We start from the raw sequence: 56907 nt of genomic DNA, 5'->3' as shown, positions 1-56907 counted from the left end.
GATCACGGTCGATACCGTGCCGACCGTATCCCCCGGATAGACCGGCGCGCCAAATACCCCGCCCGCATAACCAAGATTGGCAACCGCATTTAACGACACATCCGGCACGGTTTTGCCAAAAACCATGTGAAATGCCAGAAGATCATCCACCGGCGCGCCATCGAACCCGATCCGGCGGGCAAATTCATCCGATGACTGCACCGCAAAACGGGAACCATAAAGCCCGGTATAAAGGGCGACATCGCCGCTCGTAATCGTGCGCGGTGTCGCGTGGCGGATTTCCTGACCAATACGGAAACCCTCAAAGTAATTTCCGGGATTTGTTTTCGATGTCATGGTGCCTCCCTGCATGTATGGCGCTTGGTCTCACGGGCTGGAAGCCGTTGCTTTTCGCTTTTTCATCCGGCCATGTGGCCGGGCTTAAGCCGTGTCCATTTCCGCAATCTGATCGGCCATCGCGACCAGACGTTTGGCCGAAACCACATGCAAATTCTCGATCAGCTTGCCATCCACCACGACAACGCCTTTGCCCTCTTGGGCTGCTTCCTGATGGGCTGCGATGATCTTGCGTGCCCAGGCAATCTCGGTTTCGGCGGGGGCAAATGCGGTATTGGCAGCAGAAATGGTTTTGGGATGGATCAGTGTTTTGCCATCAAATCCCATTTCGCGCCCCTGCTTACAGGACGCGGCAAAACCATCATCATCCGAAAGATCAAGATGAACGCCATCAAGAATCGCAAGGCCATAGGCACGTGCTGCCAGCAGACAAAGACCAATGCTTGTTATCATTGGCAAACGATCAGGCGTATGGGCACAGTTCAGATCCTTCGCCAGATCGGATGTTCCCATCACAAAACCACCAAGACGCGGGTGAGCACCTGCAATTTCTCTGGCATGAAGCATCGCAAGTGGCGTTTCCATCATGCACCAGATACGCATATCTGCGTGCGCGCCTTCGGCCTCCATGATGGTCGCGACCTGCCGGACCGTATCAGCACTCTCGACCTTGGGCAGCAGAATGGCATCAGCCGATGTTTTGGCCGCAGCCACGATATCGGCATATCCCCACGGGGTATTTAATCCGTTGGTCCTGATCTGGATTTCACGTTTGCCATAACCGCCCTCCGCCAGCGCGGAAACAATCTGATTGCGCGCCACATCCTTTGCATCGGGGGCCACTGCGTCCTCAAGATCAAGGATCAGGCCATCAGCAGGCAGGCTGCGTCCCTTTTCCAGCGCCCGGGCATTGGAGCCCGGCATATAAAGAACACTGCGACGTGGACGTGCGGTTGCAGCCATCTGGAACTCCCGTTTGATAATTTTTGTTCAATAATTATCGATATTGTTTCCGAAAATTACCGAAACTTGTTTTGCACTGCAAGCCATCTTTTGCGTTGCGGCATAACATTGCCAATCAGAAAATGGTCTAACAATCTCGTGCATCAAAGGTTCGGGAAAGTGGCACCACGTGCCCCCATCACCGTCACCGTCGCACTACGCCCAGCAACCAACCGGACATTTTCAGGGACGTTATCAAGCGAAACGCGCACAGGTACGCGCTGCGCCAGACGGACCCAGCTAAAGGTCGGTTTGACATTTGCAAGGTTTCCGCCTGCACCCGACCGTTCACTATCCTGAATGCCACCCGCAATGCTGACCACATGACCATAAATAGCGTCATCTTCACCCATCAGACGGACTTCGACCTGATCGCCGACTGCGATACGCGGCAGTTTGGTTTCCTCGAAATAACCAGCGACATAGAATGACTGGCTATCGACCAGAGCAGCAATCGCCTGCCCTGCACCAACATAGTTTCCCCGACGCAACGAGAAATTTGTCAGGATGCCATCCACCGGGGCAACAACCTTGGTACGCGCCAAATTCAAAACCGCAAGGTCAAGATCGGCCTTGGCCAGATCCATATCTGCCTGTGCGGTCGCAAGGTTGGTTGCAACCTGTTCTTTTTTCTGGCGCGACACAACGTCGCTATCAAGCCCCTTGTAGCGTTTCATTTCACGCTGGGCCTGATCCCGTGCGGCGATGGTACTTTCAAGCTTCGCCTGTGCCTGATCAACGGCCACCTGATAACGGGCGGGATCAATGGAAAACAGCAAATCCCCGGCGTGAACAATCTGGTTATCGGTAACATGCACCTCACTGACCAGACCAGCGATATCCGGCGCAATCGCAACGACATCGGCACTAACCCGGCCATCTCGCGTCCAAGGAGAATTCATATAGTAATCATACAGCTGATAACCGCCAGCCGATGCCGCCAGAACAAGAACAAGCGTCATCAAAACACGGAGAAAATTGGCAAAAGTCGGTTTCATATCGTCACCTATTGAACAAGTAATCCCGAAAGTGCGGTCAGGATCAGCACGAACAGGGCCAGATCCGTCAAAGCAGGATGCGCGGTTATCTTGTAAAAACCGATCCGTGCAAGACCAACATGCAGCACTTTCAGGCAGAACCAGGCGCCAAGCGCCATCATCAGAAAGGCGGGTACAAACACGCCATAAATATCGATCGTCGGATTGATCATGCGGTTTCTCCCATCAGGGGTGGCAGGTCAGGCACAAGTGCCTTTTCTGCCGGGCGATCCAGCATTGGCGCACCGGTCCGTGACAAGGCACGACGCAGTGCAATCAAAGGGATCAGCAATTTACCACGCAATGGTGAGGGCGAAATCGCCACCACGTCGCGCAGGATATCGTCGACTTCTTCAACGATCAGCGGATCGGGCAGTGCGGAGAAGTCATGACGACGATTATCGAAATGTCGGGCCATGTTACGCAAAACGCCATCAAGCTTTGCTACGATGCGCCGATCCGCCAGCCCCTTGAAACGACGCAGGTCATAAATGCTGGCCGCGATTGAAACCTCGGGCATTGCGCGGATCAGGGTGTCGCGATGGTCCGGTGCGAGTGCCAGCCTCGGCAAAATCAATCCCTGCCGATCCAGCAGGCGACGGACCATAACCATCCGTGGCAAGCTGACCGTCCCGCGCGCGATTGCACTGATATCGCGCCAGTTCGACATCACCAGACGCCGGATACTGTCATCTACCGTCACGCTACGGACAAAAGCCGTCACGACCGCGGCAACTGCAAAACCGGCAAGAGAAGCAATTCCGCCATCAAGCAAAGTCGCAAAATCGCTGCTGTAACTGGTATCGACATTCAGGATCATCACAACATTGACCAGCATCGCCAGAGCAAACCCATAGGTCTGCGGCGAAGTCATCAACACTCCCAGCAAAAGGAAATAGGGCGCAAACGCCATCACAAGGAGCGGGAAACCATCGATAGCGGGCAAAATCGCAAGGCTGTAGATAATCACTGCAACAATTGCCATCGCAGTATAACGGATGAAGCCCTTTAAGGCCGGAACGGGATTATCAAGGAACGACATGATACTGGCACCGACTGCTGCCATCATCGCCGCCGTCCCACCCGCAGGCCATGCCGTCATGATCCAGAAACCGCACACAAGCAAGGTTGCAATCACCGCCGTCAGGCCGGACCGGAACGCAACACCGTAATCGCGATGCAAAGCCCGCTCCTGCGCACTATCACGCCAGCGATCCACGACGTCGGCTGGAACATTGTCGACACGCAACCCATCCCACAACCGGCAGCAATCTGAATAAAAATTCAAAAGCCGATGCAGACGATTACAAAGATTAAGCTGCAACAAGCCATCCCATTCCGATGCATTCGAGAACTCGGCACCATATGCGGCAATTCGCGTATGAAGCGCCTGCGCTGACGATCCATCGTAGTGGCCGGTTGCCATATGGATCGCAACATCATCGAGAATGGCCCGCAAATCTTTGGGGACGCTCCCACTGTAATCGACAAGCGCTGTTATTCTGTCATGAACGGCGAAAAACACAGGCAAAAGAGCGGCTATCGCGCTTTGCAGGGCCTGCAATTGGCGGGTTCGCCCAGCAAATCGGGACTTTTCATATCCCAGATGAACAGAAAGCCCGTGCAATTCACCAATATCTGCCGCGATGCGTGTCCGGTCCTGATGCAATTTTTCAGGATCAGAACCGGCATCAAAACTTAGCTGTGCCAGTTCGGCGACATCCCCCATCCAGCCATCAATCCGTGCCGCAATGACCGGCCCGACATGGCGTGGAAAAATGATATGACTGACCAGTGTGGCGCAGATAATGCCAAGGGAAATTTCCTGCACACGGGCAACCGCCGTATCAAATATCAGCCCGGGGTCGGTGACACAGGGAAAACCGACAATAGCCGCGGTATAACCTGCCAGCATGAAAAGATAGCTTTTGGGCGTTCGATCCAGCCGCGATAGATAAAGACAGCCACCAACCCAAAGAGCGAGCGCAAGCGAAAGCAAAACCGGCGCATTCACAAGATTGGGCACCATTACAATCGCCGCAACCGCCCCAATGATCGTTCCGATCACACGATAAATCGCCTTGGACGCCAGAACACCGGACAAAGGATGGGCAACGATATAGACCGTTGCCATCGCCCAGACAGGCCGATCAAGATCAAATGCCAGCGCAATGAACAATGCAAGAACCGCAGCAGCAAACGTTTTTGCCGAAAACAGCCAGTCAGCACCTTTGGGACGCAGGGCAAGAACATTTGCAAACATCTTGTCCCCCTCCTCTAAGCTTCGCTGTCGCGTTGCGCCAGCTTGCCAAGCAATTGCTGCATGACATCAAGCGTGGTCGCAAGATTTTCGGGGTCGATATCAGCCGTCAGTTCGTTGCGGATATCGGCAAGAATGACTTCGATCTCGGCGGCTTTGTCTTTGCCTGCTGCCGTCAGCGCAACCAGTTTGGCACGCCGGTCGCTCAGATCGCATACCCGCGAAATGAGCCCATCGCGTTCCAGTGCATCAATAACCCGCACAAGCGATGGGCCTTCAACACCGATCTCATCTGCGATCAAACCTTGCCGCACCGGACCGGCTGCCCGATTGAGAACAATCAGGGGCATCACCGTGGTTTGAGACAGCCCATGCGACTGCAATGTGCGGTCAATCTCGCGCCGCCAACAGCGTGCGACACGCATCAACGTGCTTCCAAGGCTCAGATAAGGGGTATCGGGATCATTGTTTTCCATGCGCAAAACATAACAGAAAAATTAGATAGGATTCTAACTATTATAATCCTATCTGTTATGCGTCACGGGCATAAATCCACCTCTGCACATGGCAGAATGAAAATTATCAATCTATATTCAATGAGTTAAACAATGGCCGCGCTATTGAGCCTTACCAAACAGGCCCGACAACAGCAGCCCCGTCACAGGTGGCACCTCGTTCAATGCCCGACCATTGGACAGAAAAACAATCGTGACACCCTGCTTCGGAAACCACGAAAATTCCGCGGAATACCCGAAATAAATTCCATCATGTCCCCAGACCGGACCCCAGTCGGTATTGCCGATCATCATGCCATAGCCATAGGAACCTTCCCCGGCAAACAGCGTATCGGTCGTCGCACGTTCCAGTGCATTCGGGCCAAGCAGAATGCCATCTGCAAACAGAGCCCGCCCGAATTTCAAAAGGTCTTCTGCAGTTGAAATCACCCCGCCATCGGCTAACTGATCACCAACATCAAAATCAGTCACATCCTCAAGCTTGCCATCCCCATTGGCATCATCGAAACCACGCGCCAGATCATCGGGTCGCGGATACCGGCCAAAGGATGTATTGCGCATTTCAGCGGGTTCGAAAATCCGCCGATTAAACACTGCTTCGATATGATCACCCTCGACCTGCTCAATCAAAACGCCCAGCAGGATGTAATTGCTGTTAGACGGATTATATTGCGTTCCGGGCTTGAAATGTGCCTCGCGGCCCGCAATCAGCGGCAGCAATTCGCGATTACGCCATCCATGCTGGGGATCGCGCCCAACCAGCTCAAAGAAAAACTCCCCATCCAGATAATCGGGAATGCCCGAGCTGTTGCGCAAAAGATCGCGGATGGTGGCAATTCTGGCGTTGGCAATCTTGTCGCGAAACTCTTCGGGAAGCCATTTGGCAATCGGATCAGCAAGATCAATCCGCTTTTCAGACGCCAGCTGCAACACGACCACCGCGGTCATCATCTTGGTCAGCGACCCGATATAGAACTGCCTTTCCCGGGTCATGCCCTTGTCAGGATTCACCGCAGCATATCCGGTCGCGGCGAAGCGCATCTGGCCGTCACCATAACCAATGCCGATCACTGCCCCCGGCAAACCGGCCTGCTCGACATATTGCCGCAGAAATTTGACCAGCGGATCGCCCGGTTCTGTTTTTTCCGCGGCATACGCCACCTGCGATGCCGATAGCGCGGCGATCAGCATAAAAAGCACCGGCATCCAAAGCCGCCAAAGGCCTGCAATCACGATTTTGTCCCCGCAAAACGTCAAATTTGGCGCCAGCATTGATCAAATTGCTTATCGGCTGATTAACCCGTTGATTTATCCATCTGTTTTATCCATGCGACCAGTGCTGCACGAAATTCCGAAGACGGCACCCAGACAATCTCCTCGCCCTGCTCTTCATATGCCGGAGCAATTTCACAAATGGCCGGGTCCACTTTTAAAATATAGGCATTCATTGCCATCTCCCAATGGCCTTCGTCGCCATTGATAACGGCATCGACCCGATCAAGCACGATCTGCGCCCATTCCGGTGCATTCTGAATATCCATAACAAGACAGGCGGCGATGCGATCATGCCCTTCGTCGCCAACAATCCTGCCGGGCCAATCGGGCACCATCATTTCACCGCCTGCCATTTTCAAACCTCACATTTCACGGTTAACGCAGCGGGAACGCGGTGTTGATGTTTCCACCATTGACCCCTACCGCAATATAGAAACGGTTTGAATCGTCAGCACCTTCACAATACGGCCCCTGTGTCGCCAACACCGGATCGGGTCGGTTTTTTCCGCACACCACCCAACCGGGTGCTCCGGTCGGACATGCTTCCTGATTGGCTTCAGCATAAAGGATGGAGTTCACAACCTCATCCTGGGAACAGCTATCGGGGAACATGGTAGAAATCGATTTCGGAACCCCGTTCTTATCGAAGGATATGTTGTAAATTCCCATCGGGTTCGCTGTCTGGGTGATCACAACATTCGTAATCCCCCCACCCGCAGGATTATTTCCTCCGGGGCGGGAGTGGAAACCGACAGCTTTGCCTTTGCCATTAATCTCACCACAGAAAACATGGTCGCCATTGATGTCGGGCAGGCCGGCATTTGTGATCGTGCCGACCGGGCACGCAATCTGTGCCGTTGCAGATGCAGCACTGAGCATAAACAGCCCACAAACCAGCAGGGTCGCGGCTGCGAAAGTTCGGGAAAGCTTTGAAAGTGTCGTCATAAACGACCTCCTTTGCCTTGTCCTATGCAGTTCCTGTCGCAACCGTCAGGGCCGCGACATACTGCCCGGAACAGACGCCACCAACCCTGCACTGTGAAGCCACGACATTAGAGCTGCGAGAATTCCAGCCCGATCCGAAGTGCCAGGACACTCGCAGGTTCAAAACGCATTGGCACGCCACCGATTTTACCGCCATGCCATTGCGCCTTGGTCAGGACGAATGCCCCAAGTGGCAAGGCATGACTGGTGCGGAAATTGACCAGTGCGCGGATTTCCCTGGGTTTGCGAATACCTTCATCCCGCCACAGACAGTGATAGGCAAAAAGCGGTGTTCCGCTGCGCCGATCAAGGAAGACAAACGGCACCTCGTAATGCCCCCAGCGTGCGTAATACAGGCTTTCAATCCCTACACTTGATGTCAGGAACTGGGTCTGGATCGCGGTTTCCGCCAACCGGGTAATCGTTCCGCTATCCATCGCCTTGGCACCGATCAGGCCAGTTCGAAGACCCGGATGGATCAAATGCACCTTGAACGCCACCGCGCGCTGAAATGGCTTGGCGTCCTGATCAACCCGCTCAAGCCTGCGCACCAGCCACGCACTTTCAAGATATTCAAGATAACGGCGCAGCGTGTTTTTGGCGATATCAAGCTCGCGCGCCAGTGTCTCGATCGAAAATTCTGCACCCGTGTTATAGGCAAGAAGCACAAACAGCCGATGCAGATCCGACGGGCTTGAAATGCCATGCAGCCCCGGAAGATCCGAATGAAGTGACCGATGGATCGACCCCGCCTCGCCATCACGATCATGGAAGCCGCCTTCATTGATATAGGCCTCGAACAGATCGTTAAGCTCGATCAGGCCATCGGGAATATCGGCGGTATAGCGCCCTACATTCGGGGTTTGCGGCAACACATCCGATGGTGCGATCCCGCGCTGCTCAAGATATTCGGCAAAACTGAAGGGCGGTAAAAACAGGCTTTGAATATGACCAAGTGCATCCTTCTTTGGCGCCAGCGCGCTAACCGCGACCACGCGCAACATCGGATCAGTGACCAGCAATTTCGCGATCCGGTCTTCCCAGTCACGCTGATAGGAAACCTCGTCGATAAACAGCCATAGCGGATGGTCCGCCGATATGCCCCGCACGGAACGCAGAAGCTTTGGCAGACGCGGCAGGTCGATTTCCAGAAACAGCGGATGTTCAAGCGAGATGTAGCAAACATGACGTCGCGGGGTATCAGCATTCAGCAATTCAGCCACCGCCTGACGCAGCATGACGGTTTTGCCAACCCCACGTGGCCCGGTTAAAACAACGGCCTTTGATCCGTCATTCTTTTCAACCGCCGTCCAGAACCGTTTGAAAAAGGCACGTTGCGGCAGATCATGAACCAGATCGTCGGTGATGCCATCCCACCATGGATTATCAAGCATCAGCCGGTGCAGGAAGTCCTGCTCGCCCGGATGTTCAATCATGGTCGCCATTATCACCCCACCCCGTTTTCCGGCTGATTTTCCGGCATGCCCGCCGCACGTTCGGCATCAAGCTAAACGGGAAAACCTTTAAATTAGGTATAGTGATAAACGCTATTTCGGCATTTTTCAGCAAATACTTGCGATTAATCCAAAGTTCCTCAAAAAGAAACCGGGCCTGCAAAACAGGCCCGGTCAGGCAGCAATGCTGAATATCATGCGGTATCACTGCAAGGCAGGGGGGGGTGATACCGGCGTCATCACAGCATGCGTTACGCTTTATCGTTGGGGGAGGATGAAGCGTCGTCAGATTTACCATCGACATCATGCTTGTCGCTGGCATCGTCCTTTTTCATCTTTTCAAGCTCGGAAGCGAGCCGGTAATCGCCGGAAGCCACATAACCTTCCATCGAACCGGTCCGACGTTCGAGATCATCGAATTTCTCACGAAGATCTTCCATCCAGGGCTCCTCGAAATCGACACCCATCGTCGGACGTTCTTCGGTCGCACCGGCATGCGTGGTCGAGGCATTATATGTTCCCGGGCGACCGGCCCCGCGGAATTTGCCGCGCAGACCATCAAACCATTCCGGATGATGCACATAGGCCCATGCAAAGGCAAACAGCAACACACCGACAGGGAAGCTGAAAATCAGGATCAGGATGAAGGCGATCAGAACCCCTTTGCGCGGGATACCGAACTTCTCCGCGATCCCGCGTGTTGTCCTGCGAATGACGCCACCGCATTCCTTGCCATCCTGGTCATGATGCCGGAAACGGCATCCGCCATGACGATGTTTCTTGTGACCGCGCTGATAACCGGCACCGGCAGCAGCTTGCTGGGCAGTCATATCCTGTTCCTCCATTCGGCAACCTCGGCATCCAACAGGCGTTCAAGTATTTCGACACGATTTTCAAGGCGTTCTGCCCGGCCTTTCAGCATGGCGACGATTTCCTTTTCCTTCGCCACCTGTTCCGGACTGGATTTTTGCTGTTCGGCTTTCATCCGTTTCCAGAGTGTTATGTAGTGAAACACAACCCATACCGGACCGACAACGACAACAAACACAATTAGCGGTACAGCAATCGCCCACATCTCAGTCAGCTCAACCTTTGTTGCAGCTTATCGCATCGAAACACGCAAACCGCTGATTATTTGTCTTTTTTGACCCGAGCCTTAAGCTCTTTCAGATCGTCCTCGATCCCGAGCTCGGCTTCAAGATCATCGAACTGCTCTTCAAGGCTCTGCCCGCGACCAAGGTCCCAGGAGTCCGCGCCAGCTTCAAGCTCGTCAATGCGACGCTCCATCTGCTCATAGCGCAGAAGCGCTTCGTCGATCTGACCGGAATGCAGTTTTTCACGCATCTTGACACGCTTTTCGGCGGTCTGCATGCGGATTTCAACTGCACGCTGCTTGCCCTTGGCTTCGTTGAGCTTGTTCTGAAGCTTGTTCAGATCATCATCGAACTTGCCAAGCGTTTCCTCAATCACTTCAAGCTCGCGCTCCAGCACGGCACTCTGATCGGCCAGACGACGACGCGCCATCAACGCACCTTTCGCCAGATCATCACGGCCTTTGGAAATGGCAAATTCTGCTTTGCCTTCCCACTCAAGCTGACCGTCATGAAGTTTCTTGAGCTTGCGCTCTACTTCCTTCTTGTCGGCAATCGCCTTGACGGCAGCGGAACGAACTTCGACCAGGGTATCTTCCATTTCCTGGATCATCAATCGAACCATTTTCTCCGGATCTTCAGCACGATCCAGAAGCGAGTTGATATTGGCATTTACGATATCGGACAAACGCGAGAACACGCCCATTGTCTGATCTCCTTAAGAATACGGGGGACGCAAAAATTCTGATCCAACTATTGCAGGCAGCGTGCCAGTTTTATTTTTCAACAAAATCAATGATTTAACATATCATCACTCTTGGAAAGTTATATTTTTCGCGACTTTAATATCGTTTTTCGATAACGTTTTTCGCGAAATGGATAGTTTGCAGCCAATATTGGGCGAAGACCCCGTTTTTCTGGCCGCCCTTGAACATGTTTCACGTCTGGCGCCGATTGAACGGCCATGTCTGGTGATCGGCGAACGCGGGTCGGGCAAGGAGCTGATTGCATCACGCCTGCATTATCTGTCCCGGCGCTGGGGCGGCCCCCTGATCAAAGTCAATTGCGCGGCCCTGACCGAAAGCCTGCTGGATACCGAGCTATTCGGTCACGAAGCCGGTGCGTTTACCGGAGCCACCAAACGCCATGTCGGACGATTTGAACGCGCACATGGCGGCACCATTATTTTGGACGAAATCGCCACCGCCAGCCCGATGGTGCAGGAAAAGCTTCTGCGCGTTGTTGAATACGGTGAAATAGAACGCGTTGGCGGCTCTGACGTAATTGAAGTCGATACCCGCGTGATTGGCGTCACCAATGAAAATCTGCGCGAACTGGCCCATCAGGGAAAATTCCGCGCCGACCTGCTTGATCGCCTTGCCTTTGATGTAATTGCCGTACCGCCACTTCGAGAACGATCCGATGATATTCTGCCGCTTGCCGAACAATTCGCCCTTGAAATGACCAAGCGCCTGTCACGTTCCGTTTTTGCTGGCTTTACTCCCACCGCCGCACGACAGCTTCTGACCCATTCATGGCCGGGCAATGTCCGCGAATTGCGCAACGCGGTTGAACGCAGCCTTTATCTGGCTGAAGATGACGAAAACCCGCTTGGGCGTATCGCACTTGATCCCTTTGCCAACATATGGTCCGAAACCGGAGCCAAAGCCGCCGCCCCGGCCAAGGCTGCGCCCCAAAACTCAGGCGACGAAACCGGCATCGACTTCAAATCAGAAGTCGCAACCTTCGAAATTCGCCTTCTGGAAAAGGCACTGGCAGACAACGCCAACAATCAGACCGAAGCCGCCAAACAACTCAGCCTGAATTATCATCAGTTCCGCCGATTACTCGACAAACACAAAGTGCATCCCGGAAAATAGACCCGGAACACAGGCATGTATCAGCCCCGTACCAAAAATTACTGCAAATCCGATCCGGCCAAACGCTGGAACCTACCCGACAGGGTCTTTTTTGCCTGCGGTGCGTGTCACATTCTCGCACACGCCTTTCTTGATCGGCACACAACAAGGACAATGCAGCCACTCTGGCTTCGCCCGTTTGAAGGTTATACCGGCAGCCATATTATCGTCATATGGAACGAGTGGGCATTTGACTATCATGGTTACAGCAAGCGCACCGACCTAATCGCCCATTATTTCAAGCGGGCGAGACAACGCTGGCCGGGATGGAATGCAGAACTTACCCTGCTGCCTCGTAACGTTCTGATATCGGAGCAAAAATCAAAGGAAATCAAAGGCCTTTGGTTGCGCGAACCAGATCAGTTTCTTCACAACGCATTGCCCCGCGCCGAACGCTATCTAGATCGATTTGGCCCACCACCCGGCATTTAATCGGCCAGCGACCGCGCGATCACCATACGCTGGATATCGGATGTGCCTTCATAGATCTGGCACACCCGGACATCACGGTAAATCCGTTCGACCGGGAAGTCTTTCAGATAACCATAGCCGCCGTGAATCTGGATCGCGGCAGAACAAACCTGTTCGGCAATTTCAGACGCATAAAGCTTTGCCATGCAGGCCTCGGTCAGGCAGGGCTTGCCATCATCGCGCAACGCTGCTGCACGATGCACCAGCAACCGTGCAGCATCGATTTTGGTAGCCATATCGGCAAGGCGGAATGCCACCGCCTGATGATCAATGATTTTTTTACCGAACGTTTCGCGCTCATTGGCGTAATCGCGCGCAGCTTCGAACGCAGCACGCGCCATGCCGACCGACTGGGCGGCAATACCGATGCGCCCGCCCTCAAGGTTCGCAAGCGCGATCTTGTACCCCTGACCTTCTGCACCCAGCATGTTTTCCGCCGGAACACGGCATTCAACAAAGGTGATCTGGCAGGTATCCGATGCATTCTGTCCAAGCTTTTCCTCGACCCGTGACACCACATAGCCCGGCGTGTCGGTGGGCACGATAAAGGCAGAAATACCACGTTTGCCTGCTTCCGGGTCCGTCACGGCAAACACAATTGCAACATCGCCTTCACTGCCCGATGTTATGAATTGTTTGGAGCCGTTGATAATCCAGTCATCACCATCGCGCACGGCACGCGTCCGCAAGGAACTGGCATCCGATCCGGCTTGCGGCTCGGTCAGACAGAACGCGCCGATCTTTTCGCCGCGCGCCATCGGGACCAGATATTTTTCTTTCTGATCTTCGGTACCGAATTTCAGGATCGGCATACACCCGACCGAATTATGCACCGACATGATGGTGGATGTTGCCCCATCGCCAGCAGCTATTTCTTCGAGTGCCAGCGCATAGGCGACATGATCCATGCCCGCCCCGCCATATTCTTCGGGCACCAGCATGCCCAAAAAGCCAAGTTCTCCCAATCCGGCAATCGCTTCGGCCGGAAAGGTATGGTGGATGTCCCATTTTGCGGCATGAGGTTTGAGTTCATTTTCGGCGAACTCGCGCGCGGTATCGCGCACCATGATCTGATGTTCTTCCAACCGCATGGCGGCCATCCTCCCCATTGGGCGATGCACCAGCCATGCGATCAGAAGATCGTTTTCATCAGGCCGGGCCTATTCTTCGCCCTGAACAAATTTGTCCTGCTCGGCATCAAAACGCCACAGGATGCCTTCCTTCATGCCGTACCACCAACCATGCAGGTTAAGGTCACCGGCATCGACCCGTTCCTTGATGAACGGGAAAGTCATCAGATTTTCAAGCGAATTACGGATCGAATGCCGGGACACCTTATCCACATCCGGCCCGTGATGAAGGCAGCATTTCGCAATGCTGACCCATTCGCCGATAAAGTCACGATCAGGCACCTTGCCCGCGTCACCATGCTCGACCAAAGCCGCCATACCACCACATCCCGAATGACCAAGAATGACGATATCCTTGACCTTAAGATCGCGAACGGCAAATTCAATCGCCGCTGACGTTCCGTGATAATTCTCGTCAGGCTCATAAGGCGGCACCAGGTTTGCCACGTTACGAACGACGAACATCTCACCCGGTTCGGCATTGGTCAAAATCGCCGGATCAACACGGGAGTCCGAACAGGCAATCAGCAGAACTTCCGGCTTTTGGCCCATATTGACCAAATCTTCTACTCGTTCAGGGCGTTGCTCGTAATACATCGCCTTGAAGCTTTTAAATCCGGCAAGCATCCGGTCGACTGTCGGTTTTGACATCACGCGAATTCCCTCATCCTCGTCAATCACTCTGGCGACAAAATAGGGTGAATTCGCGCAAGTTGGTAGCCCCAATCACTGATTTTTAGAACAACTTTAATCTGGCTCACAAAAGCTCTATGGCGACCGCAGTTGCTTCGCCGCCACCAATACAAAGTGATGCCACCCCCCTGGTTCCACCATGGGTTTTAAGTGCATGGATCAAAGTCACCAGCAGACGTGCACCGGTCGCACCAATCGGATGGCCAAGCGCACAGGCACCGCCATGGATATTGACTTTGCCATGGTCAAGGTCGAGATCACGCATGGCGGCCATTGCCACCACAGCAAAGGCTTCGTTGATTTCCCAAAGATCAACGTCATCCTTGGCCCAACCGGTTTTCGCCAGCACTTTTTTAATCGAGTCAATCGGGGCGGTCGTGAACCAGCACGGCTCTTGCGCATGGGTTGCATGTCCCATGATTTTCGCCAAAGGTTTCAAACCACGTTTTTCTGCTTCGGACTGGCGCATCATTACCATTGCCGCCGCACCGTCCGAAATGGATGCCGAATGAGCCGCTGTCACGGTACCGTCCTTACGGAATGCCGGACGCAAGGTCGGGATTTTTTCCGGTTTCGCTTTGGGCGGCTGTTCATCGGCGGAAATGGTTACATCGCCTTTACGGGTGGTAAATGACACCGGGGCAATTTCCGTATCGAAATGCCCGGCATTTGCCGCATTCTGTGCACGCGTCAATGACGTGATTGCATAATCATCCTGCTGTTCACGGGTAAAGCCATATTTATCAACTGTCGCCTCGGCAAAGGTGCCCATTGAACGACCCTTTTCATAGGCATCCTCAAGCCCGTCCAGCGCCATGTGATCATAGACCTCGGTATGACCGTACCGCTGGCCACTACGCATATTGGGCAGAAGGAAGGGTGCATTGGTCATGCTTTCCATACCACCAACGACCATGACATCGGCACTGCCAGCACACAGAATATCATGGGCAAACATCACGGCTTTCATGCCCGATCCGCACATCTTGTTGATCGTCGTTGCACCGGCGGAACGCGGGATGCCTGCGCTCCATGCCGCCTGACGCGCCGGGGCCTGCCCCTGACCGGCGGGCAGAACATTACCCATGATGACTTCGTCTACATCGTCGGATGCAACACCGCCACGTTCAAGCGCGGCCTTGATGGCAACGCCGCCCAGTTCGGATGCGGTAACGGTTGCAAAATCACCCTGCATGCCGCCCATCGGGGTTCTGGCGCAGGAAACGATAACGATGGGGTCTGAATTGCTCATGAATCTGATCCTGTATTCCAAATAGGGGATTAGGCGGTTTCACCGAAAAGCTCACGGCCGATCAACATGCGACGGATTTCGCTTGTTCCAGCACCGATTTCATAAAGCTTGGCATCGCGCAACAGGCGGCCGGTCGGATATTCGTTGATATAGCCATTGCCACCCAGCGTCTGAATGGCTTCAAGCGCCATCCAGGTTGCTTTTTCCGCAGCATAAAGGATCACACCAGCGGCATCCTTGCGCGATGTTTCACCACGATCACATGCCTTGGCAACTTCGTAAACATAGGCCCGGCAGGCATTCATCGTGGTGTACATATCGGCAATCTTGCCCTGCATCAGCTGAAACTCGCCAATCGCTTTGCCGAACTGTTTGCGTTCGTGAATATAAGGCACGACCACATCCATGCAGGCGCGCATGATGCCGGTCGGGCCTGCTGCCAGAACAGCACGCTCGTAATCAAGGCCGCTCATCAGAACACGGACACCACCGTTCAGGTTGCCAAGAATGTTTTCCTCGGGCACTTCGCAATCCTGAAACACCAGCTCACAGGTATTGGAGCCCCTCATGCCAAGCTTGTCGAGCTTCTGCGCGGTCGAGAACCCCTTGAAACCTTTTTCTATGATAAAAGCCGTAATTCCCTTGGGACCGGCATCGATATCGGTTTTGGCGTAGACCACCAGCGTATCGGCATCCGGGCCATTGGTGATCCACATCTTGTTGCCATTCAGGATGAAACGGTCGCCCTTTTTCTCGGCACGCAACTTCATCGATACCACATCCGAACCGGCCCCCGGCTCGCTCATGGCCAGCGCACCGACATGCTCGCCACTCATCAGCTTTGGCAGATACTTTGCCTTTTGTTCGGCATTGGCGTTACGCTTGATCTGATTGACGCACAGGTTGGAATGCGCCCCATAGGAAAGAGCAACCGAGGCCGATGCGCGGCTGATTTCTTCCATGGCAATCACATGTTCAAGATAGCCAAGGCCGGTGCCACCATCTTCCTCGGGAACCGTCATACCCAGCAGACCAAGATCACCAAACTTGCGCCACAGATCGCTGGGAAATTCATTTTTTTCATCGATTTCGGCGGCGCGCGGCGCGATTTCGGCCTCAGCAAAGGATGAAACGGTTTCTCGGATCGCTTCTGCAGTATCGCCGAGATCAAATTTCAATCCGGGAAATTCGAAAAATGCCATGATAATTATCCTGCCCTGGAATGGAGTTCTGTTTGGTCACGGGTATAAGACCCGCTTGATGGTTTAAGCCGCTGCGTCGCCCAGAAGTTCTGGCGGCAGCTTCATCACTTTCAGTGTCTGAAGCGAAGTCGCGCACAGAACCGGTGCACCATCCTTGCTGCCGAAAACATCAATGCGCGTAACAATAATCGACCTGCCGCGCGAAACGACTTCACCCACCGCCCGCAATTCCTGCCCGATGCCCGGTGCAACGATATTAAGCTTGTATTCGATGGTCAGCATGCCCTGATCTTCGGCAACAAGGCTCCATCCGGCGAAACCGCCTGCAATGTCCGCAAGCCCGGCAATCAGGCCGCCGTGAAAATAGCCATTATGCTGGATCAGATCGGCACGCGACGGAACCACAATCTCGACCCGCCCCGGCTTCACGTCGATGACCTCAGCCCCAATCGACAGATTGTAGGGTTGCTGACGAAACCGATGTCGGACTTCGACATCATAATTCGGATTTTGCGGCTCAAACTGTGCCATTTCTCGGTCCTGTTCTGCCTGCGGCCATTCCGGCCCAATCTTTTTAATAACCGGGAATGACGGGTTGTGACGCGATTCCGTTTTAGTTAACGTTTACGTTAACGTCAAATCAAATCCGCACAACTATACCGATTTATGATCGCAATAGGTCAGGTGCCGGTTTTCAGAAGTTTTCTGGGATTAGCAGGGATCAGTTTGTACCCGCGCTCCAGCGGGCGATGCTGGCTTCGAGCATATCAGTCATCACGTCGTCGTTCACCAGCTTGAACAAGGCTTGCGCGATCCGGCCGCGCAATGCACCAGTATTGCATGGCGACTTGTGTGACATGGTCAGATACAGGCTTTCTTCACTGACCGGGACGTCGTAACTGCGAATTCCGTCAATATTTTCCCGCGCAGCAAAAGCTTTGCCGGGAAATTCTTCATAAATCAGATATTCGCCGCGATCACGATCCAGCATCTTCAGGCCCTGTTCCAGACTTGGGACTTCGCGGATCGTCAGGTTTTGGGCCGCGTAGGTATCAAACCCCTGACCAAAACTGTTATTGATCACGGTAAGACCTTCAAGCCCGCGAAGGTCCGACCACTGGCGATAATTGATATCGATATTGTCCTTGGTCCAGATGACAGTGCGCGTCCCCTGAAATGCGGGATAAAAATAATCCATGTATTCGAGCCGCGGAACGGTGAAGAAAGCCCCGGCAATCATATCAATTCCGCCTTCGCGCATATGCTGCTGCACGCGCCCCCAGCTGCCGGTATTAACAACCTCGATCACGATACCCGCAGCTTCGCCAACGCGCTGAAGAAAATCTGCTGCCGCGCCAATCAAATGATTGCTGCCATCTTCTGCTGGCCAGAGATAAGGCGGATAATCAGGATTTCCGGATGCCAGCAGACGGGTACAATCGCGCCCGCCATCATCATTGACGGCAAGATGCTGCGATGCGTCGTGGGAATGTGCAATATTTGCCAGCAACAGTCCGGCAGCACAAACCGCCCCCGCAAACCCTGTCCGGGTTATAAATTGCATATCCACCACTCTCCAACTGCATTATCGATCACACAGCGTCGATTGTTTTGTGAAGTATGTAAGAAGGCACACGAACATATTCATCATACAGAATATGTTTTTTAGCACATTATCACAGACATTCTCCAACTGCGCGATGAGACAGAAACCAAAGAAGCCCCCGCAGAGCGGAGGCTTCTTTTAAAATCTTCAGATTTCCCGGATAGTCCAGCCAGAGCCGGAAAGGGGAAATGCCTTAGGCAGAACGGCGTTTCATGCCCTGGTTGCCACCACGGGCTTCTCCACGGCCACCTTCGGCACGGCGCGGACGATCACTGAAATCACGACCGCGGGTATCGCGATCACGATTTTTGAAACCACGTTCACCACGCGGCTTGTCAGCAAAACGACGCTCGCCATCACGTGCCGGTGCACCTTCGCCACGCGGGCGGAAGTTGGTGCCACGATCCGTACGCTCGGTACGATCAGAACGCTCTGCACGATCCGGACGCTGATCGCTAGCAGCGCGGTCAAAACGCGGCTTGCGATCAAAACGGTCACCACCGCGATCATTACGATCCGAACGGGCAGGACGATCACCGCCGCGGTCACCACGCGGCTGATCTGACTGGCCAAAACGACGACCGCCGTCACGATCGCCACCAAAAGCACGGCCGCCTTCGCGATCACCTTCGAAACGGCGCGCACCATCACGGTCACCTTCGGCACGACGCGGACCGCCGAATGAACGGGCACCGTCGCGAGCACCATCACGGCCACCACCAAATCCACCGCGACCACCACGGCCAGCATCGCGACCACCGTCACGACCGCCGCCGAAACCGCCACGACCACGACCGCCATCACGACCACCGCCAAATCCGCCGCGACCACCACGGCCGCCATCGCGACCGCTACCACCCGACGAACGGGCAGGCGGAGCCGAATGGAATTCATGATCTTCGTCGATTTCGACCTGCTGGCCGATCACGCGTTCGATGTTGCGCAGATGACGAACGTCACGCGGTTCGCAGAACGAAATCGCGATACCTTCGGCACTGCCACGGCCTGTACGGCCAATGCGGTGCACATAGTTTTCCGGATCGGTCGGCAGGTCATAGTTGATGACATGCGTGATGCCCGGAACGTCAATACCACGTGCTGCAACGTCAGTTGCGATCAGGACCGGGAACTGGCCATTACGGAAATTCCGCAGGATTTTCTGGCGAATACGCTGCTGCTTGTCACCATGGATGGCGTCGGTATCAACACCTTCATCGCGCAACTGGAACGAAAGTTCGTCCGCATCGGCTTTGGTTTTGGTGAAAACAAGTACGCGTTCGCTTTCCTGACGTTTCAGCAACTGAACCAGAAGCGAGGTCTTGTCATGACGTTTCACGAACATGCCACGCTGGGTAACACGCTCGGTCACGCTGGACTGCGGCGCGGTTTCAACCTTAACCGGATTGTTCAACAGACGGTCGGTCAGATGTTTGACAGCCGGCGGCATGGTTGCCGAGAACATCACCGTCTGGTGATCACGTGGCAGCACTTCGGCAACGGTCAGAACGTCTTCTGAGAAACCCATATCGAGCATACGGTCGGCTTCATCAAGGATGAAGACTTCGATATCGTCGAAACGGATGGTGTTGCGTGACATATGGTCAAGCAGACGACCCGGGGTCGCAACCAGGATATCAACGCCACGGCGCAGTTCCTGAATCTGCGGGCCCATCGGCGAGCCGCCATAAACAACTGAAGAAAACAGGCGAATGCCTTTTTTGAAATCGCGCAGGCACTGTCCAATCTGGTTTACCAGTTCACGCGTCGGCGCCAGAATAAGCGCGCGCGGCTGGCCCGGTGCCGGGCGTTTCGGATTTTCGGCAAGACGCTGCAACAGCGGCAGGCAGAATGCAGCGGTTTTACCACCACCCGTCTGGGAAATCCCCATCAGGTCACGACCTTCAAGCAATGCCGGAATGGTTTTTGCCTGAATCTCGGTCGGTGCGGTGAAACCGGTAGCTTCAACGTTGCGCAGCAGGGGCTCGATAAGGTTGAGCCCTTCAAAATTAGTCATAAAGGAAAGTCCTTCAAAATCCGGTCGGCGCCATGTTCGCGCCATGATGTGCCTGCTCGACAGCAATAGCGACCGGTGCACGGCGATCAAGCCGCTGCTTCGGACCCTGCATGAGAGGCATATGATGAGGCCATGACGTCATCACGTCATCGCCGCCCTCGCCTTTTCACACAGTTCCTGACAGCTCAATCTGCCCTACAAGCGAAGGAATGAAGCGGGTGATACAGGCCCCTCGGAACAAAGTCAATCAATCCCTGCGCCGGGCAGCCATGCAAAAACGCATTTATCATTCCCATATGTAACACCGAATTAATCTATCGATATCGAATTTGTGCGCATTATCGGCCGGTTACACAACATTCAAGGGGATGGACCATGCGGTTTCGGGTTGTTACGGGGATTTTCTCAATCCCGGCGATCTGCCTGCTGACGCTGATCGCGATTATCGCAACGGTGGCACTGAATTATCAAAGCAGCCTGCGAAACGGGAAGTTCGAACAGATCGAACATCTGACCGAAGGTGCGGTCACAATCGTCAATGCATATATCGCCAAAGTTAAAGCTGGCGACATGGACGAAAATACCGCCAAGGCAGAGGCTCTTGCCCTTCTCAATGCCTATCGGTTCGATGGCGAGAACTATATTTATGCATCCGACTACAGCCATTGCATGGTTCTGGATCCTCTTAGCCCCGGTGACGTTGGCAAATGTAATCCCGACAGCAAAGTACGCCAAAAGATCGTCAGCACCGCCAAGGCCGGTGGTGGTGTCATCACCTATGAAACCAAAAAGCCGGGCGAAGGCGACCGCCTGATCGAAAAGGCGGCCTATGTCCGCCCGATCCCGGAGTGGAACTGGGCACTTGGCGCTGGCGTCTATATGGATGATGTTGCTGCAGAATTTCAGTCTGTTATGCAACGTATTGCGATCATTTCCGTCATCGCCATCATCATCGCGGGGGTTCTGTCCTGGTTCGTCGGGACCCGTATCACCAAAAGCATCGTGGGCCTGAACCGCTCCATCGCGACAATTGCCGAAGGCAATTATCAGGCACCGGTTGATACCGAGTCCAACTTTACCGAAATCGGCGATATGGCATCCGGCGTTCTTGCCCTGCGCGACAAATCCGCACAGGCCCAGCAGCTTGAAAAAGATGCGGCCCTCCAGAAACAGAAAGCCGAAGAAGAACGTCGTACAAATATCCGCAACATCGCCAAAAAACTCGAAAGTGAAGTTGGCGGTATTGCCGGTGCCGTTGACCAGTCGGTTAAACGCAGTGGCGATCTTGCGATCAGCATGTCGCACAACGCTGAAGGTATTCTGGATCAAAGCCAACAGGTCGCTTCTGCCGCCGGATCGGTGTCACAGAATGTCGACGCGGTTGCCGCCGCAACCGAGGAACTCTCATCCTCGATCACGGAAATCAACGTCCAGATTTCCCAGATGTCCAACACAGTCGAACGCGCAACACATGAAAGCCAAAGTGCATCAAATGATGTTGGTGGCCTCTCCGATGCAGTCGACAAGATCAAGGAAATCGTCAGCCTGATCAATGACATCGCAGGCCAGACCAACCTTCTGGCGCTGAACGCAACCATTGAGGCCGCCCGTGCTGGCGATGCAGGCAAAGGCTTTGCCGTTGTCGCAAGTGAGGTCAAGAACCTCGCCACCCAGACAGGACGCGCAACCGAGGAAATCGCTGCCCAGATCAACGGTATCGTCGAAGGCACAGAACGCGCTGTTACCGGCATTTCACGTGTGTCGGAAACCATCGACCAGGTTCGATCTGCCTCGACCGCCATTGCAGCCGCAATTGAGGAACAGGGTGCCGCGACGCAGGAAATTGCCGGCAATGCGAACCGCAGTGCCGACGGCGTGAAACAGATTTCCTACAGCGTAGATCAGACCATGAAGAATGCGCAAAGCACTACAACCCACGCAGGCGATCTGCGCAATGCGTCCGAAGAACTTTCTTCACGTTCTTCGGAACTGACCCAGATCATTCAGCGCTTCTCAAACGACCTGGTCAAACAGGCCGAAAATTGATCCCTGCTGAAAACAGCCTAATGCATAAATAAGAAAACGGGCCATTTCCTTTGGAATGGCCCGTTTTGCTTGTCTTATGACTGATCGCAAGAGGATTTTAACCCGATCTATTCCGCCGGAAGATCATTTTCCCGACGGAAGGAATGGGATGGATAAACACCCAGAATGCGAACCTCGTGCGAGAAGAACTGAAGTTCCTCCAATGCATGACGCAGGCCAAGCTGTTCGGGATGGGCTTCGACCTCGGCAAAGAACTGGGTGGCGGTGAAATGTCCCTCAACCATATAGCTTTCAAGCTTGGTCATGTTGATGCCGTTGGTTGCAAAACCGCCAAGGGCCTTGTAAAGGGCAGCCGCAACGTTGCGGACGCGGAAGACGAAGCTTGTCACCACCGGCGTGCCATCATTGGCAATATCAAGTGGTTCGCGCGCCAGAATAATGAAGCGGGTCGTGTTATGCTCAGCATCCTCGACCTCGGTACGCAGCACATCAAGACCGTAGATTTCTGCGGCAAGTACTGGCGCAATCGCCGCAATGCTTTTATCGCCCAGATCAGCAACTTCCTTCGCACATCCGGCAGTGTCCGGACCAACGACGGTGTTCACGCCAAGTTCCCGGCGGATTTTGCGGCACTGACCCAGTGCGTGAACGTGGCTTCGGATTTCCTTGATATCGGAAATCTTCGCCCCCGGAACCGCGACCAGCGCGTGATTGATCCGAAGGAACGTCTCGCCAATGATATGCACACCGGAATCGGGCAAAATGTGATGAACATCCGCCACGCGACCGGCCAAGGTGTTATCAATCGGAATCACCGCCAGATCGACATCGCCGTCGCGCAATGCACCAAATGCGCCCTCAAACGTCCGGCAAGGCACAGTCGTCGCACCCGGAAAGGCGCGCCGGGCTGCCTGATCGGAGTAGGCACCGTGCATTCCTTGAAAAGCTATACGTTGTTGGGCAGCCATCTGGTTGTTTCCTGATATCTAATATGATTTCCATGTTGCATCCTGCGGCTTTACCGCTGAGCAAAACATAGAAAAGCCTAATTACGCGCCCAGCACAAGTCGTGCGCGTTCAAGGTCTTCGGGAGTATCAACGCCAAGTGGGACCCCGTTCACAAGGGCAACTGCGATCACCATGCCGTTTTCAAGTGCGCGCAACTGTTCAAGCTTTTCACGCATTTCAAGTTCGGCAGGCGGAAGACTGACAAACCGGTCAAGAGCCGCCCGGCGATAGGTATAAAGCCCGATATGGTGATAAAGCGGCCCGTCGCCATGCGGGGCTGTCGCGCGCGTGAAGTAAAGCGCGCGTGCAACCCTACCGGCACCAAAGGCGGCAACCGCCTTGACCACATTGGGATTGGTCCGTTCTTCTTCGCGCGTAATTGCGGCTGCCAGAGTCGCGATATCGACATTCGGATCGGCAAGCGGCTCGAACACCGCCCGAATATCTGCCGCATCAATCGTCGGCAGGTCCCCCTGCACATTGACCACGGCATCATATTTTCCGTCCGGATCAAAGCTTTGCAGCGCCTGATGCACGCGGTCCGATCCGCTCGGCAGATCCGGATCGGTCAAAACAGCAATCCCGCCAGCCGCTGTAACGGCATCGACGATTTCCTGTTCGGCACAGGCCACGATAACCGGGCCGATTCCGGCCTCGGTGGCCCGACGCCAGACATGAACAATCATCGGCTCCCCGTGAATATCGGCCAACGGCTTGTTGGGCAGGCGTGTCGATGCCATGCGGGCAGGAATAACGACAACAGGATTGCGCGGCGTAGTCATCTTGGGCCTCCGGATTGGCTTGATCCTGCTTTGATCTCGCGCAAAGCGCGTGTCTGATGACCTGTGCAAGAAACAATGGCTTGATTCGGCGGGACAATAGCCGGTTTTGGGGATTTTGCGAAAGACGGAATTGAATATGACGAAGGTCTATCTCGTCTGTTTTCGCCTTTGTGTTTAAGAAAGGTTGATGCAAATCTCTGAAACGTATAGTTTTCCCTCCGACCGGTCTGACCTGCTGTCGCATGCGCGTTCTTGTGATCTTTAAGAGCGTTTTGGGGGCGCATGGGTCAGCTGTTAAAAAAGAAACCTGAGAGTGATTAGGCTGTAGGGATCCCGTCATGAAAACGATGGAAATCAACAAGATCGTCGCCGGTGTTATCTGTGCTGTGCTTTTGGTCATAGTTGTTGGCAAGATTGGAAGTGCCCTTGTGCACCCCGATGAACTGGAATCGCCCGTTTACCCGTTCTCCGAAGAACTGATGGCCGGTGCTAGCGCGCCTGCCGCCGCACCGGCAGAGCCCGCCGGGCCGGAGCCGATTCTGACAATGCTTGCTTCGGCTGACCTTGCCGAGGGCGAGAAAGTCTTCAAAAAATGCGCATCATGCCACGACGTCGAAAAAGGCGGCCCGAACAAAACCGGCCCGAACCTTTATGGTATTGTCGGCAACGATTTCGCCCACAAGGGTGACTTCGCCTATTCCGATGGCATGGCCAACCATGGCGGGACTTGGGGCTGGGAAGAGCTGAACCACTTCCTTTACAAGCCGCGCGATTACGTTGAAGGCACGAAAATGAGCTTCGGGGGCCTGAAAAAGCCTGAGGAGCGCGCCGCAGTCATCGCATGGCTGAACAGCAAGTCGGATAATCCACTGCCTTATCCCGATCCGGCAGAGGCCGCGGCAGGTGAAACCACCGACGCAGCCGCAGATGCCCCGGCCGAAGCTGCGGAATCCAACGATGCGGCTGCTGAAGAAGCACCTGCGGCAGACACACCGGCAGAACCTGCAGCAGAGGGTGAAGCACCCGCCCAATAAAGGGCAGGAAAATTCACCGGATAATCGATTGATTTTTTACAGGGGACAGGTAACTGTCCCCTGTTTTCGTTTGCGGCCAATCATTTCAAGCAGGGATGCGTTTTAATGGAAAATCTCGATCACTTTCTGGAGATCTCCCACAAGCTGGCCGATACCGCCCGTCCGGTCGTGCACCAGTATTACCGCACCCCCGTAGCAGTTGACGTCAAGGCTGATGCAAGCCCGGTGACCATTGCCGACCGCGAAGTTGAAACTGCGATGCGTGCAATTCTGTCGGCAGAACTTCCTGATCACGGAATTCTTGGCGAAGAACATGGCCGCCACAATATCAATGCCGATTTTGTCTGGGTCCTTGATCCGATTGACGGCACCAAGTCGTTCATCGCGGGCAAACCAAGCTTCGCGACCCTCATTGCGCTGTGCCATAAAGGCGTCCCCATACTTGGCATCATTGATCAGGCCATCACGGATGAACGCTGGGTTGGGGTTATGGGGCGCCCGAGCACGATGAATGGCAACGAAATCAACGCGCGTGAATGCGAAACGCTTGATACCGCGACTTTCTTTACCACTGCCCCGGAACTTTTCCGAACCGATGCCTCGGCACGAGCCTACAAGGCAGTCTCGGAGAAATGCCGCCAGCCGATGTATGGCGTTGATGCCTATGCCTACGGTCTGGTTGCGCTTGGCTTTGCCGATACCGTGGTTGAATGCGGTTTGCAGGCATATGATTTTTGCGCCCTTGTTCCCGTTGTAGAAGGTGCGGGTGGCGTTATGACCGATTGGCAGGGCAAGCCACTTACGATTTTCAGTGATGGTGCCGTCATCGCGAGTGGCGACGCACGATGCCATCAGAATGTTCTTTCTACCATCCGGGCAGCAACAGCCTGATCTCTCTTCCAGCCCTTCGCTTTCCGCCTTTGATGTTTGGTATTTGCCTTGAATTGCGGCAATATATCCAATGAACCAATCAGTTAGGCTGTATCATGTTCGAATGGGTCATCATCCTTTTTCTGGGATCGGGACTGCTTTACGGGTTGCAGTCACGCAGACTGCAACGAAGCAATATATCTTCGCCCATGATGATGGCCTTGGCCGGGGCGCTAATCGCCGTACCGCTCGGCATATGGCATGAGGCACCGCTGGCCCCCTTTGCCGATCGCATCCCCTTCGCCACAAGTTTTTCCGAAATGACGCTGGCGATCATCCTGTTCCTTGATGCCGCCGTTCTTGATTACCGCAAGGAAAGGCCCGCCATCCGGCTTGCCAACCGGTTGCTTCTGATCGGTTTGCCGCTAACAATTGGTGTGACATGGGCCTTTATCATTGGCCTACATCCATCCGTTGGTGTCTTGCCCGCCCTTATACTGGCGCTGATCGTTAGCCCGACAGATGCAGCCCTTGGCCGACCGGTGATGGAAAACACCGCCGTCCCCGACCCGGTGCGACAGGGCATCAATATCGAAAGTGGTCTGAATGACGGGCTGGTTTTGCCGGTATTCACTGCGGTCGTATTGCTCGAGGCCGACCTTGTTGGCGAAAGCAGCAACAATTGGCTGACAGAGGCGGCGATTGAAATTTCCGTCGGCGCCGGGGTCGGGCTTCTGGCCGGATATTTCATCGGCCAGATCGTCAATCACGCGGTCACCACCAACACCATCATCGACCGCTTCGAAAGGTTGCTTGGCGTACTCGCTGCGCTGTTCATCTTTTTCCTCAGCGAAAAACTTGGCGGAAACGGCTTTGTTGCGGCCTTCGCAGGCGGCCTTGCGCTTAACATCTCGTCAGAACAGGTCCGCGAAACCATCGAAAGCTTTGGTGAAGCAGAATCAGAACTGCTTACCATGCTGACCTTCTTCATTTTCGGTCTGGTAGTCATACCGGCAGTATATCAGCTTTGGACATGGGAAATGCTGATCTTCTCGATCGTCAGTCTCGCGATCCTGCGCCCGCTTTGCGTCTGGCTTTGCATGATCGGCAGCCCCTACAGTCTGGCGGAGAAACTCTATATCGGCTGGTTTGGCCCACGTGGCATAGCGTCGGTTATTTACCTGCTGATCATGATCACCATGATCGATCCGAAGGGTTATGAGTCCCTGATTGCCGCCGCCGTCATGATCGTTGCCATCAGCGTAACCGCGCATGGCCTGTCGGCCGCCCCGCTTTCAAATATGCTGGTGCGTCACCTTGCCAAAAAAGGCGCCCGGTTCTGAGGATAACCCAGCCGGGCGCAAGTCTTGGTTTGCAGTAAGAGAGCTCTGGATGGAATATAAAATCCAGAGGGCCCGGTTACCAATCCGGACCAAGGACCTTCGCACCTGAATACGAAAGTCCGGCATCGTCACCCTTCCCAACCGGTTGGAAACGAAGGGTGACGAATTCGATAAATCACCGCTCGGTCAGTGCCAGCCGGACACCAAGTGCGATAAACATCCCGCCAAGCGAACGCTGCAGCCAGATAGCAAGCAATCCGTTACCCCGAAGGCGGGTCGCGGCAAATCCGATGGAAAACACCACGACCGTCTCGACACAAAAACCGATCACATTGACCAATGTGCCAAGCACCAGAAACTGAACCGCACCATCCCCCACCGCGGGGTCAACAAACTGTGGCAGAAACGCCATAAAGAAAATCGCGACTTTGGGATTAAGTACATCGATCATCGCGCCCTGACGCCACGCCTGGAAGGCTGTCATCGTCCGTATCGGAAACCGTTCTGCGGCTGATATTTCAGATGCCGCATCATCCGGGCCATGCTTGGCAAAACTGCTGCGCAAGGCACCAATCCCCAGCCACACCAGATATGCGACTCCCACCCATTTCACCACCGAGAATGCCAGTGCCGATGTCGCCAGAATGGCAGAAAGCCCAAGGGCTGCGGCAACCACATGCACAAAGGCACCGGAACAAACGCCAAGACTGGAAAACACCCCGATCTTGCGACCATGGATCGCGGTCTGCGCAGTGATATAAGCTAGATCCGGCCCAGGCGAGATATTGAGCAAAAGAGCTGCAATCAGAAATGGCGTGTACTGAATCAGAAGATCGGTCATCACGCATCGGCCTCCAGACAGTAATAAACCAGATCAATCGCAAGCGGCTTTACCCCGGCCTCGATCAACATGGAATGCAGTTGCCCACGGTGGTGTGTCTGGTGATTGAACATATGTGCCAAAATCATCTCGCGCGGCAGGGTATATGCGCCGGCCAGCATAGATTGATAGGACAAATCGCTTGCCAGTGTGCCCGCATCGAGTTGCTCGGTAAAAGCGATGATTTTGGCATCCTGTGCCTCGCGCACAGCGCGGAATTCGTCAAATCGGGCATGTAGCACGGTATCAAGTGCCAGACGTTCGGGCGTGCCGACCAGACGTCCCAGCCATAAACGATCTGCCACCAGAATATGGTTCAGTGTCCTGATGATAGACGGGAAAAAGGCCGCACGTGGCGCGGCAAGCGCACCGGCATCAAGGTCGGCACAAGCGTCGAGAACATGCTGGTTTGCCCACCTGTTATAGAGGGCCATCCGTTGAAAATAGGCAACACCGTTCATCGCATTTCATCCGTCGTCATCTCGTCGCAACACCTGTTAGTTCGAAGCCGTAGACATTATCTGGCCTTTGCGTCGCAGGGTGTTGACGCTGGCTTAGTGCCTGTTGTCTGCATCGCAATGACCGCCGGTTTGGGCATCCGCTTGGTCAGGATCACGATATTACCCAGCAAAGTAAGGCCGACGCCTAGAACGATATTGCTGTCCCAGATAAATCCCTCAAACCAGGTCGACAGCAAAAGCGCTACCACCGGAAACATGACGGAACTATATGCCGCACGATCCGGACCGATCTTGCCCAATAGTGTCAGGTAAGAGCCAAACGCCAGCACAGATCCGAACAGGGAAAGATAAATCAGCGCGGCAACAAAGGACGGGCTGGTATCAAAGGTAAACGGAATACCGGCAGCAAGGATGTATCCGATCAACAGGATCGAGCCATACATCATGCCATAAGCATTCGCCTGAAGAACCGGAATGCCGCGCGCCTGATTGCGCGCCGATGCCATATTGCCGAGGGATGCGATATAACTGCCCGCAAGCGAAACCAGCAAACCAACGCTACCACCTGCTGCCAGATCAAACATCGCCAGATCACGCGCGAACACCAGCGAAATTCCGCCAAGCCCGATTGCCGCCCCGATCAAAGTCCGTGTTTCGGGCCGTCGTTTGAAAAATATCGCACCATTAATCATGTTCATGATGACGATGGTCGAGAACACCACAGCCAAAAGGCCCGAGGTCAAATGGGCGCTGGCGATGTAAATCAACACATAATTCAATGAAAACAGGCACACGCCAAGGGCGGCCATGAATACATGATCACGCAGGGAATAACGCATTGGCAGGCGGCGGATCACGCACCATGCCATCAGAATTACTGCCGCCAGAACAAACCGATAGGCAACAGCCAGTTCCGGCCCGACCGAAAGCTGGTACTGGATCGCGATCCAAGTGCTTCCCCAGATCAGAACGACAGCGCTATATAATCCAAGCGGGCCCATAACGGCACTCCAACGAAATCAATCGCTGGAATTTAGGGCAGTTTGCGCCATTCGCACAAACCAGCAAAACTTATCTATCAATTAGATAGGCTAATCCCTTTGCCAATCCATGCTCAGGATTTGTCGGACTGTCCTGCTTCTGTCCGCACCGGTCCGACATCATCATCTCCGCCGTCATTGGCTGCCACTTCAATGCCCGACATGTCCTCGACCGGCTCTGTGATTTCATCGGAATCAAGGACATCATCACCACGCTGCTTGCGCATTTTTTCACGCAGTCGACGGCGCTGCCATTCCTTCCATATTGCCAGCAATTCTGTCCGCGAATGGAACATCGGCAGATGCCGCTTCGGCTTGACCGGCTTCTGTTCGACCGCCATGCCAACTTCGACAATTTCGTGTGTGTCATCGATCCGGCGAACAATCAGCTCAACCATACCATAGGCAACCCGATCCCCGGGTTCGATATCCCCCGAAAGATTGCGCTCGAGAATTTCGGCAACGGTTGCCTCTTCGTCCTCTTCCTTGACCGCAAAGCCATAAAGACGACCGACATCGGCGATACGCGTATCGGGAGGAAAACTGAAATCACCAAACAGGTCGATATCATTTGCCCCTTCGGCCGGACCGGCAAACAATTGATCAAGCAGTTCGACATGGCGTGGCGGGGTAATAATATAGACCTGATCGCCACCTTCAATCCGCCCGGCACTGTGCGGGCGTAACGATTTGCCATCCCGCAGGATCAGGCTTGGCCGTGCCCAGCGCGGAATACGGTGACCCGTTGCCACTGCACTTTCATCATGAACGCGATAAACAACGATCTCCTGATTGGCGTTGCCCGGCAGCTCAAGGTCAATACGATCCACCGGCCCATGTCGCGGCGGAATCATAATGCCAAGCCACCGCGCCATCAGCCGGATCGTCCACCCCTGCAAAAGCAGCGATGTGATTACAACAATAAATGCCGTGTTGAACAGCAACTGTCCGTATTCGACGCCCTCAACCATCGGTACGATCGCAAGCAGGATGGAAACCGCCCCGCGCAAGCCGACCCATGAAATGAAGGCGGTATCGTTGCGTGAAAAGTTAAAGAACATCAGGCAAAGCCATACCGCCACCGGGCGCGCGATAAACACCAGCACCAGTGCCAGAATAACACCCGGAATGACCACTTCGCCAAACTGTGACGGGGTTGCCAGCAGGCCCATAGTGACAAACATCGCGATCTGCGCCAGCCATGTCGTGACATGCTGAAACCTGCGCACACCAACGCTCATGCGCATCTGGCTGTTGCCAGCATAAAGACCGGCAACATAAACCGCCAGAAATCCACTGCCACCAACGATACTTGTCGCACCAAACAGGCTGAGCGCGCAGGCAAGCGTGACAATGGGAACAAGGGCCGGTTCAAGCTTGACCCGATTGATCATCTGGACGATGGCCATACCACCCAGAAGTCCCAGAATACCGCCAAGCCCGATTTGCAGGACAAACCGTTCAAGCAATTCCAGTGCAAGGTTGTCCCCGCCCCCCTGCATGATCAGTTCGACCAGTGAAATGGTCAGAAACACCGCCATGGGATCGTTCGAACCGGACTCGACTTCAAGCGTGCTGCGCGTGCGATCACGCAAATTGATCCCGCCAACCCGCAGCAGGAAAAACACTGCCGCCGCATCCGTCGAACTGACAATCGCCCCGAAAAGCAGTGCCACCAGCCAGGGCACATCCAGCACGAGCCACGTGACCCCGCCAACCACCCCCGTGGTCAGCATGACCCCCACCGTCGCCAGTACAAGCGACGGTGCTGCTGCAATTTTCAAGGTTCGAAGCTGGGTTTCAAATCCACTGTCAAACAGGATCATCGCAAGCGCGATAGACCCGATAAAATAGGCTAGCGGCGCATTATCGAAATTAATGCCGCCAATCCCGTCTTCTCCGGCCCCAAGACCGACAAACAGGAACACAAGCAGCAATGGTGCCCCAACCCGGAAACTGATCAGGCTGGTAAAAACAGCAACAACAACCAGAACCGATGCAATCAGGATCACCAGATTCATCGATTCGATCATATTTGCGTCTCCATCCTGTTTGTCATTACCCGTGGAACAGGCCCAAAGGCCCGTCAGGTTCCTGTCGCACGCCAGTTACGACGGGAAAGTTTGAAATGCGTTACCGCAACACGCCCGCAACGATGGTTTAAAACGCCCAAAGGCGGCATTCTTGCGGCAAAATTGCCCGACATTTGGTCAAATATCAGGCAACTGGAATTATGTACTCCTGCCGCTCAGAGTGTGACACAACCGATCACTTATCTCCATCAAGCGCCGCCGGAACAAAGCCGGTTTCTTTGGCCGTAGACAAGGCAATTTCCGGAATAACCTCCACCACGCCGGGGACTTCCTTGATCGTATCAGTCACAAAGCTTTCAAGATGTGCCGTATCGCGTAGCCGCAATTTCAACAGGAAATCAAACCGCCCTGTCATGTGATGGCATTCAAGAACCTCGTCCGCCTTGATCAGCGACTTGACCAGCTTCTTGTTTCCCTTTGCCGGATCGGTCCGTAACCAGACCATCGCGGTAAGAGCGCGACCGATGGCATGTCCATCAACTTCAACGCGGTACGCCTTGATCACCCCCTGCTCGCGCAGTTTACGTACACGGTCATTTACCGCCGAAACAGAAAGGCCGACCTTCGTCCCCAGTGCCGAATAAGACAAAGACGCGTCATCCTGCAAGATGTCGATCAACTTGCGATCAATGGCATCCATAAAACATCCCCCTGAAGAATTTTTATCAATATCAGACGATCTTACACGAAAACTGTGTGCGCATGAAACTTTCGGCCAACCTTTTGGATAAATGGTAGGACTATTTCACCGATCAAGGCTGGATTTTTTATAAAATCGGCCTTATTCGTTGATGATCATGCACCTTTTTCGTGTTTCTCCGGATGACGATGCGCTTCGCGGCGCCCTTTTAATGACCGGTGCTGCAATCCTTTTTGCGGCGATGGCAGTGCTTATCCGCTACATCACACGCGAAGTTCATCCGTTTGAAGCAGCCTTTTTCCGGAATCTGTTCGGGTTGATACCGATGATTCCCTGGATGTTGCGTGACCGGTTTGTTGGTCTGCGCACGCTTAAACTGAAACTGCATTTCATTCGGGCGGTGATCGGGCTGGCCGGAATGCTGTGTCTGTTCTCGGCCCTCGCAATCGCCCCTGCCGCACAGGTCATCGCGATCAATTTCACCGTCCCGATCCTGACCACCATCCTTGCAGCCCTTATCCTGCGTGAGACCGTCCGGGCGCGCCGTTGGTCCGCCGTGGTTCTTGGGTTTGTCGGCGCCATGATCATCGTGCGCCCAATTGGCCAAACTCTTGAAACCGGCGCAATTCTGGCCCTGTTGGCGACCCTGTTTACCGCCTGTGCCGTGACGACGGTCAAAATGCTTTCACGCAGTGAAAGTGCCAACGCCATCGTGACCTGGATGGGCATGATCATGACGCCCCTGTCTCTGATCCCGGCAATTTTCTATTGGCAGCAACCAACATGGCAGCAACTCGCCATCCTTCTTGCTATCGCCATTCTCGCAACTGCCGGGCAGCAGCTTTTTGTGCGTGCCAATCGCGCGGCTGACCAGTCCTACGTCATGGCGTTTGATTTCCTTCGCCTGCCATTTGTTGCCGTACTTGCCTTCATCATGTTTGGTGAAACGGTTGATTTCTGGACCTGGGCCGGGGCATCGCTGATTATTGGATCAACACTTTACATCGCGCGACGCGAAGCTGTTCTGGCAAGGAATGAAAAACGCCGCCGCCGCATGCCGACAACAGCAGCAGCCGACTCACAGGCCATTCCGGTCACCAAGGCCAAAACCATCAATCCGCCTGAAGACACCCCAGAAGACAATACAGGAAACAGAACGGGCCGCATCGATGCGTAAGTGGTTCAACAGCCTGCCGCCCTATCTTCAGGCATCGGTTTTCGCCGTGATCGCATCACTTATGGCAGCCCTGTTTTCGGTCATTGTACGTATGGCGACCCGCGAGATTGATCCGTTGCAGGCGGTCTTCTTTCGCAACTTCTTCGGGCTTCTTTTTATCGCCCCCATCGCACTCAGATCCGGTTTTGCTCGGCTGAAAACACACCGCATGCCGATGTTTCTGCTGCGTGCGTTCCTATCGATGGGTGCCATGAGCTTCTGGTTTTCAGCCCTTGCCTATATGCCGCTGGCCGAGGCGACGACGCTGAACTTTACCGTGCCGCTTTTCGGAACGATCCTGGCTGCAATCTTTCTGGGTGAAACGGTCCGAAAATACCGTATCGCAGCCCTTTTTGCCGGTTTCGTTGGTGTCATCATCATCATCCGCCCCGGCAGCGAAACAATGCAACTGGCCAGCCTACTGCCGATTGCGGCGGCCCTCTGCATGGCAAGTGCCGGATTGACCATCAAGTCGCTGGCCAGAACTGAAAACAGCACCACCATCGTGCTTTACATGATGCTGCTGACCACGCCACTAACGCTGGTGCCCGCCCTTTTCGTCTGGCAAACCCCAAGCCTGCAGGTATTGGGGCTGATGGCGCTGGGCGCCTTTATCGCCAACATCACCCAGATTTGTAACACCAACGCATTTCGCATCTATGATTACAGCTTTGTCGTCGGGTTCAATTATCTGCGCCTGCCGTTTGTCGTCGTCATCGCATTGGTGATGTTTGGCGAAGTCCCGGAAATCTGGCTTCTGCCCGGTGCGGGTCTGATTATCGGATCCGCACTGTTCATTGCGCGTCGCGAAGCCAAACTTGCCAAAGAAGCCAAGCGAATCAATCGAGGCCCATCACCTGCGGCAAGTGATCTTGACCCGCCACCCGCGCGCGAAAATCACTGATCGACCATTCAAAGGAACAAGTATCTCATGAAAAACTGGTTCAAGAATCAATCCGCCCCGGTTCAGGCCAGTTTTTATGCCCTTTCTGCGGCCATCCTTGCCGCTTGCTTTACCCTGACAATCCGCTTTGCCACGGCTGAAATCCATCCCTATCAGTCGGTATTCCTGCGTTTCCTGTTTGGCCTGATAATGATTGCACCCATCGTGATGCACCGTGGCCTTGGCGAACTGCGCACGAAACGCCTGCCGCTTCTGGGATTGCGTGGCGTATTGTCGGCGACCGAAATGTGCCTGTGGTTTATGGCCGTTCTTTATCTGCCACTGGCCGAGGCCACCACGCTGAACTTCACCGTGCCGCTGTTTGGCACCATTCTGGCAGCCCTGATTTTGCGCGAGACTGTGCGCATTCATCGCTGGCTGGCTGTTCTTGTCGGGTTTGTCGGTGTCGGACTGATCATCCAGCCGGGAACCGCTGCCATGCAACCGGCCAGTCTTTTGCCGATTGCCGCAGCCATCTGTATGGCAAGTGCCGGCCTGATCACCAAACGGCTGGTTGCAACCGAAAGCACAACCGCCCTTCTGTTTTATCTGATGCTGATTACAACCCCGGTATCCCTGGTTCCGGCCCTGCTTGTCTGGCAAACGCCAAGCTGGCCGGTACTGGGCCTGATGGCGCTTGCCGCACTCATGATGAACGTCATGCAGGTATGCAATGTCAAAGCCCTGCAGTTGGCTGATTACAGTTTCTTTGTCGGCTTTTCCTATCTGCGTCTGCCGATCATTGCCATTCTGGCCCTGATGCTGTTTGGCGAAATTCCCGATATCTGGATATTGCCGGGCGGGGCACTGATCATCGCAGCAGCAATCTATGTTGCCCTGCGGGAGCGGAAAATCGGCAAATCTGTCACAGCAACCGTCCCCGATATCGCAGCACAAGACCCGGTTGCCAAAACACCGGAAGGCCGTCATTCCGGCCCCTGACACAACAGAGTCAAATGACCTTGCTGGATAAACAAATAATTTGGTATAGAATTACCTATTATTTTTCACCGGACTGAATACAGGGAATTTGAAGCCATGCAGGTCAAGGGATCTATAGCCATTGTCACCGGGGCTGCGTCCGGTCTTGGAGCTGCCACTGCACGTGTTCTTGCCAGCGCCGGGGCAAAGATCGCGGCCTTTGATCTGAACGAGGCCGGAGCCAAAGCCACAGCCGCCGAACTGGGTGGAATTGGTTACGGTGTTGATGTGTCAAACGCTAAAAGTGTCGAGGACGCGGTTTCGGCTGTTATCGAAACACAAGGCATTCCATCCATTCTGGTAAACTGTGCAGGTATCCTGCAAGGCGAACGCATCGTCGGACGCGAAGGTCCGGCTGACCTTGATGCCTTTGCGCACGTGATCAACGTCAACCTGATCGGTACGTTCAATATGATGCGTGTTGCCGCCACCGCGATGAGCCGCAATGAACCGACCGAGGGCGGTGAACGCGGTGTTATCGTCAATACCGCATCCATCGCCGCCTACGAAGGCCAGATCGGGCAGGCCGCCTATTCGGCATCCAAGGGCGGCGTTGCCGCAATGACCCTTCCGGCAGCACGCGAACTGGCCCGTCATGGCATCCGTGTCGTTTCGATTGCGCCGGGTATGTTTGGCACCCCGATGGTCACTGCCCTGCCCGATGAAATGCAGCAGGCGCTGGCGTCAAACATTCCATTCCCGAAACGCCTTGGCGATCCGGCAGAATATGGCCGACTGGCCCTGCATATCTGCGAAAATGAAATGATCAACGGCGAAACCATCCGGATCGATGGCGCGGTCAGGCTGGAACCCAAATAAGCCATCGCTGCCACGAAAAACGCCCTGCCAGTCCCACAATGGCAGGGCGTTTTCTTTCTGACGCATCCCACAGCTTAGTGCGATACAACCGTTTCGGCGAAGGTCGCCAGATCGATATCCTTTTGCGTCACGCCACCCGCATCATGCGTTGTCAGCGTAACCCCGACCTTGTTGTAGACGTTGAACCATTCCGGATGGTGGTTCATCTTTTCGGCCTGCATCGCAATACGCGCCATGAAACCGAATGCCGAATTGAAATCGCCGAACATATAAATCTTGCCGATTGATAACCCGTCTTCTGCCAGATCCCATCCATCCAGCTTGGCAATTGCGGCTTCGATGGCGGTTTTGTCCAGTTTGCTCATTGTGACCTCCTGCATTTTCGTTGCCCTATTGGACCATAAAATCAGTTTGTGCCCAACAACCGATGCACCCTGTCGCGCAAGACCGGCAAAAGGTCGGCTTCGAACCACGGGTTCTTTTTGATCCAGCCGGTATTGCGCCAGCTTGGATGAGGCATCGGCAGTAATCCGTCTGGCAAATATTCGTCAAATCGATGCACCGTTTCAGTCATGCTTTTTGCACGGCGCGGGCCAAGATAACGTTCCTGCGCATATTGCCCGATCAGAAGTGTCAGGCCGATATCAGGCAAATGTCGTAACAATTGATCATGCCATGTCGGGGCACATTCGGGGCGCGGCGGCAAATCGCCGCCACGTTCAAACCGGCCGGGATAACAGAATCCCATCGGCATGATTGCAAGTTTGGCCGGGTCATAGAAATCCTCGACCGTCATTTGCAGCCAGTCGCGCAACCGGTCCCCCGATGCATCGTTCCATGGCAAGCCGGTTTCATGCACCCTCGTCCCCGGGGCCTGCCCGATCACAAGGATTTTCGCACCTGCCGCCATCCGCACAACCGGACGCGGCCCCAGCGGCAACGCACCTTCGCATATCCGGCAGGCCCGGACATTGACCAAAAGATCATCAAGCGCCGGGTCATCACCCGGCGGATCGATTTCGGGAAGTTCGCCGGTCACTCCGGCCATTGCATGCTCCTGCTTTGTTGCTTCTGCCTATGCGTCGGAAATCTCGCCACCGGCAACCACCCATTCCTCGGTCAGAGCATCGCGATACCATTCGACCATCTCGGGAAGGCCAAGGATTGCTTCCATATAAGCATTGCCAACAGGATCAAGCGACACGCCATAAGTTTTGAAACGGGTCACAACCGGTGCAAACATCGCATCGGCAATCGAAAAATGACCGAACAGAAAATCACCGCCCTGCCCGTATTGGGCCCGGCAGGTTTTAAAAATCTCACCAATTCGCGCGATGTCCTTCTCAACGCCCTCTCCCCGACCACGGCCCGGAAGGCTTTTGCGTAAATTCATCGGCATATTGCTGCGCAATGCGGTAAACCCGCCATGCATTTCCAGTGAAACCGACCGCGCAATCGCGCGCACATCAAGATCAAGCGGCCATAGCATGGCATCTGGCCTGCTATCGGCGAAATATTCCAGAATGCTTAATGCCTCCCAAATGGTTTTGCGGCCATCAAACAGGGACGGAACCTTTTTGCTGGGCGAAAAAATCTCGGCCTTGGCATGCCATTCCTCGGTATAAAGCGGGATCAGCTTTTCCTCGAAATCAATCCCGGCCACGCGCAGACCAAGCCAGGCACGAAGCGACCAGGAAGAATAATTTTTATTGCCGATATAAAGAACGGGGCGCGTTTCCATTGCGGTATCCTTTATCAAACGGATGATGGTGGCAGACCACTATCGGGGCTTCCAAAATTCGGTTCAAGACCGTTGCATCGCTGATTTTCGTTTGCCGTTTTACCGTACCCGAACGTCTTCTTTTGCATATGGCAATGCCATGTCCCTTCGACGGCCAAAACAGATCATCATCCGCATGATATTTCCGCATACGGGGTTTTCTTTTGGGCGATTGCCGATTGACGGTGGCATCCGTAAGATCGGATTCATATCTCGCCGTAGGAAACGTTGTCGGTCCCCCTGTACATGGGTCTTCTCCCGGCAACGCCAACATGCCACCACAAGGGAAGTGTCAAATTGTTCGATCACATCATCGCGTCTGAAAAATCGTCCAACCCGATCCGCATTACGGCCGTTGCCGAAGCCGATTTCAAAAACTGGCTCGGCAAACAAACTAATGGTCATCAGGCATGGGTCAAATCTTCCGGCTATGAGGGCAAACGCGGCACCCATCTTGCCCTGCCCGGCGAAGCGGGCGCCTATCAGACCGTTGTGATCAGCTATGTCGATGATGCAAAAACCCAGTGGGATTTTGCGGCACTGCCCGGTGCGTTGCCTGTGGGCGAATATATCCTGACCGATGACGTCACGGAAAATGATGCAGTCTGCGAAAAGGCAGTTCTTGGTCTTTATCTTGGCGGCTACCGGTTTGATCGTTACCGCAAGTCAGATGCCAGCACCGCAAAAAGGGCCCTTTTTGCCATTCCGGCAAACGAGGCGGCCAAGCGTGCCGAGAATATCGCGCGCGGCATTGGCCTTGCCCGCGATCTGATCAATATCCCGGCTAATGACATGGGGCCCGAGGAACTCGAAGCCGCCGCACGCCGCCTTGGCGAGGAATTCGGCGCAAAGGTCACCAGCATCGTTGGCGAAGATTTGAACAAGCGAAACTTCCCGGCGATCTATACCGTCGGCAAGGGCAGCGACCGCGACCCGCGCCTGATCGATCTGCGCTGGGGCGATGAAAGCGCACCTAAAATCACACTGGTCGGCAAGGGTGTCTGTTTTGATACCGGTGGCTATGACCTGAAACCGTCCAGCAATATGCTGCTGATGAAAAAGGATATGGGCGGCTCGGCACAGGTTCTTGGTCTGGCGCGCATGATCATGGCAGCCGGTCTTCCGGTTCGTTTGCGCGTTCTGATCCCGGCTGTTGAAAACATGGTATCGGGCAAGGCATATCGGCCAAGCGACATTCTTCAGACCCGCAAGGGCATCACGGTTGAAGTTGGCAATACTGATGCCGAAGGTCGGCTAGTCCTGTCCGATGCGCTGACCGAAGCCGTCGCCGAGGATCCGGAAATGCTTCTGGACTTCGCGACCCTGACCGGGGCGGCACGTGTTGCACTGGGCCTTGGTCTGCCTGCCCTGTTTTCCAATAACGATGATCTTGCCAATGGGCTTCTCGAAAACGGCCTGGCGCTGAACGATCCGATGTGGCGCCTGCCGCTGTGGGATGATTATCGCCCGATGCTTGATAGCAAGGCAGCCGACATGAACAACATTTCCGGATCGCCCTATGGCGGGGCAATCATCGCCGCTCTGTTCCTTGATCGTTTCGCCGAGGGCGCAAAAGCCTGGGCGCATATTGACCTGATGGCGTGGAATCCTTCTGCCCGCCCGGGACGCCCCGAAGGCGGTGAAGCCCAAGGCATTCGGGCTGCTTTCAAGCTGATCGCGGATCGTTACGGAAAGTAAACGTTTAGTTTTTCCCAATTAGACCTTTGACATCTGTGCAGGGGTCAGGTAGACAGATTACGTATTCGTAACAAATTAATTGTTGGGCACAGGCATGTCGATCGAGATCAAACCGTCTCAGGCGCTTGACCTTTGGCGTATCGCGATTGTGGAAAGTGTGCGTCGGGACTCTCCCGACCTATCGGCCCGCCAGATGGCCCTTATGCTAACTGTTTACCTGACTCCGGCCCCGCATACCGTGCGCGGCCTATCGGACGCACTTAACATTTCCAAACCGGCCATTACACGTGCTCTTGACCGCCTCAGTTCGCTGGGCATGGTCAAGCGCAAGGTCGACGAGGACGACCGTCGCTCGGTCCTGATCCAGCGGACGGTAAAGGGCTCCGTTTTCCTGCGCGAATTCGGCGACATTATCGTCGCTGCCGGCAAGAAAACCGAATAGCCGAGGCTTTCGGGCCAAGTTTTTCGGGTGCCACTGCCATCGGCAAGCAGAATTCACCCGGTTTTTGGCAGCCAAGAATTGGCAAGAGTGCGCAATTCCGCCAGATGGGACAGAAAATCTGCCCCATCCTTCCCTCCCCACCTTCCCACACGTAAGAATAGCCAACAAACAGACCAGTTGGTTTGTTAAGAGTTTTTGCGTCCAGGCATTAGATATTTGATTTAATCTTTTGATATCAAAAACTTATATCGAAACACCCGCGCATAGAGCCGCAACATACACTCCGTGACACAAGAAGTTTCTGCTTACCCCAGATTTCGGCTTAACGGGTTTTGGCAATGCTTTCCGGCATGTCAATCAAGGACAAAAGCAGGGCTGCAACAATCAAAACACCGCCGCTAACACGGCCAATTGTGTTTTTCCCACCGCGTTTTATCAGCCAGGGCATCAGACGGGCGGCACCCATCGCATATATCATTACGAATGTGTAATCAAAAATCACAAAGGTGGTTCCAAGAATCATCAACTGCGGCAAAAGTTCCGCCGACGGATTGATGAATTGCGGAAACAGTGCTCCGAAAAAAGCAATCGCTTTCGGGTTGCCGGCTGCGACAAGGAAGCCTTCGCTGAACAGGCGACGCTTGCACACAGGCTCAAATCCCGACGCTGAATTCATTTCGATATCGTTACTATCATTTCCTGCCCTGGATTTGCGCAGGATCGCTGTCACGCCGATAACAAACAGGAAAGCAACACCGCACCATTTGACAACACCAAACGCCGTCGCCGAAGTCGCAAGCAACGCCCCCAGACCAACTGCGGCAATCACCATCTGGATCATGTTGGCGGTCACATCGCCAAGTGCCGTAATCATTGTCGGGCGAGGACCATAACGCAACGAATGCGACATCCCGATCAGAACACTTGGACCCGGTGTCGCCACCATAAGTGATACCAGTGCGCAAAAGCTGAGCCATGTTTCAATCGGCATTTCAATCCCCGGGTCACATCAAACGCCCTCGGAATATCACGCTCAAGCCCTCGAACAAGTGCACTCTGCGCACGGCTGGCATCCACAGACCAAGTGCACAGGGAGTCACCGCCCCTGCCGCATACAACCCGTTTCAAAACGCGTTGTATGGGAATGGACCAATCCGCAAAGGATCGTTCAGGAATGGGGAGACAAATCATATGGCAAGCGGCCACAAGGCATGCACAGGATTTGCAGGAACGTCTCACCGCCCAGGCTTTTTATCACCTGGCCAATTGTCATAGAACTTGCGCACCTGGACCGAGCGGATGGCTTCTGGTGGCACAATGCCCCGTGCGGTCGATAAAAGCCGGTTCTGAAGAGCGGCAAAATAGCGATTGGTCGTTGGCGGAAATGGAGAGAATGGTGGTTCGGATTTGATTTCCTCACCATTTTCCTTCGCCGCTTCGGCCGCTTCTTTTTCCGCTTCGAGTTCTTCTGGCGTTTTGGGCGGTGGCGGCGCGATCAGTTCTGGCCCGTTATAGACAAAGCCACGTTTGCCTGCTTCGAGCTTGTCATACCGGTTCTGGGTATCACGATACATGATGCGCTGAAGATCACGCAGAAATGCGTTCTGTAGTTTGGGCTCAGCCTGTTCGAGGATGGCACGGTCCGCCACCGACGACGCCTCCAGCCAAACGTGAAACACCATCTGCCGGATTGCACCGACCTTTGGCAAAACCACGGTCAGTGCAATTGAATCCGACTGGATTACCGTTTCGGGAATCTCGGGTTCCTTTGGCCCACTGCTCTCGGATGTGGCGTCCCCGCCATGTCCGCCACCAGACGCATGCGCGTCTGATGCCAGCAGCAACATCAACCCCATCGATACCGCCGACAGCGGCATGACAAGCCAGTTCCTGAATCCTTTCGGGTTTTTTCCCGGTTCGGTCATGAACACTCGCTTCCAGCCCGTAATTGTACCATGGCATTGCCCGACGAACGCGGTTAGCCATTGTCAGGTTCCCTTCGGACTTAGCTTTGCACGAACTCCGACCCGGCTGCACGCAAATCAAGTGCCGCAGCCAACAATGCCTTTGTATAGGATTCCTTCGGATTTTCAAAGACTTCGTCGGCATTTCCGCTTTCGACAAGCCGCCCGCCCTTCATCACCATCACCCGATGCGACAGAGCGCGCACCACACGAAGGTCATGGCTGATAAACAGATAGGCCATCTTGTGGCGCGCCTGAAGATCACGCAAAAGTTCGACAATCTGTGCCTGTACCGACATATCGAGTGCCGATGTCGGTTCATCAAGAACCATGAAACGCGGTTTTAAGACCAGTGCACGCGCAATGGATATGCGCTGGCGCTGCCCGCCAGAAAACTCATGCGGATAACGATCCATTGCGTTCACCGGCAAATCGACTTCGCGCAACGCCTCGGCAATGCGTTCAGTGCGTTCCTGCCGGGACATTTCCGGGTTATGGATTTCAAGCCCTTCGCCGACGATCTGGCTGATCGACATACGCGGGCTCAGGGATCCGAACGGATCCTGAAACACTACCTGCATGTCGCGACGTAATGCGCGCAAATCACCCCCGGAAAATTGCCGGACATCTTTACCATCAAATCGAATATCGCCGGTCGATGACAGCAGACGCAGGATCGCCATCGCAAGTGTCGTCTTCCCCGATCCACTTTCGCCAACAATGCCCAATGTTTCGCCCTGTTTCAGGCTAAGCGAAATATGATCGACCGCATTAAGGTAATATTCCGGGCGGCCAAGCAGCCCCTTCTTGCCAATCGGGAACCGTACCAGAATGTCATTTGTCCGGATCAGCTCCTGTGCATTGTCGGGCAAAGGTGGCGCATTGCCACTTGGCACTGCCGCCAGAAGCTTTTGGGTATAGGGATGCTGCGGATTGTCAAAAAGCCCGCAGCCCGTGCCGCGCTCGACCACCTCGCCATCCTTCATCACGCAAACATTGTCGGCCATTTTCTGCACGATCTGAAGATCGTGGGTAATCAGCAGCAATGCCATACCAAGCTTGGACTGCAGCTCTTTTAGCAACTCAAGGATTTGCGCCTGAATGGTCACATCAAGCGCCGTGGTCGGCTCGTCGGCAATTAGCAATTCGGGTTCGTTCGCCAGTGCCATCGCAATCATTACCCGCTGGCGCTGCCCGCCCGATAATTCATGGGGCAATGCCTTCAATCGCGACGCCGGATCGGGAATACCCACCAGATCAAGCAGTTCAAGAATGCGTTCCCGCGCCTTGCGTCCGCGAAGCCCCTTATGAAGCAGCAACACTTCCCCGATCTGCTTTTCAATATTATGCAGCGGATTTAACGATGTCATCGGCTCCTGGAAAATCATCGCGATCCGGTTTCCCCGAATCTTGCGCAGGATTTTCGCATCCGTGCCGATCATTTCCTGCCCGTCAAAGATGATCGAACCGCCCGGATGGCTTGCCCGCGGATAGGGCAGCAATTGCAGGATCGAAAGTGCGGTCACCGATTTACCCGATCCGCTTTCGCCAACAAGCGCCATCGTCTCGCCGCGCTTCATGGCAAACGAAACACCCGTGATCGCCGGAACCCCGGCAAAGCTCGCCGAAAGGTCCTTTACCTCAAGAAGCGGCTGTGTCGATTGATTGGTCGTCATAACCGTTTCCTTTAAAATGTCTTGCGCGGATCAAAGGCATCACGCACCGCCTCGCCGATAAAGATCAGAAGGCTCAGCATGAGGGCAATCGCAAAGAACGCCGTCATGCCAAGCCACGGTGCCTGAAGGTTATTTTTTCCCTGCGCAAGCAATTCACCAAGCGACGGCGAGCCTGGTGGCATGCCAAGCCCAAGGAAATCAAGCGATGTCAGCGCCACAATCGAACCGTTCAATACAAACGGCAGGAATGTAATCGTCGCCACCATCGCGTTTGGCAGCACATGACGATACATGATGCGATAGTCGGTCATGCCCAATGCACGCGCGGCCCGAACATATTCAAAATTACGTGCCCGCAGGAATTCTGCACGCACAAGACCCGTCAAACTCATCCAGCTAAACAGCACAAGAATGAACAAAAGCGTCCAGAAACCCGGCGCAAACAGGCTGGCCAGAATGATCAGGATGAACAACTGCGGCAATCCGGCCCAGATTTCGATCACACGCTGGAAACCAAGATCGACCCAGCCGCCGAAATAACCCTGCACCGCACCAGCCGCGATCCCGATCACCGAACTGATCGCGGTCAGGGCAAGACCAAACAGGATCGATATCCGGAACCCGTAAATCAGACGCGCCAGCACGTCACGCCCAAGGTCATCTGTTCCCAGCCAATGACGGAATGATGGCGGGGCCGGCTGTGCCTCGCGCATTTCGAAATCAATGGTGTTGTAGGAAAACGGGATTGGTGGCCAGATGGCGAAACCATGTTCTTCGATCTTGCCAAGGATATAGGGATCGTAGAAATCCGTTTCGACGTCAAAATCCCCGCCATAGGCAGTTTCGGGATGATCTGACAGGATCGGGACGTACCAGTTGTCGTCATATTTGACAAATATCGGTTTGTCGTTGGCCACCAGTTCGGCAGCCAGACAGATCACAAACAGGATCGCAAAAACAACCAACGACCAATAGCCACGCCTGTTCGTCCGGAAATTTGCCATGCGGCGTTTATTCAGCGGCGACAGAATGATGTTACCCATGATCAATTATCCCGCGCTTCAAAGTCGATCCGCGGATCAACGAAGTGATAGCTGAGGTCACTGATAAGGTTCAGCACAAGACCAAACAACGTAAACAGATAAAGTGTCGCAAACATTACCGGGTAATCACGCTTCATCACGGCTTCAAAACCAAGCAACCCAAGCCCGTCGAGCGAGAAAATCACCTCGATCAGGACCGAACCGGTAAACAGCAACCCGATCAATGCACTCGGGAAACCGGCAATGACAAGCAACATCGCATTGCGGAACACATGCCCGTAAAGAACCCGCTTTTCCGTCAATCCCTTGGCCCGTGCTGTGACCACATATTGTTTGTTGATTTCATCAAGGAACGAGTTTTTCGTCAGCATCGTAAGAGTGGTGAAGCCACCAATGGTCAGTGCCGTAATCGGCAATGCGAGGTGCCAGAAATAGTCCGCAACCTTGCCCAAAAGCGACAATTCATCAAAATTCGATGATGTCAGCCCCCTTAACGGGAACAGATCGAAATAGGTTCCACCGGCAAACACCACGATCAGCATCACGGCCAAAAGAAAGCCCGGAATGGCATAACCGACAATGATCGCCGCCGATGACCAGACATCAAAATTCGACCCGTCCCGCACGGCCTTGGCAACGCCAAGCGGCACGGAAATGATATAGATGATCAATGTCGACCAAAGGCCAAGCGATATCGAGACCGGCATCTTGTCGATCACGATATCGACCACATCGCGATCCTGAAAATAGCTTTGGCCGAAATCGAACGTCAGATAATTTTTCATCATCATCCAGAAACGTTCATAAGCCGGTTTATCGAACCCGAACTGCTTTTCAAGCTGGGTGATGATTTCGGGGTCAAGCCCCTGAGCCCCACGGTAGTTCGAGGTCGAGGAAAAATTGTTTCCCCCGCTGGCACCACCGCCGCCACTATCAGCCCCCTGATTGCTGATGCGCGCGGTTGCGGCAACATCCGTGCCCTGTAACTGGGCAATCATCTGTTCTACCGGGCCGCCCGGCGCGAATTGCACGATTGCAAAGTTCAGAACCATAATCCCGAACAGCGTCACCGGGATCAGCAAAAGACGACGCAGGATGTAATTCAGCATGGCCTAGTACCCTCCCTTCTTAAGCTGCCGCGACTTTTCGGGATCAATCCACCATGTCATGACGGATGATCCCTTAAGTGGCACCACATCAGGTCTTCCGAACACATCCCAATAGGCCATCCGGTCCCCGCCAAGATAATATTGCGGGATCACATAAAATCCCCACTGCAAAACGCGATCAAGTGCACGCACACGCTGCACAAGGCTTTCGCGGCTGTCGGCATCCACAACCAGATCAATCAATTCATCAATAACCGGGCTTTTGATACCGGCAAAATTGCGACTGCCGGGTTGGTCGGCGGCTTCGGATGACCAGAAAATCCGCTGTTCGTTCCCCGGTGAAAGGCTTTGTGTCCACCAGAAAGTCGTCATATCGAAATCATAGGCCTGAATGCGATTGACCCACTGCCCGGTATCGATCAGGCGAATATCCATGGTTACGCCAAGCTGGCGCAGGCGCGCCTTCAGAACCAGCGCGATCTTCTCGAGCCCCGGCTGGCGGATAATCAGCTCAAACCGGAACGGTTCACCGGTCTTACTGTTGACCAGCTGCATATTGCGCAATTCCCAGCCCGCATCCTGCAAAAGCTGCATCGAATGGCGCAATGCTTCGCGTCGGCCATTGGGTGCATCAAAGTTCGGCAATTGTGGTGGCTGGGTAAACAGTTCCGGTGGAAGCTGGCTTCTGAATCCTTTCAGGATATCAAGCTCCTCGCCCTGCGGCACACCGGTCGCTGCCAGTTCGGAATTGGCGAAGTAGCTGACATTGCGTTTATACGCGCCATAGAACATCGCACGGTTCAGCCATTCGAAGTCAAACGCATATTGCAGGGCTTCCCGTACGCGGATATCGGCAAATTGCGGTTTACGCGTATTAAACACATAGGCCTGCATGCCATTTGGCAGATTATCGGGCAGGAATTCCTTCTTGATCTGGCCATTCTGGACTGCGGGCGTGTTGTATGCCGTACTCCATTCGCGCGAAGAATGTTCGCTGCGGATCATATATTCCCCGGCAAAGAACGCCTGACGTTGCACATCGGGATCAAGATAGGTGTCAAACCGCAACGTATTGTAATTGTTGCTGCCACGATTAACCGGCAGATCCTCTGCCCAGTAATCCTTGACCCGTTCATAGGTAATCCGGCGACCGGATTCAAAATCGCGGATTTTATAGGCGCCACTACCTACCGGAATATCAAAGGTGGTTTTGGAAAAGTCCCGCCCTTCCCAGTAATGCTTAGGCATAATGGCAAGCTCGGCCACGATCATCGGCATTTCACGGTTGTTGCCCGGTTTGAAATCAAACCGGACTGTCAAATCGTCAATCGCCTCGACCTTTGCGACCTGGGCGTAATATTGCCGATAAACCGGGCTGCCCTTTTCAATCAGGATATTGAACGAAAACACGACATCTTCGGCGGTGATGTCCGTACCATCCTGAAACCGCGCGCGCGGATCAAGGTGGAAAATGGCAAATGACCGATCCGCGGGATATTCAATGCTGCGTGCAATCAACCCGTAAAGCGACGAAGGCTCGTCCGCACTAGATACCATAAGGCTGTCATAGATCAGGCCAAGCCCGCTGGCAGCCGTGCCTTTAAGGGTATAGGGGTTTAATGTGTCAAACGCGACGATAGAACCCTGCACAAGCGTCCCACCCTTGGGAGCATCCGGATTGACGTAATCGAAATGCCGGAAATCAGGCCCATATTTCAAATCGCCATAAAGCGATATGCCGTGTGAAACGGTGGTCAGGGGTTTAAGCTGTTCCTCATCGACCCGCACGGTCGGTGCGGCTGTAATATCGGGTTTATCGCCATTCTGTGCCATCGCTGCCGTCGAAACCGTCAACGATGCTGCGAATATCAGCGCCCCAAATGCGCCCCCGAAATAGCGGGAAATTTTTCCCGGGCTCCCCGTTTTCCGTGCGATGCACGTCTCGCCTGCTTGCCGCGTCATATTTATTCCTGAAATGTGCCCGGCTCGAAGCCCGAACCCCGGCAGGGCCAATACGCATCATTGGATGATCTGACACAATTACGGACGCACTGTTCGAAACGTTCCGGACAAGTCCCGCCAAGAATAACGGGGACCGGTTACGCCGACGTTACGTCCGTAACGCATCTTGATCCAAACGACATATTCATAATGAGGAATAAAATGGTTCAATTTCAAGGCATCATCTTGAAACTGTCATTCCGCCCCTGATTCTTTTTGCAAAAGCTTGCGCTTGTCCGTCTCCATCCTGATTTCGGTCATCAACCAGTCGCGAAACGCCCGCACCTTGTGCCGCTCCAGACGTCCCTCGGGATAACACAGTGAATAGGCATACGGGCTATCTACCGGCAAATCGAACGGCACGGTCAAACGATTGGTTACCACATATTCCCCAATCATCGCCGGGTCTGAAATCACCGCGCCAAATCCGCTGGCCGCAGCTTCCATCGCCATATCAAGAGTCGCAAAAACCGGCCCCCGGTCGGGATCAACCCCCTCTATCCCCGTACCCTTCAGCCATATGCGCCAATCTTCTCGCTGAGCCGAACAATGCAGCAGGGTAACCCGACCAAGGTCTTCTGGGGTTTTCAGTTCTTTCGCAAGATTGGGGTGGCACACCGGCAGAAGCCGTTCACCGGTCAAGAATTCGTGTACCAGTTGATCACCGGGCGTATCAGCAAAACGTATGGCAATATCGGTTTCGTTAAAATCTACCGGGGCGGCATCGTCGCTATATGTTCCCAACTGCACTTGCAGGTCGGGATGTTCCATCTGAAACCGTCCAAGGCGCGGCACGATCCAGCGCATTGCAAATGTCAGAGGCGACAGGACCTTAAGCTGCGTATCATCCGGCCGGTTTTCGATCCGCGACACGGCCAGCTCGATCGAATCAAATGCCGCAGTTAACGACGACAGCAAGTTGCGCCCCGGTCGCGTCAGCTTGAGGCGCCGGTGATGACGTTCAAACAATTGCCGCCCCAACACATCCTCAAGATGCTGCACCTGTCGGCTAACGGCCCCTTGTGTCACATTAAGCTCATGTGAAGCTTTGGTGAAACTTTCAAGCCGACCGGCGACTTCAAAGGCACGAAGCGCATTTAACGGCAATGGGCGGCGTTTCATGGCAACCAACTTGCATGATTAAAACTCATGCAATGATGACAAAAGATGGTTTGAGCGCAAGTGTTTTTAAGCGTAACTCTGGGTTTAACAGAACGAGAAACATTCAGGCCGCATACAAATCGGGAGCTGGCCGATAGATTGAAGGAATGAGATCATGGTCGCGATCACCAAAGATGCCGGTGCTTTTGTCACCACCCGCCGTCACCACAACAGCGTAAATGTTATGGAATTGCCGCGTCAGTGGGCAAAACGTTATGTTCTCCGCCAGAAGCTTGCGACGATGGACAGCCATCTGCTGCGCGACATTGGCTGGGACGTATATGAAGCACGTATCGAAGCCGCCAAGCCATTCTGGAAAGCCTGAGCATTCCGCTTAAAGGCACCAAAACGAGAGTATTTATTATGTCTCCCCGACTTTTCCGCTTGCAGGGGCCGCTTTCATTCCCCCTGCAGGTTATTGAAGCGCTGACAAGCGTCTTCAGTCTCCCGACACGCAAGACCGAGATTCGTACCCGTTATTGATGGTTTTGTGTTCCTGATTGCCGGCCATCCCCCGATGGTCGGCATTTTTTTACCCGGATAACCCCGAACCGGATTACCTCTCTGGATGCAGGTACATCAGGTTTGCTGCATTCAGCACCGAATACATCACCGCGAACTGAGCATCAAACTCATATTTGTCGGGTCTCGGGTCAAACATCTCGTAAATCTGGCCGACCGTGCGTTTGCCATTGATGCGCGTCAGAATGCCGGGGCTCGCCGGGGGCAGGCTGCGCGTTACAGATAATCCGGTAAAATTGATCTTGATATGGCCGGTTTTGGCAACAGACCGCGCCAAGGCAGCCCCGTCTATACGCACAAAGAATGGCACCGCATTACGATCAGGTACGGGCGGTTTGACCTTGTTTTCCGATTTCACCACATAAAACAGATGCTTGGTAATGTTGCCTGCCATCAATTCGGCCAATGCGGCGCGTTTGCGGAACGGCACATGTACGGCCTTGTCCAGAACGTCGTGGCGCGAACAATAGGTCGTCGGGTCATAGCGCATCGGTTCGATGAATTGCTGAAGCCGCAAACCGGCTTTCTCGACAAAATCAAAAACCTCGTCAACGCGATATGCCCGATCCTGCTGATGCAAAAGCAGATCATAAAACCCGGAGTCTCCCCCCTGGATGTGATCATTTACAAACGGGTTACGCTTCAGCCAGTTTGTACCGGGCAATGAGTCAAACAGTGCCTTGCCAAGATTAAGCCTTTTGCGCCCACCAGCTTCCGCCGAAAGGCGATCCATCATCTCCTGCATATGATAAACGCCGATCCGGCCAAGTTCGCCGTAAACCATCAAACCCATACCGCCTTTGGGTTTGAGCGCATCAGCCAAAGCCTTTAACCCGGCATCCGGGTCGGGCAGATGATGAAGCACACCACAGCAATCAATATAGTCAAACGGACCATATTTTCCGGCCAGATCAACAAACGATCCGGTAACAAATTTGACGTTCTTTTCAAGGTTGCGGCGTTTGATCCGTGCCTCGGCGATCTCGCGCGAGCTTTCCGAAAGGTCGATATAGACAATCTCGACCTTGGCCTTGCGATCACGCGCCTGCTGCGCCAGCATCACCAGCGCGTCCCCGGTACCACCGCCTGCGACAAGTATCTTTATCTTTTTGTCATTCGCCGACGGATCGTAGCCACCAAACACGAAATGAACCACTTCGTCCCAGTTTCCTGGTGATCCCACGACGAGGCGCTGGTCTTCATCCTTCGGATCACGGGCCGGATAGGGGAATGTTTCATATTGTGCCCGCGTTTTATCGGACGCTTTTGGCTCGTCTGGCTTTTTCCGGGTTTCGGACATCAGCGGCATTCCAATGGATCAACAGGTGCTTTAGCAAGCCCGACAGGGAGCCCGCAGGACGGAACGATATCAGGGACGGCAACATCCTATAAAATTTCAAGGATTTGATTAATAGAATAATCGTCAGGCGACGAACTCATTCGCCGCAGCGGATCACAAGCTTCCCCGTCGCAGTCCGGTTACTGATCGCTTCTAGTGCCACCATCGCGTAGGAAAGCGAATAAACCGCCGACACCATTGGTGATATCTTCCCCGATGACAGCAGATCCAGAAGCTCAGCCATGCCTGCCTTTGCGATATCCGGGTTCTGTTCCAGATAGGCCCCGAAATAAAAGCCAAGTGCGGCGACATTCTTGACCAGAAGGATGTTGGCCGGAATTTGCGGCACCGATCCGCTGGCAAATCCGATCAGAAGGATACGTGCGCCGGGCGCAACACAACGCAGGCTCTGATCAAACACGTCGCCACCGACCGGGTCATAAACCACATCCGCCCCAGTTCGCCCGATCCCGGCACAGATTTCCTTTACCCGGTCCCGAATGCTTTCGGATTTGCAATCAATCACATGATCCGCGCCATGCGCTTTGGCGATCGCGCATTTTGGCTCCCCACCCGCGGTCGCGATGACGGTGGCACCCAAAAGTCTGGCGCACTCCACCGCGGTAAGGCCAACACCCCCTGCCGCCCCGTGGACGAGAACGACATCTCCTCGCTGCACATTGGCGCGATATTTCAATCCAAACCATGATGTTCCATAGGCAATCTGAAATGCAGCCGCCGAATCAAATTCGACATTATCGGGCAGGATAGTTACAGATCCTGCATCCACCGCGATCTTTTCCCCATACCCGCCCCAGTCGGGCATTGCCATAACCCGATCCCCGATTTTAAGGCCCCGCACACTCGGACCAACCGCCGAAACTGTCCCGGCAATTTCAAACCCTGGCGCAAACGGGCCCTGGGGGCGCTTCTGGTATTTGCCTTCAAGGATCAGCGTATCGGCAAAATTGACGCCACACGCTGCGATATCAATGATGACGTCACGGGATTGTGCGAACGGTTCATCGCAATCGATCAACATCGGCGCGTCGCCAAATGCCTTGCATATCCATGCCTTCATGGCTGTTTTCCATATCGTGATCCTGCCCGATCACAGACAGTGTGCCGCGCGCAAACCGATCCGACAAGGAAAAGCCCGACAAAAGACAAAGATGAAAAAGTCTTAGAAAAACTTCTGACGCCTGCGTTTGCGGGTCATCAGCAACAGCAGGATACCCGGCACCAGCAAAATGATGAAGGCCGGGGCAAGAAGAGCCGGAACAAACGCATTGTCCCAAATCCAGGCCGAGATATAACGCTGGATCACGGACTGCAACAGGTTCAGGCTTCCGGCATCCAACCGATACCAGAGCTCGCCTGCCGCCACAAAGCGGAACGTTCCTGTCTGAAGCGCGGTAATGCCATCACCGACCAGCACAGCAAGACTGGCAAACAGCAATATCCATCCCAACGCCCTGAAAAGCCACATAGCCGTCTCCGAATTCCCGGTCAGAACTTTTCGTTTTCGTTATGATCGCGGCCACGCTACCGGCTTTGCCCCGCCAGCGTGAAGGTTTCCGCGAATCACCCTATCGTCCCGGTACATCTGGAACCATAGCCTGAAACCTTAGAGGCGATTGATCAACAAGAAGTAAATATTGGACAAATTGCTACAACTTTATCCGTCAAGTTATTGTAACAAGGGTACTTGTTCGCCGTTTGGATAGCGACCTGAACAAACATCAAAAAGTACGGGATTTTGCCTTGTCAACCGGGATCGGGTCGGCTAATGTCCGCCCGCTTTCGCGATATATACAAGATCGCATGTGGAGAGGTGGCCGAGTGGTTTAAGGCGCACGCCTGGAAAGCGTGTTGGGGTGTAAGCCCCTCAGGGGTTCGAATCCCCTCCTCTCTGCCACTTTATCAGTCATGAACACGTGACCGATTGCATTCCCCGATAATCTCTACGTTTAGAACGATAGCAGGGGGCGGCAATCCCGTCCCCCTCTCAATATTCAAACATCCTGATTACTGCTGATCACAATTACGCAGGTATTTTGCGACCATAGGCATCCTTCAGCCGCGCCCAATTATTCCAGAACGGCTCGGGCTCAATGCCTGAAATCCGACCGGTCAGAATATCGATATGCGCATGCCATCCGGCACTGACACTGAGCAGGTTCGACCGATCTGCAAGGCGGCGATGGATGATTGTCAGCAATACCTGATCGCCGCTTGGTTCCAGCTCGAACGACACATCCCCGCTGCCAACCCAGGTAAAGGCAAGCCTGCGTAGCGGTTCAAGTGCGGTAATCTTGCTTTGCATCCGGTGTTCGCCGCCAAACCCGGCCGGTTTGTTTCCCGGCGGGTTGGTCAGGGTATCGTTGCGCCAGACAAATTCGAACGGTGCGCCGACCTTCAATTCCATCCCGGCCGATGCCAGCCATTTGCTGAGAAACTCATCTTCGGTCAGATAGGACCAGGCCCTTTCGATCGGGCCGGGCAAAAGTCGCTGGATTTTAAGCGTCGCGGGCTCAATCAATGTGCCGAAATCGTCTATCTTTCCAAAATTGGTCATTGGGCGTCTCCCGTCCTGGAGTTGGGGCTGTTCTTAGCGGCATCCCTGCGCAACAGATTTTCCAGAACATCAAGCCGTTCGTTCCAGAACCGCGCATAGAAGCCAATCCATTCATAGGCACTCGCCAGCGGGGCAGGATCAAGGTGGCAATAATGAGTGCGCCATCTGATTTCGCGCCGGATCAATCCGGCACTTTCCAGCACCTTGATATGCTTCGATGCCGCGGCTAGTGAAATGGCAAATGGTTCCGCAAGCTGACTGACAGTCCTCTCCCCTTCCGACAGATCAAAAAGCATCTGTCGACGCGTTGGGTCACCAAGCGCGTGAAAAACCGCATTCATCTGCTGTGCATTTAATTCAACCATACAGTTGAATGTAAATTCCACCCCACGCTGAGTCAACCATTCTATTAAATGACACCACTCTCCTTCAGCACGAGGTTTTAGGTGCGCGATGTTTTCGCGCCCGCTAAACTGAAAATCCGGGGACAAGCCACCCGATATAATTGGCAAAAAACCACATCAAGCACGAGGACAACGACAAAATGGCGGTAATTGAAGGCGGGTTCCTGCACACGGCGGTCCTTTTCCTTGGTGCAGCCGTGTTCGCAGTGCCTATCTTTAAAAAACTGCGTCTGGGTTCCGTGCTGGGGTATCTGTGCGCAGGGGCATTGATCGGACCATTTGGCCTTGCCCTGATTGCAGAACCGGAAGAAGTCCTGCACTTCGCCGAGTTTGGCGTTGTTCTTTTGCTGTTTATTATTGGTCTTGAATTACGTCCCCAACGCCTGTGGGCGATGAAAGGCGAGATTTTCGGACTGGGTCTGATGCAGGTTGTCGTCACTGCCGCCCTTCTTTATGCCGTGCTGATTGCTTTTGACTGGCCGTGGCAGCAGGCCGTGATTGCCGCACTTGCCCTGTCGCTTTCCTCAACCGCCTTTGCGCTCCAAATCCTTGAAGAAAAGGGCACACTCAATAGCGACCATGGCAATACCGCCTTTTCGATCCTGCTGTTTCAGGACCTTGCCATTGTGCCACTGATCGCCCTTGTCGCATGGCTCAGTCCGACAAGCGACGGCGGCGAAGCCGGAACCGACTGGATCTATATTGCCAAGACCATCGGTGCGATTGCACTGGTTATCGGGGCGGGCAAATATCTGCTTAATCCGTTTTTCCGTATCATTGCCCTGACCCGGGCACAGGAAATCTTCACGTCTGCCGCACTGCTGCTGGTGATCGGCGCGGCCCTTCTGATGCAGGCTGTCGGTCTGTCGATGGCACTTGGCGCGTTTCTGGTTGGTGTGATGCTGGCCGATTCCGAATATCGACATCAGCTTGAAACCGATATCGAGCCCTTCCGTGGCATCCTGCTGGGTCTGTTTTTCATCGCGGTCGGCATGTCGGTCAACTGGCCGCTGGTCGCCAATAATATCGGAATTGTTCTGGCATCGGTAGCCGGGCTCATGGCAATCAAGGGGATCGTGGTTTATGGCCTGTGCCGGATTTTTCGCAAATGTCACGCGACCGCCTGGCGGGCCGCGATCACCATCCCGCAAGGGGGTGAATTTGCCTTTGTCCTGTTTAGCATGGCGGCATCGCTTGCCGTCATCAGTGCCACACGCGCCAACCTTCTGACCGCCATCGTCACCCTTTCGATGGCGGCCACCCCGCTTGTCGGTGCGATTGCCGAAAAACTGTCTGCCAAACTACGCAAGGATGATCAGCCGGATGTGGACGGCATCGAAATGGCCGAATTGCAATCGGTGATCATTGTCGGCTTTGGCCGTTTCGGGCAAATCATTTCACGTGTCATGGCCGCACGTGGCATCAACGCCACCGCGATCGACAATGATCCGAAACGCATCCAGATGGCCAGCCTTTATGGCAACAAGGTCTATTTCGGCGATGTCCGGCGAAGCGATGTTCTTGCCACCGCCGGAGCCGCGAATGCCGATTTGATCTGCCTGTGCATCAATGATCGTGAGGCGACCAGACAGGCCGCCAAATATATCAGCGAACTCTTTCCTAAACCGAAATTGCTGGTGCGTGTTTACGACCGCAACCATGCACTCGATCTTATGGAAATCGGGCTTGGCGTCGAACAGCTTTATCGCGAAACCTTTGATGCGGGTGTTTCCATGGCACGCCACGGGCTTTCAATGCTTGAAACCGAACACGATGTCATTGATCAGATTGCAGATGAATTTCGCCGACGGGATATCGATATGCTGCACGCCCAAGTGGCCGAAGGCCGCATTGCCGGTATGGCAAAGGTTCATGAAAGCTATCAGCTTGACCGCAATGATGCGCGCACCAACAAGGATGATCCGGCAATGTCGCGGCTGTAATTGTCCGCTCCGTTAACCTTGGGCAAAACCCCGAAGCTTGTCGCGCATCACCAGAACCGAATGCTCGTCGGTGTAATCCTCTAACCGGTCAAGCGCCACCCATGCCAGATCATCGGATTCATCGGTGATCTTCAGAGGATCGCGCATGTCGGCTTCAAACAGGAACCGCATGTCGTAATGCAGATGTGCGGGCCCCTTGGCATTTGCAGGAATTTCGTGAATGTCGATGTCAAAAATCGCAGATGACAGGGGCCGTATCCACGAAAGCCCGCTTTCTTCATAGGCCTCGCGCTGGGCAACAAACAACACATCACGCACTCCGTCACAATGCCCGCCAAGCTGAAGCCAGCGTTTAAGCTTCCGGTGATGGGTCAGCACCACATGACTGCGCTTTTCATTCACGACAAAGGCCGATCCCGTGACATGTGACGTTACCGGATCATTTTCAAATGCCTTGGGTTCACCTGCGATAAAGTCACTGATACGTAGGTGATTTTCTAGGTCACGATCAGACTGTGGGACAAAGCTGGCAAGGTCGATATGCATGATATTCCGGTGTTTGAAATTGACGGTTTGCCGACCCTAGCTGAAGCCGCCACTGCAGAACAACCGAAAACCCGGAAGCATAAAGACGAAGCCAACCTATTTCCGGACGATCCGATTTACCGCATCGGAAATCTCCGTTCCACCATCGGTCAGTTCGATAATCTCCCGACGGATTTCCGGGGTTTCAATCAATTTGGCCAGAAACTGCGCAACATTGCCACGCTTGACCGTGCCGTAAGGAATCGCAAATCCGGCGTTCACGCGCCCGTCCTGATCTTCATGCAACAATGTTCCCGGCCGGAGG

At 54.2% G+C, this 56907-nt stretch carries 58 protein-coding genes and 1 tRNA gene (2 of these 59 running past the window's edge); 15 read left to right on the top strand and 44 right to left on the bottom strand.

Going from position 1 to position 56907, the window contains the following annotated elements:
- From AUP42_RS09085 to pspA, 13 genes are all read right to left on the bottom strand, one after another.
- Positions 1-336, bottom strand: partial view of a MaoC family dehydratase gene (locus AUP42_RS09085; protein ID WP_062951136.1) — the start only. The gene continues 717 nt to the left of window position 1, outside the view; only the first 336 of its 1053 coding nucleotides appear in the window; it begins with the start codon at positions 334-336; the stop codon falls past the left edge of the window.
- Between the two features lie 84 nt (positions 337-420).
- Complete coding sequence (locus tag AUP42_RS09080; RefSeq protein WP_062951130.1) at positions 421-1299, bottom strand: HpcH/HpaI aldolase/citrate lyase family protein; 879 nt, start codon at positions 1297-1299, stop codon at positions 421-423.
- 143 nt (positions 1300-1442) lie between these two features.
- Positions 1443-2336 (bottom strand): HlyD family secretion protein, encoded by an 894-nt coding sequence (locus AUP42_RS09075; RefSeq protein WP_062951128.1) that lies wholly within the window; start codon positions 2334-2336, stop codon positions 1443-1445.
- An 8-nt stretch (positions 2337-2344) separates the two neighbouring features.
- On the bottom strand, positions 2345-2548 hold the full coding sequence (locus AUP42_RS09070) for a DUF1656 domain-containing protein (protein WP_062951126.1): 204 nt from the start codon (positions 2546-2548) through the stop codon (positions 2345-2347).
- The gene (locus tag AUP42_RS09065) at positions 2545-4638 is read right to left on the bottom strand and encodes an FUSC family protein (protein WP_062951125.1); all 2094 of its coding nucleotides are present in this window, start codon (positions 4636-4638) and stop codon (positions 2545-2547) included. The genes AUP42_RS09070 and AUP42_RS09065 overlap by 4 nt, the downstream gene beginning before the upstream one ends.
- A gap of 14 nt (positions 4639-4652) precedes the next feature.
- The gene (locus tag AUP42_RS09060) at positions 4653-5111 is read right to left on the bottom strand and encodes a MarR family winged helix-turn-helix transcriptional regulator (RefSeq protein ID WP_062951124.1); all 459 of its coding nucleotides are present in this window, start codon (positions 5109-5111) and stop codon (positions 4653-4655) included.
- A 141-nt stretch (positions 5112-5252) separates the two neighbouring features.
- On the bottom strand, positions 5253-6383 hold the full coding sequence (locus AUP42_RS09055) for a serine hydrolase domain-containing protein (protein ID WP_231858210.1): 1131 nt from the start codon (positions 6381-6383) through the stop codon (positions 5253-5255).
- A 62-nt stretch (positions 6384-6445) separates the two neighbouring features.
- A complete protein-coding gene (locus tag AUP42_RS09050) occupies positions 6446-6778 on the bottom strand; it encodes a hypothetical protein (protein ID WP_062951111.1) in 333 nt (110 codons plus the stop codon).
- Between the two features lie 22 nt (positions 6779-6800).
- The gene (locus AUP42_RS09045) at positions 6801-7370 is read right to left on the bottom strand and encodes an EndoU domain-containing protein (RefSeq protein WP_062951110.1); all 570 of its coding nucleotides are present in this window, start codon (positions 7368-7370) and stop codon (positions 6801-6803) included.
- Positions 7371-7477: 107 nt separating this feature from the next.
- A complete protein-coding gene (locus AUP42_RS09040) occupies positions 7478-8854 on the bottom strand; it encodes an ATP-binding protein (protein WP_062951109.1) in 1377 nt (458 codons plus the stop codon).
- Positions 8855-9114: 260 nt separating this feature from the next.
- On the bottom strand, positions 9115-9693 hold the full coding sequence (locus tag AUP42_RS09035; RefSeq protein ID WP_062951108.1) for a PspC domain-containing protein: 579 nt from the start codon (positions 9691-9693) through the stop codon (positions 9115-9117).
- Positions 9690-9938, bottom strand: a complete 249-nt coding sequence (gene pspB / locus AUP42_RS09030) for an envelope stress response membrane protein PspB (protein ID WP_062951106.1) — start codon at positions 9936-9938, stop codon at positions 9690-9692. The genes AUP42_RS09035 and pspB overlap by 4 nt, the downstream gene beginning before the upstream one ends.
- A 56-nt stretch (positions 9939-9994) precedes the next feature.
- A complete protein-coding gene (gene pspA, locus AUP42_RS09025; RefSeq protein WP_062951104.1) occupies positions 9995-10660 on the bottom strand; it encodes a phage shock protein PspA in 666 nt (221 codons plus the stop codon).
- A 169-nt stretch (positions 10661-10829) separates the two neighbouring features.
- On the opposite strand from pspA, the gene pspF reads away from it, so the two are divergent.
- On the top strand, positions 10830-11834 hold the full coding sequence (pspF, locus tag AUP42_RS09020) for a phage shock protein operon transcriptional activator (RefSeq protein WP_062951102.1): 1005 nt from the start codon (positions 10830-10832) through the stop codon (positions 11832-11834).
- A 15-nt stretch (positions 11835-11849) separates the two neighbouring features.
- Positions 11850-12305, top strand: a complete 456-nt coding sequence (locus AUP42_RS09015) for a hypothetical protein (RefSeq protein ID WP_062951100.1) — start codon at positions 11850-11852, stop codon at positions 12303-12305.
- Here the strand turns inward: AUP42_RS09015 and AUP42_RS09010 are convergent.
- From AUP42_RS09010 to AUP42_RS08980, 7 genes are all read right to left on the bottom strand, one after another.
- Positions 12302-13435, bottom strand: coding sequence for an acyl-CoA dehydrogenase (locus tag AUP42_RS09010; protein WP_062951098.1), 1134 nt, complete (start codon positions 13433-13435; stop codon positions 12302-12304). The two genes, AUP42_RS09015 and AUP42_RS09010, sit on opposite strands and share 4 nt — an antisense overlap.
- 69 nt (positions 13436-13504) lie before the next feature.
- The gene (locus AUP42_RS09005) at positions 13505-14125 is read right to left on the bottom strand and encodes a carbonic anhydrase (protein WP_062951096.1); all 621 of its coding nucleotides are present in this window, start codon (positions 14123-14125) and stop codon (positions 13505-13507) included.
- Positions 14126-14231: 106 nt separating this feature from the next.
- Entirely contained in the window at positions 14232-15419 is a 1188-nt protein-coding gene (locus AUP42_RS09000) for an acetyl-CoA C-acyltransferase (RefSeq protein ID WP_062951094.1), read from the bottom strand.
- Between the two features lie 29 nt (positions 15420-15448).
- Entirely contained in the window at positions 15449-16621 is a 1173-nt protein-coding gene (locus AUP42_RS08995) for an isovaleryl-CoA dehydrogenase (RefSeq protein WP_062951092.1), read from the bottom strand.
- Positions 16622-16684: 63 nt separating this feature from the next.
- Positions 16685-17152: a PaaI family thioesterase gene (locus AUP42_RS08990; RefSeq protein WP_062951091.1), complete on the bottom strand. Its 468-nt coding sequence runs from the start codon at positions 17150-17152 to the stop codon at positions 16685-16687.
- Between the two features lie 190 nt (positions 17153-17342).
- Positions 17343-18185: a substrate-binding periplasmic protein gene (locus AUP42_RS08985; protein WP_231858209.1), complete on the bottom strand. Its 843-nt coding sequence runs from the start codon at positions 18183-18185 to the stop codon at positions 17343-17345.
- 235 nt (positions 18186-18420) lie between these two features.
- On the bottom strand, positions 18421-20241 hold the full coding sequence (locus AUP42_RS08980) for a DEAD/DEAH box helicase (RefSeq protein ID WP_062951090.1): 1821 nt from the start codon (positions 20239-20241) through the stop codon (positions 18421-18423).
- A gap of 375 nt (positions 20242-20616) precedes the next feature.
- Between AUP42_RS08980 and AUP42_RS08975 the strand changes: the two genes are divergently transcribed.
- Complete coding sequence (locus tag AUP42_RS08975) at positions 20617-22287, top strand: methyl-accepting chemotaxis protein (RefSeq protein WP_062951089.1); 1671 nt, start codon at positions 20617-20619, stop codon at positions 22285-22287.
- 107 nt (positions 22288-22394) lie between these two features.
- Here the strand turns inward: AUP42_RS08975 and AUP42_RS08970 are convergent, their stop codons facing one another.
- Both AUP42_RS08970 and AUP42_RS08965 read right to left on the bottom strand, forming a co-directional pair.
- The gene (locus AUP42_RS08970; protein ID WP_062951086.1) at positions 22395-23255 is read right to left on the bottom strand and encodes a prephenate dehydratase; all 861 of its coding nucleotides are present in this window, start codon (positions 23253-23255) and stop codon (positions 22395-22397) included.
- An 81-nt stretch (positions 23256-23336) separates the two neighbouring features.
- Positions 23337-24077, bottom strand: coding sequence for a 3-deoxy-manno-octulosonate cytidylyltransferase (locus tag AUP42_RS08965; RefSeq protein ID WP_062951084.1), 741 nt, complete (start codon positions 24075-24077; stop codon positions 23337-23339).
- Positions 24078-24415: 338 nt separating this feature from the next.
- On the opposite strand from AUP42_RS08965, the gene AUP42_RS08960 reads away from it, so the two are divergent.
- The 3 genes from AUP42_RS08960 to AUP42_RS08950 all read left to right on the top strand — a co-directional run bounded on the left by AUP42_RS08960 (position 24416) and on the right by AUP42_RS08950 (position 27324).
- Positions 24416-25111: a c-type cytochrome gene (locus AUP42_RS08960; protein WP_062951083.1), complete on the top strand. Its 696-nt coding sequence runs from the start codon at positions 24416-24418 to the stop codon at positions 25109-25111.
- Between the two features lie 105 nt (positions 25112-25216).
- Entirely contained in the window at positions 25217-26002 is a 786-nt protein-coding gene (gene hisN / locus AUP42_RS08955) for a histidinol-phosphatase (RefSeq protein WP_062951082.1), read from the top strand.
- Between the two features lie 95 nt (positions 26003-26097).
- The gene (locus AUP42_RS08950; RefSeq protein WP_062951080.1) at positions 26098-27324 is read left to right on the top strand and encodes a cation:proton antiporter; all 1227 of its coding nucleotides are present in this window, start codon (positions 26098-26100) and stop codon (positions 27322-27324) included.
- Between the two features lie 175 nt (positions 27325-27499).
- Here the strand turns inward: AUP42_RS08950 and AUP42_RS08945 are convergent, their stop codons facing one another.
- The 5 genes from AUP42_RS08945 to AUP42_RS08925 all read right to left on the bottom strand — a co-directional run bounded on the left by AUP42_RS08945 (position 27500) and on the right by AUP42_RS08925 (position 32438).
- Positions 27500-28165, bottom strand: a complete 666-nt coding sequence (locus tag AUP42_RS08945) for a LysE family translocator (RefSeq protein ID WP_062951078.1) — start codon at positions 28163-28165, stop codon at positions 27500-27502.
- Positions 28165-28665 (bottom strand): DinB family protein, encoded by a 501-nt coding sequence (locus AUP42_RS08940; protein WP_062951077.1) that lies wholly within the window; start codon positions 28663-28665, stop codon positions 28165-28167. Before AUP42_RS08940 ends, AUP42_RS08945 begins: the two co-directional genes overlap by 1 nt.
- A 56-nt stretch (positions 28666-28721) precedes the next feature.
- Positions 28722-29666 carry a DMT family transporter gene (locus AUP42_RS08935; RefSeq protein ID WP_062951076.1) on the bottom strand — a complete coding sequence of 315 codons (945 nt, stop codon included), beginning with the start codon at positions 29664-29666 and terminating at the stop codon, positions 28722-28724.
- 113 nt (positions 29667-29779) lie between these two features.
- On the bottom strand, positions 29780-31738 hold the full coding sequence (locus tag AUP42_RS08930) for a potassium/proton antiporter (protein WP_062951075.1): 1959 nt from the start codon (positions 31736-31738) through the stop codon (positions 29780-29782).
- A 235-nt stretch (positions 31739-31973) separates the two neighbouring features.
- Positions 31974-32438, bottom strand: coding sequence for an Lrp/AsnC family transcriptional regulator (locus AUP42_RS08925; RefSeq protein WP_062951068.1), 465 nt, complete (start codon positions 32436-32438; stop codon positions 31974-31976).
- A 151-nt stretch (positions 32439-32589) separates the two neighbouring features.
- Here AUP42_RS08925 and AUP42_RS08920 point away from each other — a divergent pair, with 151 nt between their 5' ends.
- The 4 genes from AUP42_RS08920 (at position 32590) to AUP42_RS08905 (ending at position 36397) form a co-directional block, all read left to right on the top strand.
- Positions 32590-33615, top strand: a complete 1026-nt coding sequence (locus AUP42_RS08920) for a DMT family transporter (protein WP_062951065.1) — start codon at positions 32590-32592, stop codon at positions 33613-33615.
- Entirely contained in the window at positions 33608-34558 is a 951-nt protein-coding gene (locus tag AUP42_RS08915; RefSeq protein ID WP_062951063.1) for a DMT family transporter, read from the top strand. The genes AUP42_RS08920 and AUP42_RS08915 overlap by 8 nt, the downstream gene beginning before the upstream one ends.
- A 27-nt stretch (positions 34559-34585) precedes the next feature.
- A complete protein-coding gene (locus tag AUP42_RS08910) occupies positions 34586-35539 on the top strand; it encodes a DMT family transporter (protein ID WP_062951062.1) in 954 nt (317 codons plus the stop codon).
- A gap of 96 nt (positions 35540-35635) precedes the next feature.
- Positions 35636-36397 carry an SDR family NAD(P)-dependent oxidoreductase gene (locus tag AUP42_RS08905; protein ID WP_062951061.1) on the top strand — a complete coding sequence of 254 codons (762 nt, stop codon included), beginning with the start codon at positions 35636-35638 and terminating at the stop codon, positions 36395-36397.
- A gap of 74 nt (positions 36398-36471) precedes the next feature.
- On the opposite strand, the gene AUP42_RS08900 is transcribed toward AUP42_RS08905, so the two are convergent.
- From AUP42_RS08900 to AUP42_RS08890, 3 genes are read right to left on the bottom strand one after another with little or no spacing between them, the layout of a single operon-like run.
- Positions 36472-36762, bottom strand: a complete 291-nt coding sequence (locus tag AUP42_RS08900) for a 4a-hydroxytetrahydrobiopterin dehydratase (protein WP_082824716.1) — start codon at positions 36760-36762, stop codon at positions 36472-36474.
- 41 nt (positions 36763-36803) lie between these two features.
- Positions 36804-37445, bottom strand: a complete 642-nt coding sequence (locus tag AUP42_RS08895; protein WP_062951058.1) for a uracil-DNA glycosylase family protein — start codon at positions 37443-37445, stop codon at positions 36804-36806.
- A 27-nt stretch (positions 37446-37472) separates the two neighbouring features.
- Positions 37473-38138, bottom strand: a complete 666-nt coding sequence (locus AUP42_RS08890) for a glutathione S-transferase family protein (protein ID WP_062951055.1) — start codon at positions 38136-38138, stop codon at positions 37473-37475.
- Positions 38139-38474: 336 nt separating this feature from the next.
- Between AUP42_RS08890 and AUP42_RS08885 the strand changes: the two genes are divergently transcribed.
- The gene (locus tag AUP42_RS08885; RefSeq protein ID WP_062951053.1) at positions 38475-39875 is read left to right on the top strand and encodes a leucyl aminopeptidase family protein; all 1401 of its coding nucleotides are present in this window, start codon (positions 38475-38477) and stop codon (positions 39873-39875) included.
- Positions 39876-39969: 94 nt separating this feature from the next.
- Entirely contained in the window at positions 39970-40317 is a 348-nt protein-coding gene (locus tag AUP42_RS08880) for a MarR family winged helix-turn-helix transcriptional regulator (RefSeq protein ID WP_062951051.1), read from the top strand.
- A 322-nt stretch (positions 40318-40639) separates the two neighbouring features.
- Here the strand turns inward: AUP42_RS08880 and AUP42_RS08875 are convergent, their stop codons facing one another.
- The 7 genes from AUP42_RS08875 to AUP42_RS08845 all read right to left on the bottom strand — a co-directional run bounded on the left by AUP42_RS08875 (position 40640) and on the right by AUP42_RS08845 (position 49232).
- Positions 40640-41308 (bottom strand): LysE family translocator, encoded by a 669-nt coding sequence (locus AUP42_RS08875; RefSeq protein WP_062951049.1) that lies wholly within the window; start codon positions 41306-41308, stop codon positions 40640-40642.
- 244 nt (positions 41309-41552) lie between these two features.
- Positions 41553-42242, bottom strand: a complete 690-nt coding sequence (locus tag AUP42_RS08870) for a hypothetical protein (protein ID WP_062951044.1) — start codon at positions 42240-42242, stop codon at positions 41553-41555.
- A gap of 80 nt (positions 42243-42322) precedes the next feature.
- Positions 42323-43957: an ABC transporter ATP-binding protein gene (locus tag AUP42_RS08865; RefSeq protein WP_062951034.1), complete on the bottom strand. Its 1635-nt coding sequence runs from the start codon at positions 43955-43957 to the stop codon at positions 42323-42325.
- A gap of 11 nt (positions 43958-43968) precedes the next feature.
- Positions 43969-45000 carry an ABC transporter permease gene (locus AUP42_RS08860; protein ID WP_062951024.1) on the bottom strand — a complete coding sequence of 344 codons (1032 nt, stop codon included), beginning with the start codon at positions 44998-45000 and terminating at the stop codon, positions 43969-43971.
- A gap of 2 nt (positions 45001-45002) precedes the next feature.
- Positions 45003-46109, bottom strand: coding sequence for a microcin C ABC transporter permease YejB (locus tag AUP42_RS08855; RefSeq protein ID WP_062951022.1), 1107 nt, complete (start codon positions 46107-46109; stop codon positions 45003-45005).
- 3 nt (positions 46110-46112) lie between these two features.
- A complete protein-coding gene (locus tag AUP42_RS08850) occupies positions 46113-47963 on the bottom strand; it encodes an extracellular solute-binding protein (protein ID WP_231858207.1) in 1851 nt (616 codons plus the stop codon).
- A gap of 342 nt (positions 47964-48305) precedes the next feature.
- The gene (locus AUP42_RS08845; protein ID WP_062951016.1) at positions 48306-49232 is read right to left on the bottom strand and encodes a LysR substrate-binding domain-containing protein; all 927 of its coding nucleotides are present in this window, start codon (positions 49230-49232) and stop codon (positions 48306-48308) included.
- A 154-nt stretch (positions 49233-49386) separates the two neighbouring features.
- Here AUP42_RS08845 and AUP42_RS08840 point away from each other — a divergent pair, with 154 nt between their 5' ends.
- Positions 49387-49596 (top strand): DUF1127 domain-containing protein, encoded by a 210-nt coding sequence (locus AUP42_RS08840; protein ID WP_062951014.1) that lies wholly within the window; start codon positions 49387-49389, stop codon positions 49594-49596.
- A 231-nt stretch (positions 49597-49827) separates the two neighbouring features.
- On the opposite strand, the gene AUP42_RS08835 is transcribed toward AUP42_RS08840, so the two are convergent.
- The 3 genes from AUP42_RS08835 to AUP42_RS08825 all read right to left on the bottom strand — a co-directional run bounded on the left by AUP42_RS08835 (position 49828) and on the right by AUP42_RS08825 (position 52621).
- The gene (locus AUP42_RS08835; RefSeq protein WP_062951362.1) at positions 49828-51093 is read right to left on the bottom strand and encodes a class I SAM-dependent methyltransferase; all 1266 of its coding nucleotides are present in this window, start codon (positions 51091-51093) and stop codon (positions 49828-49830) included.
- Positions 51094-51229: 136 nt separating this feature from the next.
- A complete protein-coding gene (locus AUP42_RS08830; RefSeq protein WP_062951012.1) occupies positions 51230-52213 on the bottom strand; it encodes an NADPH:quinone oxidoreductase family protein in 984 nt (327 codons plus the stop codon).
- 102 nt (positions 52214-52315) lie between these two features.
- Complete coding sequence (locus AUP42_RS08825; protein WP_062951010.1) at positions 52316-52621, bottom strand: hypothetical protein; 306 nt, start codon at positions 52619-52621, stop codon at positions 52316-52318.
- Between the two features lie 339 nt (positions 52622-52960).
- Between AUP42_RS08825 and AUP42_RS08820 the strand changes: the two genes are divergently transcribed.
- Positions 52961-53050: transfer RNA gene (locus AUP42_RS08820), tRNA-Ser, on the top strand.
- 126 nt (positions 53051-53176) lie between these two features.
- Here AUP42_RS08820 and AUP42_RS08815 read toward each other — a convergent pair.
- Complete coding sequence (locus tag AUP42_RS08815) at positions 53177-53710, bottom strand: SRPBCC family protein (protein WP_062951008.1); 534 nt, start codon at positions 53708-53710, stop codon at positions 53177-53179.
- Positions 53707-54075: an ArsR/SmtB family transcription factor gene (locus tag AUP42_RS08810; protein WP_062951006.1), complete on the bottom strand. Its 369-nt coding sequence runs from the start codon at positions 54073-54075 to the stop codon at positions 53707-53709. The genes AUP42_RS08815 and AUP42_RS08810 overlap by 4 nt, the downstream gene beginning before the upstream one ends.
- Positions 54076-54254: 179 nt before the next feature.
- On the opposite strand from AUP42_RS08810, the gene AUP42_RS08805 reads away from it, so the two are divergent.
- The gene (locus AUP42_RS08805; RefSeq protein ID WP_156484583.1) at positions 54255-56057 is read left to right on the top strand and encodes a monovalent cation:proton antiporter-2 (CPA2) family protein; all 1803 of its coding nucleotides are present in this window, start codon (positions 54255-54257) and stop codon (positions 56055-56057) included.
- Between the two features lie 12 nt (positions 56058-56069).
- Here the strand turns inward: AUP42_RS08805 and AUP42_RS08800 are convergent, their stop codons facing one another.
- Positions 56070-56603 carry an NUDIX hydrolase gene (locus AUP42_RS08800; protein ID WP_062950999.1) on the bottom strand — a complete coding sequence of 178 codons (534 nt, stop codon included), beginning with the start codon at positions 56601-56603 and terminating at the stop codon, positions 56070-56072.
- A gap of 96 nt (positions 56604-56699) precedes the next feature.
- On the bottom strand, positions 56700-56907 hold the 3' end of the coding sequence (locus tag AUP42_RS08795) for an NAD(P)-dependent oxidoreductase (protein WP_062950998.1). Its footprint extends 449 nt past the window's final position; 208 of the gene's 657 nt are visible here — the last part of the coding sequence; the start codon falls outside the window, past its right edge; its stop codon occupies positions 56700-56702.

This window comes from Thalassospira lucentensis, assembly GCF_001613805.1.
Classification (GTDB): domain Bacteria; phylum Pseudomonadota; class Alphaproteobacteria; order Rhodospirillales; family Thalassospiraceae; genus Thalassospira; species Thalassospira lucentensis_A.
Note: the sequence above shows the minus strand (reverse complement) of the source record. Positions and strands in the feature narration are given on the sequence as shown.

Excerpts from the sequence above, each read along its gene's own strand:
- AUP42_RS09080 (WP_062951130.1), bottom strand. The coding sequence starts at position 1,299 with ATGGCTGCAACCGCACGTCCACGTCGCAGTGTTCTTTATATGCCGGGC.
- AUP42_RS09075 (WP_062951128.1), bottom strand. The coding sequence starts at position 2,336 with ATGAAACCGACTTTTGCCAATTTTCTCCGTGTTTTGATGACGCTTGTT.
- AUP42_RS09070 (WP_062951126.1), bottom strand. The coding sequence starts at position 2,548 with ATGATCAATCCGACGATCGATATTTATGGCGTGTTTGTACCCGCCTTT.
- AUP42_RS09065 (WP_062951125.1), bottom strand. The coding sequence starts at position 4,638 with ATGTTTGCAAATGTTCTTGCCCTGCGTCCCAAAGGTGCTGACTGGCTG.
- AUP42_RS09060 (WP_062951124.1), bottom strand. The coding sequence starts at position 5,111 with ATGGAAAACAATGATCCCGATACCCCTTATCTGAGCCTTGGAAGCACG.
- AUP42_RS09050 (WP_062951111.1), bottom strand. The coding sequence starts at position 6,778 with ATGGCAGGCGGTGAAATGATGGTGCCCGATTGGCCCGGCAGGATTGTT.
- AUP42_RS09045 (WP_062951110.1), bottom strand. The coding sequence starts at position 7,370 with ATGACGACACTTTCAAAGCTTTCCCGAACTTTCGCAGCCGCGACCCTG.
- AUP42_RS09040 (WP_062951109.1), bottom strand. The coding sequence starts at position 8,854 with ATGGCGACCATGATTGAACATCCGGGCGAGCAGGACTTCCTGCACCGG.
- AUP42_RS09035 (WP_062951108.1), bottom strand. The coding sequence starts at position 9,693 with ATGACTGCCCAGCAAGCTGCTGCCGGTGCCGGTTATCAGCGCGGTCAC.
- pspB (WP_062951106.1), bottom strand. The coding sequence starts at position 9,938 with ATGTGGGCGATTGCTGTACCGCTAATTGTGTTTGTTGTCGTTGTCGGT.
- pspA (WP_062951104.1), bottom strand. The coding sequence starts at position 10,660 with ATGGGCGTGTTCTCGCGTTTGTCCGATATCGTAAATGCCAATATCAAC.
- pspF (WP_062951102.1), top strand. The coding sequence starts at position 10,830 with ATGGATAGTTTGCAGCCAATATTGGGCGAAGACCCCGTTTTTCTGGCC.
- AUP42_RS09015 (WP_062951100.1), top strand. The coding sequence starts at position 11,850 with ATGTATCAGCCCCGTACCAAAAATTACTGCAAATCCGATCCGGCCAAA.
- AUP42_RS09010 (WP_062951098.1), bottom strand. The coding sequence starts at position 13,435 with ATGCGGTTGGAAGAACATCAGATCATGGTGCGCGATACCGCGCGCGAG.
- AUP42_RS09005 (WP_062951096.1), bottom strand. The coding sequence starts at position 14,125 with ATGTCAAAACCGACAGTCGACCGGATGCTTGCCGGATTTAAAAGCTTC.
- AUP42_RS09000 (WP_062951094.1), bottom strand. The coding sequence starts at position 15,419 with ATGAGCAATTCAGACCCCATCGTTATCGTTTCCTGCGCCAGAACCCCG.
- AUP42_RS08995 (WP_062951092.1), bottom strand. The coding sequence starts at position 16,621 with ATGGCATTTTTCGAATTTCCCGGATTGAAATTTGATCTCGGCGATACT.
- AUP42_RS08990 (WP_062951091.1), bottom strand. The coding sequence starts at position 17,152 with ATGGCACAGTTTGAGCCGCAAAATCCGAATTATGATGTCGAAGTCCGA.
- AUP42_RS08985 (WP_231858209.1), bottom strand. The coding sequence starts at position 18,185 with ATGCAATTTATAACCCGGACAGGGTTTGCGGGGGCGGTTTGTGCTGCC.
- AUP42_RS08980 (WP_062951090.1), bottom strand. The coding sequence starts at position 20,241 with ATGACTAATTTTGAAGGGCTCAACCTTATCGAGCCCCTGCTGCGCAAC.
- AUP42_RS08975 (WP_062951089.1), top strand. The coding sequence starts at position 20,617 with ATGCGGTTTCGGGTTGTTACGGGGATTTTCTCAATCCCGGCGATCTGC.
- AUP42_RS08970 (WP_062951086.1), bottom strand. The coding sequence starts at position 23,255 with ATGGCTGCCCAACAACGTATAGCTTTTCAAGGAATGCACGGTGCCTAC.
- AUP42_RS08965 (WP_062951084.1), bottom strand. The coding sequence starts at position 24,077 with ATGACTACGCCGCGCAATCCTGTTGTCGTTATTCCTGCCCGCATGGCA.
- AUP42_RS08960 (WP_062951083.1), top strand. The coding sequence starts at position 24,416 with ATGAAAACGATGGAAATCAACAAGATCGTCGCCGGTGTTATCTGTGCT.
- hisN (WP_062951082.1), top strand. The coding sequence starts at position 25,217 with ATGGAAAATCTCGATCACTTTCTGGAGATCTCCCACAAGCTGGCCGAT.
- AUP42_RS08950 (WP_062951080.1), top strand. The coding sequence starts at position 26,098 with ATGTTCGAATGGGTCATCATCCTTTTTCTGGGATCGGGACTGCTTTAC.
- AUP42_RS08945 (WP_062951078.1), bottom strand. The coding sequence starts at position 28,165 with ATGACCGATCTTCTGATTCAGTACACGCCATTTCTGATTGCAGCTCTT.
- AUP42_RS08940 (WP_062951077.1), bottom strand. The coding sequence starts at position 28,665 with ATGAACGGTGTTGCCTATTTTCAACGGATGGCCCTCTATAACAGGTGG.
- AUP42_RS08935 (WP_062951076.1), bottom strand. The coding sequence starts at position 29,666 with ATGGGCCCGCTTGGATTATATAGCGCTGTCGTTCTGATCTGGGGAAGC.
- AUP42_RS08930 (WP_062951075.1), bottom strand. The coding sequence starts at position 31,738 with ATGATCGAATCGATGAATCTGGTGATCCTGATTGCATCGGTTCTGGTT.
- AUP42_RS08925 (WP_062951068.1), bottom strand. The coding sequence starts at position 32,438 with ATGGATGCCATTGATCGCAAGTTGATCGACATCTTGCAGGATGACGCG.
- AUP42_RS08920 (WP_062951065.1), top strand. The coding sequence starts at position 32,590 with ATGATCATGCACCTTTTTCGTGTTTCTCCGGATGACGATGCGCTTCGC.
- AUP42_RS08915 (WP_062951063.1), top strand. The coding sequence starts at position 33,608 with ATGCGTAAGTGGTTCAACAGCCTGCCGCCCTATCTTCAGGCATCGGTT.
- AUP42_RS08910 (WP_062951062.1), top strand. The coding sequence starts at position 34,586 with ATGAAAAACTGGTTCAAGAATCAATCCGCCCCGGTTCAGGCCAGTTTT.
- AUP42_RS08905 (WP_062951061.1), top strand. The coding sequence starts at position 35,636 with ATGCAGGTCAAGGGATCTATAGCCATTGTCACCGGGGCTGCGTCCGGT.
- AUP42_RS08900 (WP_082824716.1), bottom strand. The coding sequence starts at position 36,762 with ATGAGCAAACTGGACAAAACCGCCATCGAAGCCGCAATTGCCAAGCTG.
- AUP42_RS08895 (WP_062951058.1), bottom strand. The coding sequence starts at position 37,445 with ATGGCCGGAGTGACCGGCGAACTTCCCGAAATCGATCCGCCGGGTGAT.
- AUP42_RS08890 (WP_062951055.1), bottom strand. The coding sequence starts at position 38,138 with ATGGAAACGCGCCCCGTTCTTTATATCGGCAATAAAAATTATTCTTCC.
- AUP42_RS08880 (WP_062951051.1), top strand. The coding sequence starts at position 39,970 with ATGTCGATCGAGATCAAACCGTCTCAGGCGCTTGACCTTTGGCGTATC.
- AUP42_RS08875 (WP_062951049.1), bottom strand. The coding sequence starts at position 41,308 with ATGCCGATTGAAACATGGCTCAGCTTTTGCGCACTGGTATCACTTATG.
- AUP42_RS08870 (WP_062951044.1), bottom strand. The coding sequence starts at position 42,242 with ATGACCGAACCGGGAAAAAACCCGAAAGGATTCAGGAACTGGCTTGTC.
- AUP42_RS08865 (WP_062951034.1), bottom strand. The coding sequence starts at position 43,957 with ATGACGACCAATCAATCGACACAGCCGCTTCTTGAGGTAAAGGACCTT.
- AUP42_RS08860 (WP_062951024.1), bottom strand. The coding sequence starts at position 45,000 with ATGGGTAACATCATTCTGTCGCCGCTGAATAAACGCCGCATGGCAAAT.
- AUP42_RS08855 (WP_062951022.1), bottom strand. The coding sequence starts at position 46,109 with ATGCTGAATTACATCCTGCGTCGTCTTTTGCTGATCCCGGTGACGCTG.
- AUP42_RS08845 (WP_062951016.1), bottom strand. The coding sequence starts at position 49,232 with ATGAAACGCCGCCCATTGCCGTTAAATGCGCTTCGTGCCTTTGAAGTC.
- AUP42_RS08840 (WP_062951014.1), top strand. The coding sequence starts at position 49,387 with ATGGTCGCGATCACCAAAGATGCCGGTGCTTTTGTCACCACCCGCCGT.
- AUP42_RS08835 (WP_062951362.1), bottom strand. The coding sequence starts at position 51,093 with ATGTCCGAAACCCGGAAAAAGCCAGACGAGCCAAAAGCGTCCGATAAA.
- AUP42_RS08830 (WP_062951012.1), bottom strand. The coding sequence starts at position 52,213 with ATGAAGGCATGGATATGCAAGGCATTTGGCGACGCGCCGATGTTGATC.
- AUP42_RS08825 (WP_062951010.1), bottom strand. The coding sequence starts at position 52,621 with ATGTGGCTTTTCAGGGCGTTGGGATGGATATTGCTGTTTGCCAGTCTT.
- AUP42_RS08815 (WP_062951008.1), bottom strand. The coding sequence starts at position 53,710 with ATGACCAATTTTGGAAAGATAGACGATTTCGGCACATTGATTGAGCCC.
- AUP42_RS08810 (WP_062951006.1), bottom strand. The coding sequence starts at position 54,075 with ATGGTTGAATTAAATGCACAGCAGATGAATGCGGTTTTTCACGCGCTT.
- AUP42_RS08805 (WP_156484583.1), top strand. The coding sequence starts at position 54,255 with ATGGCGGTAATTGAAGGCGGGTTCCTGCACACGGCGGTCCTTTTCCTT.
- AUP42_RS08800 (WP_062950999.1), bottom strand. The coding sequence starts at position 56,603 with ATGCATATCGACCTTGCCAGCTTTGTCCCACAGTCTGATCGTGACCTA.